Source organism: Pectinatus frisingensis, assembly GCF_015732285.1.
GTDB lineage: Bacteria > Bacillota > Negativicutes > Selenomonadales > Selenomonadaceae > Pectinatus > Pectinatus frisingensis.
Genome location: NZ_WIQU01000036.1, coordinates 1 through 57671, shown reverse-complemented (window position 1 = coordinate 57671; position 57671 = coordinate 1). Strand labels below are relative to the sequence as shown.

Below are 57671 nucleotides of genomic sequence, written 5' to 3'. Positions count from 1 at the left end.
CATCTCTTGTTGAACATTACCGACTCAATCTATATTTTGAGTCAGCCGGTATGATACTTACCTTAATAACTGTAGGTAAATATCTGGAAACTAGAGCAAAAGGAAAAACCAGCGATGCCATAACCAAATTAATAAATCTCACTCCTAAAAAAGTAACTGTCATAAAAAACGGCACAGAAAAACTTATTCCGGCTGATGATATCCTTGTTGATGACATTTTTATTATAAAACCCGGAGAAGCTGCAGCTGTCGATGGTATAGTCATCGAAGGACACTCAGCTTTTGATGAAGCTGCATTAACCGGTGAAAGCATCCCTGTAACAAAAAGCCCCGGTGACAAATTAATATCTGCTTCAATAAATAAGACCGGCCTAATCCGCGCTAAGGCAACACAGGTTGGTAAAAACACAACAATAGCTAAAATAATAAAATTGGTTGAAGATGCTTCTGCCAGCAAAGCTCCTATAGCTAAACTTGCCGACAAGGTTGCCGGTGTATTTGTTCCTATAGTTATCGGCATTTCTTGTTTTACCGGTCTATTTTGGCTGTATAATGGTTCCGGTACTGAGTTTGCCATATCGATGGCGATAACTGTATTGGTTATCTCCTGCCCGTGTGCATTAGGTTTAGCAACACCTGTGGCTATTATGGTCGGTACCGGCAAAGGAGCCCAAAACGGCATTTTGATAAAATCCGGTGAAGCATTGGAAACAGCGCACGCCATCGACACTATCGTACTCGATAAAACAGGTACTATAACTGCAGGAAAACCCATTGTCACTGATATTATCTGCACCGACAGCAACGATGAAAACAGTTTATTGAAAATAGCCGGTTCAATTGAAAAAGGCAGCGAACATCCTTTGGCAGAGGCTATTGTCAATAGATGTAAAACTAATGCCATAAAATTTGCTACTGTAACTGATTTTAAGGCACTTTTAGGTCTAGGTGCCGAGGGAAGCATCAACGGCCAAAAATATTATGCCGGAAATATAAACCTCCTCCATGAAAAAGGTATTTACATCAATGACATCCAAAATAAGATTATTCAGGAACTGGCCCAAAAAGGTAAAACACCATTAATTTTTGCCGACACACAAAAAATTATTGGTATTATTGCGGTAGCAGATACAATAAAACCAGACAGCAAGACAGCTGTACAAAAATTAAAAGCAAATGGCTTAAACGTCATAATGTTAACCGGTGACAATAAAATAACTGCCCATGCCATAAAATCACAAGTAGGTATAGATAATGTTATTGCCGATGTATTGCCAACTCAAAAAGAAGCACAAATAACCGCATTAAAAAATAGCGGTCATAAAGTTGCCATGGTTGGTGATGGTATAAATGATGCACCCGCTTTGGCCGCCGCTGACGTTGGTATTGCCATTGGAGCTGGAACCGATATAGCTATTGAAAGCGCTGATATAGTATTGATGAAAAGCAATCTTTTAGATGTTGTCAATACCATGCATCTCAGCAAAGCGGTGATTCGCAATATAAAAGAGAATTTATTCTGGGCTTTCTTTTATAATATAATTGGTATTCCTATTGCCGCCGGACTTCTTTATCCTCTTTGGGGAATACGTTTAAATCCAATGTTTGCCGCTGCAGCCATGAGTTTGAGCAGTGTATGCGTTGTAACTAATGCACTGCGTTTAAGAAATTTACGGCTGGATAATTCTCAAAACAATACCTTCCCGCCGAATTCCAACATAATTGTACAAAAAGAAAAAGGAGCTAATAAAATGAAAACAGTAACTATCATGATCGAAGGAATGAGTTGCAGTCATTGCACTAATGCAGTAACAAAGGCATTGCAGTCCGTTAATGGCGTTGACGATGTAAAAGTCAGTCTGGAAAAGAAAAATGCTGTCGTTACAGCAGATAATAATATATCGGTAGATATATTGAAAAATGCCGTTATCAATGCTGGATATGATGTAATTGATTTAAAATAAGTAAAACAGGGTTGTCACACATAACCATTTTCATTCATAGATATACGATAGTCCACTCTATTTACCCGCCCTTAGAAAAGCAGAAAGCGCATTACGGTGGTGGATTGCATCTTTATGAAGTCAATGTTGTTTAGTGGCAACCCCGTTTTATTTACTCTGTCACGCCATCTTTCATTATGGCTATTTCATGAAAATCCATCTGTTCCGATTTAGTAAGCTGTCCTGATGCAATTTTTATTATTAAATCGAATAACTCATCACGCAGATTGTCCATAGAAATATTATTCAATAACCTACCAGCATTAAAATCAATCCATTTGGATTTATAGCTGGCCAATTGATCATTAGTTGCTATTTTTATTACTGGGACCATAGTTCCCCATGGAGTACCGCGTCCCGTTGAAAACAATATCAATTGGCAACCGCAAGCCGCCAATGCCGTCGTCGACACTGAATCATTGCCAGGACCATTAAGCAGGTTCAGGCCTGTATTTTTTAATATATCCCCATAACAAAGCACATCTTTGACAGCAGCCTGTCCTCCTTTTTGCACGCAACCCAATGATTTATCTTCCAGAGTGGTTATGCCGCCCTTTTTATTACCAGGGGAGGGGTTGTCATATATTACCTGCCCATAACGCTGAAAATATTTTTTAAAATTATTTATTAAAGCTACAGTTTTATTAAATACCCGCTTATCGATTGCTCTGTTCATCAAGATACTTTCAGCGCCAAACATTTCCGGCACTTCTGTAAGAACAGTGCTACCACCACTGGCTATTATAAGATCTGATAATGCACCAATTAGTGGGTTAGCAGTTATGCCAGATAGCCCGTCAGAACCACCGCACTTCAATCCGACACGTAATCCAGACACATGACAGGCTGTCTTGGTATATTGATTGGCAAATCGAGCCAGCTGCAACAGTAATTTTTCGCCGGCATCATTCTCATCCTTAACCTCCTGCGTAACAAGAAATTTTACCCGATTTCCATCAAAATTTCCTAAAGCTTTCTTAAATTCATCAATGTTGTTATTTTCACAGCCAAGTCCTACGACAAGCACAGCTCCGGCATTGGGATGATTAACAATATCAGCTAGTATACGCTGGGTTGTGTGGTAATCGTCACCAATTTGTGAACATCCATAAGGATGTGTCACAGCAATGCAGTCATCAATATTTTTTAAATTCCTGCATAATTCCCTACCTTTTCTTTCTAAATAACGAACTGTACTGGTAACACAATTTACCGTAGGCACTATAAGAATATTATTTCTAATACCAATTATATTCTTATCACGCCTGTATCCCATAAATGTGGTATTTTTTTTAATGGGCAGTTTTGTCGGTAATGCTGGATCATATTTATAATCTTTTACTCCCTTAAGATTAGTTTTTAGATTATGGGTATGGATATGGGCACCAATAAAGATGTTTTCCGAAGCATGCCCGATAGGAAATCCATATTTTACGATATTCTCACCCCTTCTTATATTATCCAGAGCAAATTTATCGCCTATACAGATATCATCCAGCAATGTGATTTCCCTGTTGTTGACTTTAATAATATTTCCCTTGAACAAATTTTCTAAAGCTACCGCTGTATTATCCAGTTTGCTTATTTGCAATGCTTTCATAATTATACATCTTTCCGTATTAAAGATTTCATAACAGTCCTGCTGCCTTCCTTACCTATCCTATAAAGATATTTACCGATAATTTCAGTGATATTGACAAACTTAGTCAAATCGATATTCCATAAATCAGTATCACTGATTACTGCCTTTACTACATTTATACTACTTTGCTGCGTGCCATCATATAATTTCCAAGCTGCTGCCATTTTAGCAATATCAGCTTCATTATCAGTAAGCCCGTATTCTTTTCCCTGTCGTATGCCATATAAGTGATTGTCATCGATCCGCACTGGTTTATATAGGAAAATATATGCAGCAAACGAAAACAAGAGCTCCTCAGGAAATTTACCGAATTTATCATGATATTCTAATAAAGACGGCAGTACTCTGACTTTAAATTTGGATGTTGAATTCAGTAATATGCTGAGTAAATAATGCTTGATAAATGGATTTTCAAAACGCTCAATAACTGATTCCGCAAAATCTTCAAGCATATTTTTATCCATATCTATTGATGGTAAAATAACGTTGCGTATTACCTGGCGGGTAAATTTTCCCGTTACTTCATCGTCCATCATTTCGGCGACAGTATCAAGTCCGGCCAGGAAAGCAGCCGGCACATCCGCTGTATGTCCACCATTAAGCAGCCGTACTTTACGTTTTCTATATTTACTTATATCATTTTCAATAACCACATTCAGCCCAATCTTTTTAAAAGGCAGCTTTTCTTTTAAACAAGCGTCTCCTTCAATAGCAAAAAAATAAAATGGTTCACCACAAACCAGCAGCCTATCTTCATAACACAATTCTCTGGTAAATTTTTCCGTCTCCCCCTTTGGGTAACCACTTACTACCCTGTCCACTAAAGTATTATAAAATTTATTATGATAATTGAGCCAATCGATAAATTTTCCAGATAAATTCCATTGTTGGCAATATTTTAGGATTATGCTTTTTAATAGATCACCGTTTGCTTCCAACAGCTCACAAGGAATTACGTACATTCCCTTATCAGTGTCGCCATGAAAATATTTATAGCGATGATAAAGATAGAGCGTTAACTTTGCCGGAAATGACAGCGGCGGCAGCATATCCTTACAGTCATCAGCATTATATACAAGGCCTGCTTCCGTAGTATTGGAAAATACATACTCAATTGTGGGATTTTCTGCACATTTCAATATGTCAGCCCAGTTGGTATAAGGATTTATTCCACGGCTTACAGAGGTTATTATTTCTTTCTTATTTACAATATTACCGTCTCGTACACCGCGCAGTATAGTCGTATATAGACCATCCTGCGCATTCAGTTTACTGACCACCTTGCCATATGGTGTCGGTTGAACAGCTACAATCCGACCATTAAATACGTTATTCAGGTTCATCCGATGCACCATCCAATCAATAAAACAACGCAGAAAATTTCCCTCACCAAATTGAATAATTTTTTCGGGCAAATTGCTTTTTAGTTCCGGGTGAGAATTGAAACTTAACATTTCCATATAAAATACCTTCTTTTACTAATTCATAGTATAAAAACAAAATATTATGTTATAAGTAATAAAAACTTATTTTCTAAGTACTGCCCTTATCTGCTCTATTATTTCCGCATATTCAGTGTCAGTCAAATACACATTATCAGGATTCATGGCAAAAACTCCACCCCATTCAAATTTATCCTTATATTTGGGAACCAAATGTGTATGAATATGCTTTGCTGTATCACCATATACCCCATAATTTATTTTATCAGGAATAAATATCTCATACAACGCACGTGACACTTTAGCTATATCTTGATAATAACCAGCAATATCTTTATTATCAAGCTTGGTAATATCACCTATATGTTCCTTATAGGCCACAATACATCTACCCTTATGGCTCTGTTCTTTAAATAAATAAACGCGGCTTACCGGCAGGCTGCAGATAAATATGCCAAACCCAGCCAACACCTCATCATTTCCACAATAAGCACAATTTATGTCCTTCAATTTTATACCCCCATATTAAATCTATAATACAAATTTTTGCACCAAAAATACGAGAACTATTTTATCTGTCCATTTTCCCACAAATTATTGCTTAAATCATTGGCAATTTTTTTATAATGATCATCTGACAAACTATAAAAAAGACCGATTATTATAGCTGCTATACCCAGTGCAACACCAGGATAAAGTGTCATTGCGGCTTTAATACCTGTTAATGTTTCTTCTGATTGGGTAATATTTGCCACGTATCCGGTTAAAACTAAAATACCGGAACTCACCACTGCAGCTATAGCCTGTGCTATTTTACGAGAAAAATTGAAGGCAGCATAGGTTATGCCCTCTTTACGGATACCATTATGCCATTCACCATAGTCAATAACATCAGAAACAAAGGCCCACGTGATACCATTTGGGATAGCTAAAGCGACATATCCTATAGTAACAAGAATAATAAAGGTATAAATATTAGTAGTAATCACGAAATTAAGAATATTCGCAATACATCCAATTAAAAGTCCACTTACAGCTGTTTTCTTTTTGCCAAATTTTTTTACTGATGTAGGTATTAATAAAATCCCTAAGACAGAGCATCCCATCATGATGCCATTTACCAGCGGCTGTAATCCCATGTTTCCTAAATTATACTGGCAGAAAAATATCATCATTTGGTTGTTGGTATTCATTGCTGAAATAGTAAACAAGGTCATTAAAATTATACAAAGCAGTGGTTTATTAGTAAATACTACTTTAATATAATCAGAAAAACCTGCTTTCTTTTCAGCTTTAGTATTACGCAAAACAGGCACATTTTCGCGTGTATTGCGATAACAGATATAAAAACCTATTACTCCAATAATAGACATGATGATAGCCGCCATAAAAAAGCCATGGCGCGGATCACCGGAAGCAATGACTATAGGTACAAAAGCCATACCGGTTATAAGTTGCGCCCCTATAGAGCCAGCCTGACGTGTTGTTGCCAATTGGCTTCGTTCATTGATATCACGTGTCATGACGCTTGCCAGCGAACCATAAGGTATATTAGTAAAAGAGTAGACAAGTCCCCATGCCATATAAGCAACATACGCGAAAAGTATTTTACCTGACAGCGATAAATCCGGCATAGTAAATGTTACTATAGTAAGAAGTGCCAGTACAATGCTGGAAATCATCATAACTGGACGGAATTTGCCGCGTCTGCCTATATTTTTTCGTCTGTCTATCAAGGAACCTGCTATAGGATCCATAAATGCATCAAATATTTTAGTAAATGCAAAAATACCTGCTACTGCTGCTGCGGGAATTGTACAAATATCTATCCAATATTTGGTTAAATATGCCTGTCCTAAATCAAACATAAAACCATTACCAAAATCACCAAAACCATAACATATTTTTTCCCGCCATGATAATTTTTTAAAATGTTCGATTTGATTTGTCGTAATTTTGCTCCCATTATCCTTGTGGGGTGAGATATTAATTATTTCCTGCATAATATTTCCCCTCTAATCATCTTAATATATTTTAAATGAATATTCTGTGTATAATAATTAATAGCACTATTTTGTTATTTATTTAAACATAAACTGCTTAAGCCGCAATATCTGAAAATACAAAAGTATATATTATATCGCGGCTTATTTCGAAAACAATAATCTTTCAGGTAATGTACGCATAGTACGCATAAATCCGTCATAATAAAATTAAATATCAAATCCAAAATATTTTTTAGCATTATAATAAGAAATATTTTGGACAAGCTTCCCCAGATAATCTATATCATTAGGGTACTCACCATTTTCTACAAGCTTAGCAATAAAATTACATAAGATACGACGATAATATTCATGTCTCGGATAAGATAAGAAAGAACGTGAATCAGTAACCATTCCTAAAATATTGCCAAGAATAGAAAGATTTGCAATATTAGTCAGTTGATTGACTATGCCATATTTGGAATCGTTGAACCACCAAGATGCCCCTTGCTGTATTTTCCCGAAAACTCCTGGACCTTGAAAAGAACCGATAACTGAACCAATCATTGTATTATCAGCGGGATTAAGCGAATAAAAAATTGTTTTTGGCAATATATTATCTTTATTGAGCGAATCCAAGAATGCCACAATCCCCTCAGCGCAGTTGTATGTAGCAAGACAGTCAAAACCAGTATCAGGCCCAAGTTTACTATACATATTGCTATTATTATTTCTTAACGCTGAATAATGAATCTGCATTGTCCAATCACGTTTACTGTATTCAGAAGCAAGAAATGTCAAAAGTACTGTCTGATACTTTTCTGTTTCATCATTAGAAATTTTCTCATTTTTTAAGGCCTTTGCAATAATTGTGTTAATTTTCGCATCATCGGCTGGATTGTAAAATACATATTCCAAAGCATGATCCGTAACTCTACAGCCCATATCACCAAAATAGTTCATGCGTTTTTTTAGGGCTTGACGGATATCATTTATCGTTTTTATTTCTATATCAGCAATTTTTCCCAGCTTAACAATATAGTCACTATACCCCTCTGCATCAATACGCATTATAGCATCAGGACGCATAGCAGGTACCACCTTAGCACTGCATGACCCGTCATCCCTGATTTTTTTATGCCATTTCAAAGAATCGGCAGGATCATCTGTCGTACAGATAAGCTTAACATTTGAATTAGAAATGATACCCTGCACACTCATTTCTGATGTCCGCAATTTTTTGTTGCACAAATCCCAGATTTTCTCAGCAGTATTCTCATTTAAAGTAATATCGCAATCAAAAAATCTTTTTAATTCTAAATGAGTCCAATGATAAAGCGGATTCCCTACAGCTTTTGGAAGTGCTTTCGCAAATTCTTGAAATTTTTCTCGATCAGAAGATTCTTTTCCGGTTATTTTACTTTCCGGTGTACCATTAGAACGAATAAGACGCCACTTATAATGATCACCGCCCAGCCATACTTGAGCAATATTGTCAAACTGGCGGTTTTCAGCAATCTCCTGTGGTTGAATATGGCAATGATAATCAACTATAGGCATTTTTTCAGCATAATCGTGAAAAAGCGTTTTGGCTGTTTCCGATTCCAACAAAAAATCTTCATCCATAAATTTTTTCATCTGTTATCCCTCTTTTAAATAATAAATATAAAATGTAAGCGCTTACATTTTATATATTTAAAATATCACGCTTAAAAGCATTTGTCAATATTTAATTATTTATTAAATTCAATTAATTTAAATTAATTGAATAAAAACATGTTTAACAATTTCTATGATATAATATATAATATTCTATTTAAAACAATTGAGGTATATTAATGTCAACAATATATGATATAGCAGAAAAATGTGGCGTATCCATTGCGACAGTTTCACGTGTTCTTAATGGAAGTACACGAGTTAATAAAAAAACAAAGGAAAAAATTTTGTCAGTTATAGAAGAACAGCATTATCAACCTAATCCATTTGCACGTGGATTAGGACTTGATTCAATGAAAATGATTGGTGTTTTATGTACTGATGTATCTGATGCTTTTTATGCAACGGCTGTATCATTGATTGAAAATGACTTAAAGAAATTCGATTTAAACGTAATATTAAGCTGTACCGGATACGAACCGGAACCCAAGTATAAATACCTGCAGTTTCTTTTAGACAAGCATGTAGACGCCATTATTATAATTGGAACACCATTTACTAAATCAAAAGATATTTCCTATATAAAGAGTGTTGCTAAAAAATTACCAGTAATAATGGTAAATAGTTATATCGAATTTCCTAATATTTACAGTATAGCCTGTGATGAAAAAACAGGTATGCGTGATATCGTAAAAAAAATGGCTGCCAAACACTGTCAATCAATTCTCTATCTTTACGACTCATTAACTTACAGCGGTAAGCAAAAATTAGATGGTTACAAAACAGGTATAAAAGAATGTGGTCTTAGTGACAATCCTGCACTACAAAATAAAATTATCAGATCACTGGAAACGGCTGAAAACATTATTCATAAACTTATAATCCAGAAGGTAGAATTTGATGCTGTTATTACTTCCGAAGACTTATTAGCAATTGGTGCACAAAAGGCCTTATTAAAAATAAATAGAAATATACCTGTAACTGGATGCAATAATTCTATTTTATCCCAATGTGCAACCCCCATGATTACCAGCTTAGATAATCGCTTAGATGTTCTTTGCGAATCTGCAGTTGATTTACTGACCAAGATTATGAACAAAACAGCTGTCCCATCAAAAATAGTTTTTCCTGCCAGACTTATACAACGAAATAGTTTCATTTTTGATGATACCCACTGATGAATAAAGCTTATACAAAAAATGCACGCGAAGTAGATGCGTGCATTTTTATATAAGCTTATAGTCAATAATTTTTACAAATTGGAATTTATATTTTTATCTGCTTACTTTCATATAGTTCAAGCTGCTTTTTCTCATTAGCAAAAATATTTTTTGCAGCAAGGATCTGCATTTTCACTTGTTCATATGATGTACCACCATATGAATTACGATTTTTCACACAGATCTCCGGTTTTATTGCATCATATATATCAGCTTCGAATAAATCGGACAACTTTTTATATTCTTCCATCGATAAATTTTCCAGCCATTTATGTTGTTCAATACAATAATGGACCGCCCTGCCGGAAACGGCATGAGCCTGCCGGAACGGTAATCCTTTTTTCACCAGGTAATCAGCCAAATCCGTAGCATTAGAAAAATCCTCCCGTACAGCCTTCAGCATAATATCTTTTTTTATTTTCATACCGCGAATTAATTGGGCATATACTGCCAAACTGAATTTGACTGTATCAATCGTATCAAAAAGGCCTTCCTTGTCTTCCTGCAGATCTTTATTATAAGCAAGCGGCAATCCCTTTACTATTGTCAGCATAGCCATCAGATGTCCGATAGTCCGCCCGGTCTTGCCGCGAACCAATTCTGATACATCAGGATTCTTCTTTTGTGGCATCATACTGGAACCGGTACAATGCGCATCATCCAATTCAATAAAAGAAAATTCACGTGAACACCAAAGAATTATTTCTTCACTTATCCGGCTTAAATGAACCATCAATATAGATGCGGCTGATAAAAATTCCATAATGTAGTCCCTGTCACTTACCGCATCCAGACTATTGGAATAAATCGCTGAAAAATTAAGTTGTTCTGCCACATACTGCCTGTCTATCGGAAAAGTCGTACCGGCCAAAGCTCCGGCTCCTAGTGGCATAATATCACAACGTTCATAAGCACCCTTAAAACGGGAAAAATCGCGTACCAGCATGGCACAGTAAGCCAGCATATGGTGAGCAAATAAAATTGGCTGTGCTCTTTGCAGATGTGTGTAGCCAGGCATAATAACATCATTATTTTTCTGAGCGACTTCTGCGAAAGCCTTTTGTAAATCAAGAATAAGATTCTGCACTTCAAGTATTTCCCGACGCAAATACATATGTGTATCAAGAGCCACCTGATCATTACGGCTTCTTGCCGTATGCAGCCGGCCGCCAGCTTCTCCGATAGCGTCAGTAAGACGTTTTTCAATATTCATATGAATATCTTCCAAGTCAACAGAAAAATCAAAATTTCCCTGTTCTATCTTAACAAGAATTGCTTTTAATCCATCTGTTATAGCGGTGCAGTCACTTTTGCTTATTATGCCGCATTTTGCCAACATTCTAGCGTGAGCAATGCTGCCAGCTATATCTTCATGATACATACGTTTATCAAAGTGTATGGAAGCTTGAAATTCATTTATCATTTGATCGGTGGATTTAGCAAATCTGCCACCCCATAATTGTTCACTCATATAACTATTTACCTGTTTTTTCCTGCATCAGAGCACGAACCTTCAATGGTAACCCAAATAAATTAATAAATCCAGTAGCGTCTGCCTGATTATAAACATCATCAGCTTCAAAAGTTACATAATCATGACTATATAAGGAATATGGCGATTTTGCTCCAGCTGACATAATATTACCCTTATAAAGCTTTAATTTCACTGTACCGGTGACTGTTTCCTGAGTACTGCTGACAAATGCAGCCAATGCTTCACGCAGCTGACTAAACCACATTCCATCATAGACAAGTTCACCATAGCGAATCGCCACAGTTTCCTTGTAATGGAATGTCTGGCGATCAAGACAAAGATATTCCAACTCCCTATGGGCATAGTACAAAAGTGCTCCACCTGGATTTTCATATACACCACGCGACTTCATTCCAACAAGCCGGTTTTCCACTATATCAGTTATGCCAATACCATTTTTAGCACCGATTTCATTTAATTTTTCTAACAATTCAACTGCATCCATTTTTTGTCCATCTACAGCTGTTGGTATTCCCTTTACAAAGTCAATTGTTATATATTCTGATTTATCCGGAGCATCTTCAGGAGCTTTGGAAATCAAATACATGCTATTTTTCGGTGCATTTCCGGGATCTTCAAGATCGGAACCTTCATGGCTTAAATGCCAGATATTTCTATCCATGCTATACGTTTTATTTTCTGCAGCAACCGGAATATTATGTTCATTAGCATAAGCGATTTCATCTTCACGTGATTTCAACGTCCATTCACGCCATGGTGCAATTATTTTAATATTTGGTGCTAATGCCTTAACTGTTAATTCAAAACGAACCTGATCATTTCCCTTGCCGGTAGCACCATGTGCGATAGCATCAGCATTTTCCTGTTTAGCTATCTCTACAAGCCGCTTAGCAATAAGCGGGCGAGCAAAAGAAGTACCTAAAAGATATTTTCCTTCATAAACAGCTCCTGCCTGCAGCGTCGACCATACATAATTTTCCAGAAAATCTTTAGTTAAATGTTCTATATAGACTTTAGATGCTCCGGATTTTAAAGCTTTATCATGAACTACATTTAGTTCATCACCCTGCCCAATATCGGCACATACGGCAATAACTTCACAACCACCATAGTTTTCCTTCAACCATGGAATAATTACAGATGTATCAAGACCGCCTGAATATGCAAGGACAACTTTATTCACTTTTTCCACTTATAACAACTCCCTATATTTAATTGACCAATAAAATATTATAACTTTATTAACTATTTATCAATGCTGGTGCATATCTCCCATCAAAAGTGCCATGATTGCCTTTTGCGTATGCAGACGATTTTCTGCTTGATCAAAAATTTCAGCAGCGTGTGCTTCCAAAACCTCATTTGTGATTTCTTCACCACGGTGTGCAGGCAAACAATGCAGCACCATAGCACGTTTATCTGCGACTTTCAATACATCATCGCTTATCTGATACCCCTGAAATATTTTAACACGTTTGTCATGTTCCGCTTCCTGTCCCATACTGGCCCAGACATCTGTATATAAGACATCGGCATCTTTAGCTGCTGCCATAACATCATCAGTAACTGAAACAACAGCCCCTGTTTCAGCAGCGTCAGCTTTAGCATTCACCAATATATCAGTATCCGGTTCATAACCATGTGGTGTTACCGCTACAAAATTTATGCCGGCTTTGGCACATGCATACATTAATGAGTGTACCATGTTATTGCCATCACCAATATAAACCATTTTAAGTCCCCGCAGATTTTTTCCCTTATGCTCCTTTATTGTCAATAAATCTGTTAAAGCCTGACAAGGATGAAGTAAATCAGTAAGGGCATTTATCACCGGTATATCAGCATATTGGGCAAATTCTTCAACTCGTTCATGTTCAAAAGTACGAATCATTATTCCATCAAGATAACGTGATAACACTCTGGCCGTATCCTTTATAGGTTCACCGCGGCCAATTTGCAAATCCCTATTCGACAAAAACAGCGCTTGTCCACCCAATTGGTACATTCCTGTTTCAAAAGAAACTCGTGTTCTCGTGGATGATTTTTCAAAAATCATCCCTAATGTTTTTCCCTCCAGTATATGGTGTTCAATACCGGCCTTCTGCATTGCCTTTAATTCCTGTGCCAAATCCAATATTTCATCTACATCATCAACCGTAAGGTCATGTATTGATAATAGATCTTTACATGAAAGCATTTAAGAACCTCCTCTAATATTATTTTTGTTCTAACACAAAAATCAACACTCTATTGCTGCCTGGTATATTGTTTACTGGGTAGCAAGCACTCTATCAAGCACTGGCATGAGTTCGTCCACATGATGCTTATTTATTATTAATGGTGGTACAAAACGCAGCACATTACCAGCGGTGCAATTTATTATCATACCATAATTCAAACAGGCATCAACGATTTCACGACCCGGTTTATTTATTTCCATTCCTACCATTAATCCGCGGCCACGAACTTCTTTAATAAGTGCCGGATACTTTTCCCTGAGCTTATTTAGTTCACCCATCAAATAGTTACCAACATTTTTGGCATTTCCCATCAGATTATCATCTTTTATAGTATCAAGCACTACATTAGCTGCTGCACAGGCCAAGGGATTACCGCCAAAAGTACTGCCATGATCTCCGAGTTTAAAAGCAGCAGCGACTTTATTACTGGTCATAAAGGCACCAATAGGTACACCTCCGGCCAAGCCCTTGGCCAATGTTACGATATCAGCTTTAACGCCAAACTGTTCATAGGCAAAAAATGTACCTGTCCGTCCCATACCACATTGAATTTCATCAAAAATAAGCAATGCATTATACTTATCACACAATTTTCGTACCTGTTGTAGATATTTTTCATCAGGGACATGAATACCTCCTTCTCCCTGAATTGCTTCCAGCATAACAGCGCACGTTTTATCACTCATCATTTTTTCTAATTGATCAATATCATTATAATCAACATAGGAAAAACCATTCGGCAGCGGTCCAAATCCTTCGTGGTACTTAGGCTGCCCGGTAGCAGTAAGTGTAGCTATTGTACGTCCATGAAAGCTATGTACAGCTGTTATTATTTGTGACTTATCTTTATCAGCCAAATGAGCATATTTTCGGGCAAGTTTTATTGCTCCCTCATTTGCTTCAGCACCGGAATTAGCAAAAAACACCTTATCCATTTTACTCAATTCGCTAAGCTTTTCAGCTGCTTTAGCTTGTACTTCTGTATAATAAAGATTTGAACAATGGATCATTTTACCGGCCTGCTCACTTATCGCTTTCACCAAAGCCGGATAATTATGTCCCAATACATTTACGGCGATACCACCCAAATAATCAAGGTATTTTTTCCCTTGGGTATCATAAACATATGGTCCATCACCATGATCGAGCACTATTTTATAACGGGCAAAAACCGGAAGATAATGTGCCTCATCTTCGGCATATATTTCTTCATCTGTCATTTTATGACCTCCCCTATTTCTCTCTATACAATCTCATCGTATTACCTGCGTGCCAATACCTTGTGAGGTAAATAATTCCAAAATAAGTGAATGTGCCTGACGACCATCAATAATACTGGTTTTAGCGGTGCCTTTAATTAATGAACATAAGCACGCTTCCACTTTTGGAATCATTCCACCGTTTATGCTGCCGTCAGCTATCATTCGTCGGGCCTGTTCTTGTGTCAAAGTGGATATAAACGTGCTTTTATCATTATAATCTTTGTATATTCCCTCTATATCAGTCAATAACAACAACTTTTCAGCATGCATAGCGCCGGCGACTTCTGCTGCTACGTAGTCTGCATTTATATTATACCCGGCACCATCTATCCCAACACCGATTGGTGCTATCACTGGTACATAATTTTGATCAAGTAAATCATTCAATATATCTGTATTTATTTTTTCAACTTCTCCCACAAATCCAATGTCGATTTTTCTTATCTTTCCATTATCATTGTGAACTGCAGCCAATTTCTTATGAGCTATAATAAGTTTCGCATCTTTCCCATTCAATCCCACAGCCCGGACACTCAGACCATTCAAGCGGCTGACTATTTCCGAATTTATTTTGCCAACAAGAACCATTTCCGCAATTTGTATCGTTTCCTTATCAGTTACCCGTAAACCATTGATAAATTGTGATGTTTTACCAATTCTTTGTAAAAAATCAGTGATATCGGGACCCCCGCCATGCACAATGATTGGCCGTATTCCGACATACTTCATCAATACGATATCATGCATCACTTTATTTTTCAAATCATCATTTATCATTGCATTGCCACCGTATTTTATCACAATTGTCTTGCCATAAAATTTTTGTATATAAGGTAATGCATCCACTAATATCGAAGCCTTTGCTTCAGCAGAAAACTCCATGGGACATAACTCCTCAGGTGTGATATTCACCATTTATTTTCACATATTCATACGATAAATCACAAGTCCAAACGGTCGCTTTATCATGCCCCAAATTTAAATCAACATCGATAACTATATCATGTTTGGCCATTACTTTTTGTAATGCATTTTTATCGAATTGAGCTCCCATACCATTCTTATAAACAATAATATCACCGAATTTAACAATAGTCTGTTCCGGCTGCATTGCCACTCCTGAATAACCTACAGCGCAAATTACTCTTCCCCAATTGGGATCCTGTCCAAAAAAAGCTGTCTTTACTAAAGGTGAATTAGCAATAGACATTCCTACTTTTTTTGCATCTGAAAATGTTTTGGCGTTGTGGACATTAACCGTTATGAATTTAGTTGCTCCTTCACCGTCAGCGGCAATTTTTTTAGCCATTTCACAGCAAAGTTCCGCTAATGCCGAATAAAAAATATGATAATCTTCATTATCCTTAGTTATTTTGCTATTGCCCGCCTGTCCGTTTGCCATGACTATAACCATATCATTGGTACTCATATCACCATCTACTGATATCATATTGAAGGATTTTTCCACTGTTCCAGAAAGAGCCAGTTGCAGCCGAACCTGATCAATATCTGCATCCGTAGTAATAAAGCAAAGCATTGTCGCCATATTCGGCTGAATCATGCCGGCTCCCTTAGCTATAGCGCCTATATGAACTTTCTTACCATTAATCATTACTTCCGTGGTCAATGATTTTATATATGTATCCGTAGTAATAATCGCATTAGCAGCACTTTCACTGCCATCATTATTTAATGCCGCAACAGCAGCAGGAATTCCCGCTGCAATTTTTTCCATTGGTAATGTCACACCGATGACACCTGTCGAAGCGACCACCACATCATCTGCTGCAATATTCAGCTTTGCCGCAGCTAAAACTGCTGTTTTATTGGCATCATCCAGTCCTTGCTGTCCGGTACAGGCATTGGCACACCCGGAATTAGCCACAATTGCTTTTGCCGTTCCGGTGCTGACAACATTCTTAGATACGTAAACCGGAGCTGCCGCGACTTTGTTTTGAGTAAATGTTCCCGCTACAACAGCATCATAATCACTGACAATCATCGCTAAATCAGGATTACCACTTTTTTTAATACCTGCCTTGACACCGGCTGCCTTAAACCCCTTCGCATATGTCACACCAGCTTTATTTTCTTTAACCATTAAAAATCCTCCTATAATTGTCTTTTTCATTTATGGATAAACCGGTGCCATCATCAACCCTGTTTTTTCATTAAATCCACAAGCAATATTAAAATTCTGCACCGCCTGCCCGGCTGCGCCCTTAACTAAATTATCAATTGCCGACAAAACCACTATTCTTCCAGTCCGTTGATCAACATGCCATCCTATATCACAAAAATTAGAACCGCGCACATTCTTTGTTGTCGGATAAGAGTTTATACCTCGTAAGCGAATAAAAAATTCTTTATCATAAAAACTATAAAAAGCATCATTTATCATCGTTTCAGTTACTGATGGTAATATATTAGCATAACATGTACTTAAAATTCCTCTGTCCATAGGTACTAAATGCGGAGTAAAATTAAGTATAACTTTTTTTTGCCCCAGCCATGATAATTCTTGCTCAATCTCGGGTGTATGGCGATGTGTTGCTACACTATAAGCCTTAAAACTATCATAAAGTTCCGGAAAATGATTAGCAGGACTAGCCGTACGCCCTGCCCCCGACACACCTGATTTGGCGTCAATAATGATACTGGAAATCTCTACGAGACCATATTTGACCAGTGGTGCCAGTGCCAAAATACTTGCTGTAGTATAGCAGCCGGGATTACCGATTATTTTAGCTGATTTTATCATTTCACGGTGTAATTCAGACAACCCATACACACGATTTGTTGTCTTATGAGTATGCTTCACCTTATACCATTTTTCATATACTTCTGTATTATTAAAACGATAGTCTGCACCCAAATCAATGATTCTGGCAGCCTTGTTTTCCAACTGTCTGCCCACCTGCATTGCATGTCCGTGTGGCAGACAAATAAAAAGGAAGTCACTGTCATCAGCTATCTCATCTATTTTATCCATACTAATCAACTGTTGATCGTATATTTTATATAAATGTTCATAGACATCAGATATTTTTCGTCCGGTATTACTTTCTGAAGTCAAGTACATGACTTCAGCTTCAGGATGATTATATAATATCCGTAGCAATTCAATACCTGCATAACCTGTAGCACCTATTACACTGACTTTCATTCCATAATCATCTCCTCTTATGTAACTGTTTAATAATTATACATCTTTTATGCATATTTTTGCAAGTACCATATGAAAAAAACTTAATTTTATTATAGAAAAAGGATATTGCATAAATTATCATCTATGCAATATCCTTTTGTTAATTGACCCAATATTATATTGAACAATCTTTTAATATGCCTATATTTACTTAGCTTTTTTATCTTTATACTGTGACTTCACCGATTCAGCGAAACCATTATAAAACAATCCATTAAAAGATTTATAAGCATTGATATTATTATCGCCTTGACCACCGCCAATAACCTCAAAAGAGTATAAATAAGCGCCGTTTTTTGCTGAATATAAATCATAAAATATTACAACACGGCTGTCATTAGCTATTGTGGCTACCAAATAAGCGTCAGCATATTTACCAATATCCTGTTTAAAAACTTTTTTAGCAGCATTTTTATCCAATGTCTGCAAATCAACGCCGCTGTCTTTTTCTATAGCGTTAGCTATAACCGTATAAGGTATCACCGTAACATTTTTTAATTGTTTAGCATCAAATCCTGATTGAGCGAGTGTTGCCATTACGTCCTCGATTTTAGGACTGTTTTTTGTCTGAATGTAATCAGGCATAGCCACAGCAATAGAATGTATCGTAGAAAGGTTAAATGAGTCATCCATAATAACTGTCTTTGTTGAGGGCATTGCAAATGCCGCTGATGTAGTGAAAAAAAGCATCATCATTGTAGCTGATAACAATTTTATCATATACTTCAAAATAATCTCCCCTTAAAATAACGTTCTGATATATTTAAGTATACTCATTAAAGCAGTCAGCGTCAATTACTTATATATCTTTATCCATATATTATGCAATCCATCTATTGTATTCAAATACTCTGTGAATAATTCGGCAAAGTATTGATTTTTTTTTCAAAGCGTTGTATAGTAATCATAGTATTAGCACTCACTCGTTAAGAGTGCTAACAAGGCAATCCATGACAAGGGAGTTTGAATTATGTCTAAAGAAACATATGAATTTCAAGCAGAAACCAAACAATTACTTGATTTAATGATCCATTCCATTTATACCAATCGAGAAATTTTCCTGCGTGAGTTAATATCCAACGCTTCTGATGCTATCGATAAGATACACTTTGAAGCCTTGACCAATAAAGATTTATTGGCGGGTGACAATAACTACGAAATCTTTCTCGTACCAGATGAAACGACACATACATTATCGATTTCTGATAACGGTATTGGCATGACTCGCGATGAGCTGATCGATAATATCGGTACAATTGCCAAATCCGGAACAAAAACCTTTTTGCAAAAAATGATGAAAGCCAAGGAAAACAACTCCAGTGTTTCCGGGAAAGAACTTATCGGACAATTTGGAGTAGGGTTTTACTCTGCCTTTATGGTAGCAGAAAAAATAACTGTGATCACCCGTAAAGCCGGACAAAAGCAAGCCTACAAATGGGAATCAGCCGGTGATGGTTCTTATACTATTGAAGAATGTAATAAAGACAAACGCGGTACCACTATAACTTTATCATTGCTTCCTGATTTTTATGGTGATAAAGCAGAAGAAAATTTTGTTGATACCTATAAATTAGAAAGTCTGGTAAAAAAATATTCTGATTATGTACGTTATCCGATAAAAATGAATTTTGTCATTGAAGAAACACCTAAGGACAAAGATGGCAAAGAAATAAAAGATGCTCCTAAAACTAAACGGGACGAAATTCGTACGCTCAATTCTATGCAACCGCTCTGGACAAGGAACAAATCAGAAATAAAACCCGAAGAATATAATGAATTTTATAAAAATCTCTTTCATGACTGGGAAGAACCGATGGAAATTTTACACAACAAAGCCGAAGGTACTATTGAGTATACTTCATTGTTATTCTTTCCTGCCAAAGCCCCATTCAATTTATACCATACTGATTATCAGCCTGGTTTGCAGTTATATTCGCGCCATGTATTTATAATGGATAATTGCAAAGACCTGTTGCCGGAATATTTGCGTTTTGTTAAAGGGTTAGTTGATTCACCCGATTTTTCGCTTAATATCTCACGTGAACTTCTACAGCAAAGCCGTGAATTGAAAATAATAGGCCGTAATTTAGAAAACAGCATATTAAAAACCCTTGATAAAATGCTTAAAAACAAACGCGAGAAATATGAAAAGTTTTGGGCTCAATATGGCAAATCGCTAAAAATTGGCATATATAATAACATGTATAATGGTACTGATACGATAAATAAATTGAAAGACCTATTATTATTTGCAACTTCCGATGCTGATAAAGGACTCAGTTCCTTAAAAGAATATGTTGAACGCATGCCGGAAAACCAGAAAAAAATCTATTATGCTTCAGGTAAAGACCGCAAGGCTATCGATGATTTACCACAAATGGAATTACTTAGGGATAAAAATGTCGAAGTATTATATTTATTGGACAACGTTGATGAATTTGCCATTGAAGCACTGCATGATTACGACAATAAACAATTCCATTCTATCAGTCGCGGTGATCTTGACCTTGACGATGTTGAATCGCAGCAAACCAAAAAAGAAACTGAGGATATCACTAAGAAAAATGAAGATCTGATTAAAGACATCAAAGAAAGTCTTGGTGATAAAGTTGCCAATGTAAAAATCAGTAATCGTTTAAAAAGCAGTGCAGTCTGTCTGGTTGCCGATGAACAAGGTCCCAGTTTCGCTATGGAACAGGTATTTGCTGATGCCAACAATCCGATGTTCAAGGCAAAACGCATCTTGGAAATAAATCCGCATCACCAGCTATTCGAACGATTGCAGGCAGTTCATAATCAGGGAAAAACTTCCCAAGAATTTAAAGATTATTGTGATCTCTTATTTACACAAGCTCTTTTAATAGAAGGTATCCTGCCAGAAAATCCTTCTGATATAGCAAACAAAATTGCCGCTTTAATGGCTAAATAAAAATATATAATAAAACCTCTGCCGTAATTGGCAGAGGTTTTATTATATAATGCTGGGGAATTCCAGCATTTTCAATAATACATTTATCAAATGGTATGGATACGAATTGTACTGGTATCACCTTCGGCAAATTTCATACCGGAAGTAACGATTGCCTTATCACCAGATTTAACCAAATTCTTCTTCAATGCAGCAGCAGCAACTGACGAAATCATTTCATCAACATTATTCCATTCTTTACCTACGATAGGAATTACTCCCCAGCGAAGATTCAAATGACGGGCAACTTTTTCGTTAGGAGTATACGCCACAATAGTTGACTCAGGCCGATACTTGGATATAACCTTTGCTGTATAACCGCTCTTGGTTGGCGTTATAATTGCTGACGCATCAAGTTCATAAGCCATCTGAACAGTAGCATGCGCTATAACATCAGTAGTCATGCCCTGGCGTTCAAAACCCTTATTTATAAATATTTGTTTATATTCGAGTGCTAATTCAACACGTTTAGCAATAGAATTCATTACTTTTACAGCTTCAACCGGATAATCCCCATTAGCAGATTCACCACTTAACATAATAGCATCTGTACCATCAAAAATTGCATTGGCAACATCTGATGCTTCGGCACGAGTAGGACGAGGATTCGTTGTCATTGTTTCCAGCATCTGGGTGGCTACAATAACCGGCTTACCAACTTTATTGCATTTTTTTATAATTGATTTTTGAATCAAAGGCACATCTTCAGCCGGTATTTCAACACCGAGATCCCCGCGGGCAACCATTATCCCATCCGCTGCAGCGATAATTGCATCAATATTTTTGACTCCTTCGGTGCATTCGATCTTCGGGATTATTTCCATATGTCCGTTATATTCTTTAATCAGTGCACGTATTTCTTCTACATCATCAGCACGCTGGATAAAGGATGCTGCAACAAAATCCATATCATGTTTTATACCAAAAATAATATCATTTTTATCCTGTTCCGATATAGCTGGCAAGCCAAGAGAAACCCCCGGTGCAGCGACACGTTTCCGTGTGCTCATGGGGCCGTCATTAAGAATGCTCGTAATAATATTCTTACCGGAAATTTCTTCCACACGTAATCCTACAAGGCCATCAGAAAGCAACAGCGTATCACCTGGTTTTACTTCTGTATAAAGTGTCTTATGATTGACGGATATATGTGTTTCATCGCCCGGTTTGTCATCGTTAGTTATAATAAATTTATTGCCTTTTTTTAAGAAAACCTTACCATCGGCAAAATCGCCTAAACGCATTTCTGGACCCTTAGTATCAAGTACCAGGGAAATAGTTTTATCCAGCCTTTTGGCTGCGTCCTTAACCATATTTATCCGCTGTTCATGTTCCGCATAATCACCATGCGAAAAATTGAATCGAGCCACATTCATACCGTTTTTGATCATGTCATCTAAAATCGTTGGATCCTTATCGATATTTGGACCCATAGTACAAACAATCTTTGTTTTTTTTAACATAAAATTCCCACCTATTCAAGATATTTCTTCCCATTTTGTGGTGCTTCCTTTATATTGTAGCATAAATAGCGTTACATATAAAGCAATATTATTTATTAATGAAGGTTAAAAAAGATGTATAGGAAAATTTTCCTACACATCTTTCTTAAGGTTTAATTATTTTGTATGTTCTTCAACAGCCACAGCTACAGCCACACTGGCACCAACCATAGGATTGTTGCCCATGCCGATCAATCCCATCATTTCGACATGTGCCGGCACGGAGGAAGAACCGGCAAATTGTGCATCGGAGTGCATACGGCCCATGGTATCAGTCATACCATAAGAAGCAGGCCCAGCTCCCATATTATCCGGATGCAAGGTACGGCCTGTACCACCGCCCGATGCTACGGAAAAATATTTTTTACCTTTTTCGATACATTCCTTTTTATAGCAGCCAGCTACTGGATGCTGGAATCTTGTCGGATTGGTAGAGTTTCCTGTTATAGATATATCCACATCTTCCTTATGCATAATAGCGACACCTTCTTGTACACTATCAGCACCATAACACTTGATTTTACTACGTTCACCATTGGAATAAGCAATTTCTTTAACTACATTGAGGTCTCCGCTGGCATAATCATATTGTGTATGCACATAAGTAAATCCATTAATACGGGAAATAATCTGGGCAGCATCTTTACCAAGCCCGTTTAGAATAACATGCAGCGGTTGTTTTCTTACTCGATTAGCCTTACCAGCTATCCCAATTGCCCCTTCGGCAGCCGCAAAAGATTCATGTCCCGCAAGGAAAGCAAAACACTTAGCATCTTCTGATAAAAGCATCGCAGCCAGATTACCATGCCCCAGTCCAACTTTTCTATGGTCAGCGACAGAACCTGGTATACAAAAAGCCTGGAGTCCTTCGCCAATAGCACGCGCTGCATCAGCTGCTTTTGTACAGCCTTTCTTTATCGCGATGGCGGCGCCTGCGGTGTAAGCCCAACAGGCATTGTCAAAACAAATAGGTTGAATGCTTTTTACTATTTCAGCAACATTGATACCTTTTTCATCGCAGATTTTTTTAGCTTCTTCTATCGAAGAAATGCCATATTCACTCAAAACTTTGTTGATCTTATCTATACGACGTTCATAACCTTCAAATAATGCCATACTAGTTCAGTCCTTCCTGTTTTTCGTATTATTCTTTACGCGGATCTACATATCTTGCAGCTTCAGCAAATCTGCCATAATTTCCTTTAGCCTTTTCCAGAGCTTCCTGAGCATTGGTTCCCTTGCGGATCATTTCCATCATTTTTCCCAAGTTTACAAACTCATAACCAATAATAGCATCATCTTTATCTAAGGCTATTCTCGTGACATATCCCTCAGCCATTTCCAAATAACGTGAACCTTTTTTCAAAGTCCCATACATTGTACCGATCTGACTTCTAAGACCTTTTCCCAAATCTTCAAGACCGGCACCAACAGGAAGACCACCTTCAGAAAATGCCGTTTGTGATCTGCCATAAACAATTTGCAGAAACAACTCACGCATGGCGGTATTTATTGCGTCGCATACAAGGTCCGTATTAAGGGCTTCCAGTATAGTTTTACCCGGCAAAATTTCCGAAGCCATTGCAGCTGAATGTGTCATACCGGAACAACCGATAGTTTCAATCAAAGCTTCCTGTATAATGCCATCTTTGATGTTCAATGTAAGCTTGCAAGCACCCTGTTGCGGAGCGCACCAGCCAACGCCGTGTGTTAGTCCACTGATATCCTTTATTTCCTTAGCCTGTACCCATTTACCTTCTTCAGGAATTGGTGCCGGACCATGATGTTCAATGCCTTTAGCCACACAGGTCATATTGTTGACTTCTTCTGAATAAATCATATTAATTCCTCTCTTCACTAAAATAATCCACTACATATAATATATGTTATGCTGTATATCTGTCAATATTGACAAATATCTTTTGTGCCCGGCAGCATTAATCGACAAGTGCCTTACCTGTCATTTCCTGCGGTACAGGAATGCCAGCAATTTTTAACATCGTCGGTGCAATATCGCACAAAGCTCCTGCACGAACGGTTTTTATTTTATCAGAAACCACGATAAATGGTACCGGATTAGTTGTATGGGCTGTAAAAGGCTCATTTGTTGTATTATCAAACATTTTTTCTGCATTGCCGTGATCCGCCGTAATACAGACTGTGCCACCTGCCGAACGCATAGCTTCAACAAAACGTCCGACACAAGTATCAACCGTTTCCACCGCCTTGACCGCAGCCGGCAGTATTCCGGTATGTCCAACCATATCGCCGTTTGCATAGTTTAAGATTATAAAATCATATTTTTGTGATTTTATAGCATCAACGACTTTATCGGTAACCTCAATTGCACTCATTTCCGGTTGTAAATCATATGTTGCCACCTTAGGCGAAGGCACCAATATCCGATCTTCACCTTCCACTGGTTGTTCTACGCCACCATTAAAGAAAAAGGTCACATGTGCATATTTTTCTGTTTCCGCTATGCGCAGCTGTTTAAGTCCATGCTGACAAATAACTTCCCCTAATGTATTTTTTAATATTTCCGGTTCATAAGCGATCTGAGTATTCATACCCTTTTCATACTGTGTCATTGTAACAAATGGTATTTCTAAATTATCATCCCGCTTAAATCCTTCAAATGTTTTATCCGTAAAAGCATGGGTTAGTTCCCGGGCTCTGTCCGGACGGAAATTGAAGAAAATTGCGCCATCATTATTCTTCATACCTGGATAATCATCAATAACAGCAGGTACAACAAATTCATCAGTTATATCAGCGGTATATGACGCCTTTATAGCTTCATCAGCAGTTTCAGCTTTATTTCCTGATGCCGAAGCGATGGCAGCATAAGCTTTTTCTACTCTATCCCAGCGTTTATCACGATCCATGGCATAGTAACGACCCGATATAGTGGCAATTTTCCCAATGCCTATTTCAGTTATTTTAGTTTCCAATGCCGTCAGATAATCCGCAGCACTGGAAGGAGGCACATCGCGACCATCTAAAAAAGCATGCACATATACTTCCCTGATATTACTTTTTTTAGCCAATTGAAGAAGCGCATACAAATGATCTTGATGGCTATGTACTCCCCCGTCAGACAGTAATCCCAGCAAGTGCAATGCACCATTGGTTTTTTTTACCTGATTTATAAGATCAACAAAAACAGGATTGGCAAAAAAAGTCTTTTCGCGGATAGCTTTAGTTATACGCGTTAATTCCTGGTAAACTACCCGCCCGGCACCAATGTTCGTATGACCGACTTCTGAATTGCCCATTTGTCCATCGGGAAGTCCCACGGCTTCGCCGGAACATTGCAGTAGATTATGAGGATACTTTTTCAAAAGCCCATCAATAATAGGAGTTTTTCCCTTATTTACCGCATTATTAGGATCATCAGAGCTGCCGATTCCCCATCCGTCCATTATAATGAGCGCCACCGGATTTTTTAGTTTTGACATGTGTAAATAACCTCTTGCTTAATCAATTTATAAAACTTATTTTTAACCTTTGAATATATCATACTCAACCTACATTATCATCATAAATAATGTATATAAAAATCACTTTAAATAAAAATCTTTATTTATGGGAATTAACCGCCTCACCAGATAAATTAATAAAATTATCGCGGTAAAGCGGTTAATTGGCAATCAGTTAAAATTTGCAATACGGGCAAAATCAGGTGCTTTTAACGATGCCCCACCCACTAAAGCGCCATCAACATTAGGTTTTTGCATAAGTCCATCAATCGTAGCGGGCTTTACACTTCCACCATACTGTATACGCACTGCATCAGCCGCTGTCTGCCCAAATTTGGCAGCAACCGCTGTACGAATGACAGCGCAAACTTCTTCAGCCTGTTCAAATGTAGCCGTCTTACCTGTACCAATAGCCCAAATAGGTTCATAAGCAATGACAACTTTTTCAATATCAGCTGTACTCATACCGGACAGTGCAGCTTCTACCTGCCCCTTTACAAAACTATTGGTAGTGCCGGCTTCACGAATTTTTAATGTTTCACCACAGCAGATAATTGGGACAAGACCAGCAGCTAATGCGGCTCTGGCACGCTTATTAACGCCTTCATCAGTTTCACCAAAATATTCACGCCGTTCTGAATGCCCAATAACGACATATTCTACTCCGATTTCCTTCAGCATGTCAGTGGATATCTCACCTGTAAATGCACCACTTTTTTCCCAATGTACATTTTGTGCACCCACATGAATATTGGTACCTTTGGCAGCTTCTGTAACTGCAGGCAGTGCAGTGAATGTAGGACATACTACAATATCCACTTTACTGTTTTCCTTAACTAATGGTGCCAAATCTTTTACTAACTGTGTACCTGCAGCAATAGTGTTATTCATTTTCCAATTGCCCGCAATAATTGGCTTACGCATATTAAAACCTTCCTTTTTATTTATAAAATATACTTTAAACTTACCATGTCAAACCGGCTGATAATCATCCATCCGTCAATAATAAACCATCTATTAAAGATCAGCTATTGCTTCTATACCAGGCATTGGCTTTCCTTCCAAAAATTCCAATGTGGCACCACCGCCTGTGGATATATGACTTATCTTATCGGAAAGTCCCGTTTTCTTTAATGCTGCTATAGAATCACCACCGCCTACGATGCTTATCGCCCCTGAATCAGCGACAGCTTTAGCAACAGCTTCCGTTCCTTTAGCAAATGCATCAAATTCAAAAACACCCATAGGTCCATTCCAAACTACTGTCTTAGCACTCTTTAAAGCAGCAGCGTTGCGTTTACTGGTTTCCGGACCGCAATCCAGTCCCATCCAACCATCTCTTATTTTATCAGCAGCAACTATTTCGTGTTTGGCATCAGCAGCAAATTTATCAGCTATTACTATATCGACCGGCAAAATAACATTCACATTTTTAGCCTTGGCTTTCGCCAGCAGATCACCGGCCAAAGCAACTTTATCTTCTTCAAACAATGAATTACCAACATTATATCCTTGGGCTTTTAAGAACGTATAAGCCATACCGCCGCCAATAATCAATGTATCAACTTTTTCCAGCATATTAGAAATAACACCTATCTTATCAGACACCTTAGCTCCACCAATGATGGCAACGAATGGACGCTGCGGATCGGCAAGAGCCTGGCCGATAAATTTTATTTCCTTTTCAATAAGAAAACCGCTTACTACTTCGATATATTGAGCAATTCCTACATTGGATGCGTGTGCCCTATGAGAAACACCAAAAGCATCATCTACTGCCACATCAGCCAAAGATGCCAATTGCTTTGCAAATCCCGGATCATTTTTGGTTTCTTCATTATGGTAACGCAAATTTTCCAATAAAAGAACTTCACCCGGTTTTAAAGAAGCTGCTGCTTTCTGTGCAACTTCACCTACACAGTCATCAGCATATTTTACTTCCTTGCCTAATAACTCAGAAAGTCTCTTTACTATCGGTTTAACCGATAGTTCAGGCACTCTTTGACCTTTTGGCCTGCCAACATGGCATGCAAGAATAAGTGCTGCATTATGTTCAAGCAAATAATTAAGCGTTGGTAATGTTGCTCTTATTCTTTTATCATTAGTTATATTTTGATTTTCATCCATGGGAACATTAAAATCAACACGAATAAAAACTTTTTTATTATTTACATCAATATCTCTGATTGTTTTCTTTTTCATTTTAATCCTCCGCGAACTATAAAATAGGCCCGGCCCGTTAAGGCCGGACCTTATTAGGCATAAGGCCGAACAATATTACTTCAGTTCAGCGAAATATTTGATTGTGCGAACCATTTGGCTGGTAAAGCTATTTTCATTATCATACCAGGAAACAACCTGTACCTGAGTATTACCATCATCCATCGGAACTACCATTGTCTGCGTTGCATCAAACAATGATCCGAATCTCATGCCAATGACATCACTGGATACAATTTCTTCTTCCGTATAGCCGAAAGATTCAGTTGCAGCAGCCTTCATAGCTTTGTTGATTTCATCAACAGTAACTTTACCTTTTACTACTGCTACTAAAAGTGTGGTTGAACCGGTAGGAGTAGGAACACGCTGTGCTGAACCAATTAATTTACCATTTAATTCCGGAATAACAAGACCAATAGCTTTTGCTGCACCGGAACTTGCAGGAACAATGTTAACTGCCGCTGCACGGGAACGGCGAAGATTTCCCTTACGCTGTGGGCCGTCCAAGAGCATCTGGTCGCCGGTATAAGCATGAACAGTTGTCATGATACCGCTCTGGACAGGAGCCAGTTTATTCAATGCATCAGCCATAGGAGCCAAGCAGTTAGTTGTGCAGGAAGCTGCTGAAATAACGGTGTCACTTGCTTTTAAATCCTTATGATTTACATTATAGACAATGGTAGGAAGATCATTGCCGGCAGGAGCAGAAATAACGACTTTCTTAGCACCTGCTCTGATATGAGCTTCAGCCTTAGCTTTAGAAGCAAAGAAACCAGTACATTCAAGTACTATATCAACATCAAGATCTTTCCAAGGCAACTCTTCTGGATTTGGTTTTGCATAAATCGTAATTTTTTTACCCTTTACAGTTATAGATCCTTCACCGGCTTCTACAGTATCACCATACTGATATCTGCCCTGTGTAGAATCATACTTTAAAAGATGTGCAAGCATTTTAGGACTGGTCAAATCATTAATAGCAACAATATCATATCCTTCTGCATCAAACATCTGTCTGAAAGCAAGACGTCCAATGCGACCAAAACCATTAATAGCAACTTTAACTGCCATTGTAAAATACCCCCTAAAAAATTTAAAAAATTTTCTGGAAACCTCCAGATATATCGTTTGGCCGTCATCACTTGTCAAGGAGTTAAATAACTCCAACCCCCAATAAACAGCAAACGCCGAACCATTAGATATCTCTAATAGCTTTATCATCATTTATGATACAATAAAATCATATTATTTGTCAACGGTTTTACTTACAAATAAAGAGTTAAACGCGTATATCGAAAATTTATTTATCACCGTTTGAAAAATCACTTTTCCATATTATTTATAGCCTGAACAGCAATCGCACACTCCAACCGCTTTTTTTGCAGTTCACAACCGATTTCATAGGGTTTATATATATCACCGTTAAACAAATCAGCATTAGCATGACAGCCACCGCTGCAAAAAAATCTTGCCCAGCAGTCGCGGCATTTTTCCTTATTCAAAACATGACAATTTCTAAAATACTGCGGCAAATCAGTATTTTTCACCCCATCAAATACATTTCCCAGCAAATATTTATTACGTCCGACAAACTGATGGCAAGGATACATATCACCGTTTGCTGCCACTGCATAATATTCATGTCCGGCACCGCAGCCGCTGAGTCTTTTGGCAACGCAGGGTCCATTGCTTAGATCCATATTAAAATGGAAAAAGAAAAATCCTTTTCCTTCACTTTTATACTGCAAATAGGCATCCACCAGCTTATCATACTCAGCAAAAATACGCGGCAAGTCACTTTTCAAGATAGCATAATCGGCATCTTTAGCGACAACTGGTTCCATTGATAATATGTCAAACCCTTCTTTTGCCATTGACAATACATCTTTGGTAAAATCCAGATTATATTTAGTATATGTTCCTCGCATATAATAGTTTTCATCATTTCTGGATTTCACAAGTTTCTTAAAGTTACTTATTACTCTGTCATATGTACCATTGCCTCCGACGTCAGGCCGCATACGATCATGAACTTCTTTTCTCCCGTCCAGGCTGATAACCACACTTATATTATTGTCATTTAAAAATGCTATATTTTCGTCCGTAAGTAACATTCCATTTGTTGTTAAAGTCAACTTAAAAATTTTCCCGGTTTCTTTTTCCCGATTTCTGATATATTCAGTCAAATGTCTTACTACAGGCATGTTTACCAATGGTTCTCCACCAAAAAAATCTATTTCGCAATGCTGTCTGTTGCCACTGTGCCGAATAATATATTCCACAGCCGCTTCTCCAACTTCATTATTCATGAGTCTGCGATCAGCACCAAACTCACCCGAATCGGCAAAGCAGTATTTGCAGCGCAGATTACAGTCATGTGCAACCAATAAACACATTGATTTTACAATACCTTTTTCTGAAAACACCGGCGGCACATCGATATCCGGTGCAAATAATTGACCCTTATTAATCAATTCATGAAGCTCCGACAGTACTTCTGCTAATTCTGAAATTTTATATATACCACTTAATTGAGCAATTACCGTTTCATCATTATGTCCATCAAAGATGTCCATAATGTCAGCAGTCATCACATCAACGACATGTACCGCCCCACTATTGACATCCAATAAAAAATATATGTCTTTATAATGAAATTTATGGATATTTTCCTTCATTTTAAATAAAATCCCTTCTTACACTAAAAAGAGGCTGCATCAACAGCCTCTTTAGCTTCATAAAATCATTGTCTTTTTTCGCAAACTTGATTTCCCACAGTACAGGAAGTCTTGCATGCTGACTGGCACGATGCCTGGCATTCGCCACAGCCACCAGTTTTTATAGTGCTCTGCAGATAGGGTTTGTTAATCGTTTTTATATGTTTCATCAAACGGCCTCCTTATATATCAAAATACAAATACTCTATCTATTGTATAATTTTTTCCCAATTCAATCAATACATTTAACTGAAATTTATCATTGCGCCGGTGTCAAAATAATATTTACCGGTAAGTTAGATGCTCCCGGTGGCGAATATTCAAATAAAACATTATCCCTCGCATTATATACTCCCAAATCTGCATAATAAAGCTGTTTGGAATTTTCACCAAAGAATGCCCGTTCGGAGGGTGTCGGTATAAGATCAAGCCCCCGTTCATCATTTACCCGCACAGCAACTGCCCCTGCATAAACTCCTCCTAATGGCTGCAGATAATAATGTATTTTACCCATTCCACTGGTAGGAATGTCCAAATAATAAATCACTCCATAATTGCCATAATTTTTAGCTTCAGCCCCGTCAGTGGCATCAATACCGGTTAAATACTTATCATCCTTATCATCAGCAACAGTAATACTCACCGCCCCGTCTTTTTCAGGATTGTAATACTGTTCACCCTGCAAAATTCTATCCATATTTTTGAAAGTTCCGCGCAACCGGCTTTCATCTTTGGGCAACACTGCAGCACGCTTTAAAAATTGATAAGGATCATCATCCAATGGCATCATCATTACTGTAATTTCCACCGGCTGATCTGTACTAAAATCATAAATACCACAAACCAGTTCGTCTTTTCTTACCAGAATGGTATTCATATTATCTTCCAGCAGCTCCGGTTTATTTTTACCGATAATTATCTGCCGCGGCACCTGATAACTGAAATAGCGTATTTGTGACGTTTTGCCCACATACAGATAATCTGTACTTGGTCCTGACTGAGCCGATCGGGTAATGTTAAAATGAGCTAAATCATTTCCCTTGTTTGACAACATCACTACTACTTTTTTCCTTTTATCGGTACCATTAACATGATAATAATATAGCCTTCCCTTGCCTGTAACAGTGTCTCTATATAAAATACCATCTTGATAAACCGTCTCCGGACTGTCGGAAAACAGCAGTGTCCCAGACTCATCGATACGTTTTACCTGCCACTTCGTCAATTTATCCATTTGTACCCTAAAATTATTTTGCAGCACCGGTTTTGATGCATTCTGCGGTGTATACATCGATTCACTTCTTACTTCATCTGCCGTTTTATTTACCGTACTTTCAGCAGTTTCATTATGTCGTGCCTGTGCTGAAGGAGAGAAAATAAAAATTATTGTTGCAAAAACAATAATTGATGTCCATGCCATAGATTTGATAAATTTCATTTTTCGCAATGTCCTATAGTTTATTTTGTTTTATATTGAGCACACTATAAAGTTTGCTCTTTAAAATTCTTAACTTAAATTCTGTCATGCCAAAACGTAATCTTGGTATATATGTACGTTGTAAAAGAAACGGATCGGTTGAAAACTTATTTATGCCCGGGTCTCCGGTAACTGCCGCTAAATAACCATATTGTTTCAAATCTTGCTCAGCGGTAATATTATAAGCACCATTAGGATAGGAAAAAAAATAAATTGTTTTTAATCCCTTCCACTCCATTAACAATTTTGATAATTTTATTTCACTGTCAATTTCACCTGCCGAAAGTGTCGTCAACGGCAGATGATTAGCCGTATGACTACCAATTTCCATACCGGTCGACTGCATGTCTTTTATCTGCTGCCATGACAAGTACCCAGGCTGTCCTACATCATTGGCAATTATAAAAACCGTCCCCTTCATAGCATGATCTTTTAAAAAGGGCATAACATCAGTATAATTATCCTCATAACCATCATCAAAAGTCAAAATTACTGATTTAGCCGGCAATTTCTCTCCATACTTTTTTGCCCTGACAAAATCCATTATTGAAATAGTCTTATACCCCTGCCTTGTTAAATAAGCCAATTGTTCCTCAAAATCGTTTACAGACGTCGTATATTCATCATTATCATCATTGTTGACCTTATGATACTCCAGTATCAATACACCATCATTACCTTTTTGTTGAAGATATAAAAGGGCACCGGCAATTGGCAGTGAGATTATTAAACACACTGCCAAAAGGATTTTATAATATTTCACTATTTTTCACATTCCTTCAAACTACGAGCCATTGCCTCCAATTTACGCAGCCGGTGATTGACTCCGGATTTCCCTATTCCTAATATCTGTGCCAGCTCACTAAGCGATGCATCAGGATTTTCTATCCTTGCTCTCGCCGCCTTTCTTAATGTATCAGGCAGCTTATCTATACTATCTCTTTTTAACAGTTCAGTTATATTCTTCACCTGACGCAAAGATGCATCTACCGTTTTTTGCAAATTAGCTGTCTCGCAATTTACCAGGCGGTTGACCTGATTGCGCACTTCCTTAAGATTACGCACACTTTCAAACTCTTCCAAAATCTGGCTGGCACCGATCATTCGTAAAAAGCTTATAATAGCCTCACTTTCTTTTAAATAAAGCACATAATTTTCCTTGCGCATAGTTTTTCCCGCCGAGAAACCAAACTGGCCTAATAATACATCAAGTTGACAAAAAAATTCATAATTACTTGTCGATATTTCCAAATGATACCCGCCATCAGGGCGATTTACTGAGCCACCACCTAAAAAAGCTCCGCGCAGATATGCTTCTTTACAGCAATATTTACTTAAAAGAGCACCATCTTTTCCCATATTAAAGCCACCGTTGCCGTCAATAAATCCCAATTTTTCAAATAAATTATTAGTTTCCTTCGATGGCAGCACACGAATCGTATAGTAATTATTTTTTTGCAGCCGACGTGACCGCCTGACTATCAGTTCCGTATTGATTTCACCAATGCACAATCCCTTTGTAAAAGCCAGCACGCGTCTGGCCACCGCAGCATTTTCTGTGGAAAAATTTATTCCAAGGTGATGTCTCATATTTAATACAAAAGTACCACCCATACGCAGCAATGCTGAAAGCTCAGCATAAAGGCAGCAAATATTGCTTTCATTAAAATGCGCCAGTTCATTTTTTACTTCCATAGAAAAAGAAGGCATCATTCTACCCCCTAATCACTATTTTCTTTTATTCCATTTACCGTCAGTTTTCAATCCATAAGCCATCTGCATTATATTATTGGCCAATTTTTCCGAATCATGGTGAATTACATTAGTTTCATTTATTATATCAGCCTTTACAAAACCGACACCAAGTTCATGAATTGCCTCCTCATCCACGACCACCGGATATTGACCTTTTTGAGCATAATAATCTTGTAATGCCGGAGAAATCTGCTTATCATTAGCCAGTACATAATCAACGCTGCCAATCCCCGCATGTTCAAGTATTGCCTTTACATGCATAGATACTGTATAATCATCCGTCTCTCCCGGTTGTGTCATCACATTACAGATATATATTTTTATAGCTTTGCTTTTCCTTACAGTTTCAGCAACTTTTTTGACAAGAAAATTAGGCATGATACTGGTATATAAGCTGCCCGGTCCCAATACTATAACTTCAGCGTTTTTTATTGCATTTATTGCTGACGGTACAGGTTCTACTTCACGTGGGAAAATGTGCACACGTTTAATTTTTTTGTGGGCAAGTGGAATTTGTGATTCACCTTCAATAATACTTCCATCTTCCATTGTTGCATTCAGTCTTATCTTTGCCGTACTGGCTGGGAAAACACGCCCCTTAACTGCCAGAACCTTACTGGATTCCATTAAAGCCTTTTCCACGTCACCGGTGACTTTAGTCATTGCTGCTATAAATAAATTGCCAAAACTATGCCCCGCAAGCTCACTTTCACCTTCAAAACGATACTGGAATAATTTTTCCATTAATGGTTCAGTGTCTGCCAATGCAACAAGACAATTACGTAAATCTCCTGGCGGTATTATCCCGAATTCATTGCGTAATCTCCCTGATGAACCTCCATCATCAGCAACCGTAACCACTGCCGTAATATTACTCGTAACCTCTTTTAATCCACGCAGCAATACTGATAATCCGGTACCGCCGCCGATAACTGTTATCGCTGGTCCTCTGTCTAATTTTCTCTTTTCATATATCAAATCTACCAGTTTTTCCGAGCTATCCGGCAGCAATACTGTAATAATCGACCTTATTGTCATTCGCATAGCCAAAAGCATGACAATAAAACCAATACAGGCTATTAATATTCCCACCGCATTAGTCACTGTATAATTATATGTTCCTGTAGTAGTATAAACTATACGGAAAATAAATTCTTCTATACCGTCAATATATTTATAGTTAAATACTATAGTTAATCCGATTATTATCAAAAGCACACCGGCAGCGAATAAAAGCAGCCAGCGCTTAAATCGCATACCAGGATAAAGCCATTTCAAAAGGTGCATGAATGCGTTTCCCCCATATTAGACCTATTGTAGATGTTCATCAACATCATTTTTCATTAAATCGCGGTGCTCCAGATTAGCTAAATATCCCCTATTTTTCAACAAATTGAATAGATGCCGTGCTATAAATACGGATCTGTGCATGCCACCGGTACAGCCAATAGCTATTACCAATTGACTTTTTCCTTCTTTTATATATTGTGGTACCAAAAAATTTATGAGCTCATCTAACTTTTCAAGGAATTGCTGTGTAACTGGCCATTTAGCAATATAATCGGCAACTTCCGGAACCGCTCCGCTTTTATGACGTAATTTTTCAATATAAAATGGATTAGGTAAAAATCTTACATCCAATACCATATCTGCATCAAGCGGCATGCCAAATTTAAAACCAAATGAAAGAACATTTATATTCATCTGATCGCCACAGTCATCACCGAATAATCTAAAAATTTTTTGTTTCAATTCACTTTTTAATAAAGTCGAAGTATCAATTATATAAGTTGCCTTGTTACGGACACCGGCTAAGCGCTCCCGTTCCATATTTATACCTTCACTTATTCGTGAATTTGGTGCCATTGGATGGCGACGTCTTGTTTCCTTATAACGGCGTATGATCACTTCATCGGAAGCTTCCATGAACAACAGCTCAAATGGCTTATTTTCCTCATTCATTTGCTTTAGCACATGAACAAACGTATCAAAAAACTCTCTGCTTCTCGTATCAACTACCAATACGACCTTATTCACATGCCCGGCAGAATGAATACAAAGCTCAGCAAACTTAGGAATAAATACTGGTGGAAGATTATCAACACAAAAATAACCTAAATCTTCCAGATTGCGGCAAGCCTGTGTTTTTCCGCTGCCCGACATCCCTGTAACGATAACAAGTCTGAATTCATCTTTTTCCTTCATCTTTTTTCACATCCATTTCACTTTTGAATGTTGGTGCTACTGCTGATTGACTGAATAATACTAACTTGCTGCCACTGTTACAACACAACACTTCTTTTAAAGCATTTTCTTATATATCACAATTATAAACCAATTTCAATCAAATGTAAGTATTCATTTTTCATATCTCACTGCTGCATTAAAAACATCTTTTATGAATATATGCTTTTTTTCAATACATACCTGTATATTGCTTCAGCAACACCATCATTTTCATTATCGTTAACTACATAATCGCATACATCTTGTATATGTCTGGCAGCATTTCCCATTGCCACACTCTTACCGGCTGCCCTTAGCATCGGTAAGTCATTGTCAGCATCACCAATAGCCATAACTTCATCAATAGTAATTCCCATCTGTTTTGCCAGCACATCCAATGCACTTGCCTTACTCACGCCAGGATTAATAACTTCAATCAACCCTTTTTTAGACTTGACCAAGGTTACTTTCTCTGCAAATTTTTCCATCATTTCACTGATTATTTCATCTTCATTTATGGCTTTTTCCGGTGCATCGGGATTAGCAAAATTTTCCAAAACAAATAACAGTTTAGTAACATTCCTATTTTTACGTTCCAATGCCTCCCACCCGATAGTTTTTCCCTCTATGCCAACACTCTTTTCATAGCTTATCGAACGCTGTAAATATTCAGGAAAATATAATTTATCATCACTGTTTACCTGCACATACCAATGTTTTTGCGCACAGTATCTGACAAAAGCACTGACAACTGCCGGTTCAATACAACTTTCAAAATATATTTTACCAGCTGTTGACTTTATCAATGCTCCATTGTAGGTTATAAGTGGTACATCCAGCCCCGCCTGTGCGGCATATTTAACCGCAGAACTATACATGCGTCCTGTAGCAAAAGTCACCATGACTCCTGCATCAACAGCATCTTTTATCGCTTTAATATTTCCTTCAGAAATATTGTCATCATTCGTCAATAAAGTCCCATCCAAATCTGTTGCGAATAATTTTATCTTCATATTAGTGATTCCCCCGCTGTCATTACATAAAATCCCCAAAAGAAATGGGGTGTACGCTGAATACACCCCGTAATATTTCAATGTTATGCTCTAAAATTATAACAAACCCCCTTTTAAAAATCAAACTTATCGATTGTATAATATAAAATTATTATTTCAATTATATACTATATGTCTTCACCCCTGACATTATATTTTTATAGTCATATATAAAAATAAATATTTTTTTACTTTTTTACGAAAACACTTGATTTTTTCACCGATTTTATTTATTATAAGAGATGTGGTTAGCACTCATCTTAAGTGAGTGCTAACAAGAAAATAATAGTAATTTATTTTTATAAGGAGGAACATACAATGATTAAGCCATTAGGCGACAGAATTGTAATCAAAGTTTCTGAAGGAGATATGAAAACTGCCAGCGGTATCGTATTGCCGGATACAGCCAAGGAAAAACCACAAGAAGGCGAAGTTGTAGCTGTCGGCGGCGGTAAAGTTCTCGACAATGGACAAAAAGTTGCTCCAGAGGTAAAAGTAGGAGATAAAATCATTTTCTCAAAATATGCTGGAACTGATATCAAAGTTGATGGTGCTGACTATTTGATCGTCCGTGAAAGCGACATCTTAGCAATAGCTTAATAAAAATTAGTTTCAACAATAATTTAGGAGGTTTCATTAATAATGGCTAAACAGATTTTATTTGGTGAAGAAGCTCGCCGTGCCCTCGGTAAAGGCGTTGATTCATTAGCAGATGCTGTAAAAGTAACGCTTGGCCCAAAAGGTAAAAATGTTGTTTTAGATAAAAAATTTGGTGCACCGACAATTACAAATGATGGTGTTTCCATAGCTCGTGAAATTGAATTAGAAGATCCGTTTGAAAATATGGGTGCACAACTTGTTAAAGAAGTTGCCACAAAAACTAATGATGTTGCCGGTGACGGTACAACAACTGCAACATTACTCGCTCAAGCCATGATCCGTGAAGGTATGCGCAATGTTGCTGCCGGTGCTAACCCTATGATCATAAAAAAGGGAATCGAAGAAGCAGTAAACACTTTAGTTGCCGAAATAAAAGCAAAATCACATAAAGTTGAAGGCAAAGCTGCTATTGCTCAAGTTGCGACAATATCCTCCAGCGACAGCGAAATGGGCAATCTCATTGCTGATGCAATGGAAAAAGTTGGTAAAGATGGTGTTATCACCGTTGAAGAATCCAAAGGTATGGCAACAAACCTTTCTGTTGTTGAAGGAATGCAGTTTGATCGTGGTTACATATCTCCTTATATGGTAACTGATACCGATAAAATGGAAGCGGTTATGAACGATCCTTATATCCTTATTACCGACCGTAAAATCTCTGCAATTGGTGATATTCTGCCGATTTTGGAAAAAGTCGTAAAACAAGGCAAGGAACTCGTCATCATCGGTGAAGATCTCGACGGTGAAGCTTTGGCAACAATTGTCGTAAATAAACTGCGTGGTACTTTCAAAGCTTTAGCTGTCAAGGCTCCTGGCTTTGGTGATCGCCGTAAGGCAATGCTCGAAGATATTGCTATCTTAACCGGTGGTAATGTAATAACTGAAGAACTAGGCAGAAAACTTGACAGTGTCGAACTTGAAGATCTTGGACGTGCTCGTCAGGTACGCTCTACTAAAGAAGAAACTACTATCGTTGATGGTGCCGGTGACAAAGATGCTATCAAATCACGCTGTGAACAAATCAAAAAGCAAGTCGCTGCCACAACATCTGATTTTGATAAAGAAAAACTACAGGAACGTCTCGCCAAATTATCTGGCGGCGTAGCTGTGATTGAAATTGGTGCTGCTACCGAAGTAGAATTAAAAGATAAAAAACTCCGCATTGAAGATGCTTTAAATGCTACCCGTGCTGCCGTTGAAGAAGGTATCGTTGCCGGGGGCGGTACAACCTTTATTGACATCTTACCGGCTCTTGACAAAATCACATCTTCCGGTGATGAAAAGACCGGTGTGGAAATAGTTAAACGCGCTATTGAAGAACCAGTACGCCAAATAGCTAACAATGCAGGACTCGAAGGTTCTGTAGTTGTAGAAAAAGTAAAAAAAGCCGGTACTGGCAAAGGGTTCAATGCTCTTACCGGTGAATATCTTGACATGGTAGATGCTGGTATCGTTGATCCGGCTAAAGTTACTCGTTCTGCTCTACAGAATGCAGCCAGCATTGCTGCTATGGTTTTGACAACAGAAACTTTAGTCGCTGACAAGCCGGAAAAGAATCCTCCTGCTGCACCAGCCGGAATGCCTGGCGGTGGAATGCCGGGAATGATGTAATAAATTACTGACTATAGATTTATAGCTGGTTGTTTTGCCTCTGCAAAAGTTAATTAACTTTTGCAGAGGTTTTTATATTATAAGGTTTTTTAACGATCCTTTGTAAATACATGGCAAATAATCTATACTATACATATTCATTAATGAGGAGGAACAATACTTGAATTATGAACGAAGCACTCACCTGACAAACGATGCAAAAAAAATTCGCGAAGCAGTATTTATCAGCGAACAGGGGTTTAAAAACGAAATTGACGCTATCGATAAACACGCCATACATCTTATATTTTACAAAGCGGCACAGCCAGTCGGTGTATGCCGTTATTTTATCAGTAATATCAACGGCGTATATATTATCGGTCGCTTAGCCGTACTCAAAAAATATCGCAAAGATCATATCGGTGCTTATATTCTGCAAACTGCCGAGCAGAATATAATTAAAGATGGCGGCAAAAAAGCCGTGCTGTCCGCACAGCTTCAAGCACAAAAATTCTATGAAAAATATGGTTATGTTGCCAACGGTCCTATTTATATGGATGAACATTGTCCTCATATTCATATGGAAAAGTTATTAAATAACCTCAATTTAGATAAGGAAGATTCTCTTGAAAAATTTTGATTCTTTTTCTCTTCTTCCAGTTATTACTCTTATTCTTTTAAGTGTGGTTTTAGGAACCAGTGAATTTATTATCATCGGTATTTTACCTGACATTGCTCTCAGCATAAATTCTTCTATAGCAATGATTGGTAACCTTGTTTCAATTTTTGCCCTTGTTTATGCTATTGGAACATTTATTATTACACCTGCCACCAGCTCATTAAATCGTTATTATTTAATAATAATTTTAACAATAATTTTTATAATCGGTAATGTACTATTTGCTCTGGCTGATTCTTATTTATTTTTAATATTGGCTCGCATGCTGATTGCCGTTGTATCAGGAATCATTTTGGCTATTTCTATGACTTTTTCTGCCGAAATAGCCGGCCCTGCTATACAGCCCAAAATTATCAGCTGGATATTTTCCGGATTCAGTATGGCAGCTGTATTTGGAGTACCGGCCGGTACATTTATAACTTATCTTTTAGGATGGCGGACAGCCTTTCTTCTGTTGTCATTTATTAGCCTGATCATATTACTGATGCTTATTTTTTATCTTCCTAACACCGGACCTGGACAAAAATCTAATATATTCAGGCAGTTAGGACTTTTAAAAAAGCCACACATTCAGCTGGGTATTATGATTGTTATATGCGGTGCAGCTTCTACATATGTATTTTACACCTATTTGACTCCTATATTACAAAAATATCTATTTATTCCTGAACGATATATCAGCCTTATTTTAATAGGCTTCGGTGTCAGCACTATTATCAGTAATTTTTTATCCGGGCACATTGCCCTTACTGGCGGAATGCGACGTATGCCTTTATTTTTTCTTATACAGGCTTTATTCTTAAGCACATTGTTTCTTACAATAAAAATTCCTACCCTATGCTTAATTAATATATTTATTATTGGCACTGTAATGTACCTGCAAAATTCACCCACACAACTGCATTTTCTAAATACTGCCGTGCGGGAAAAACCAGAAGCAATCAATTTTTCTGCCTCACTGGTTCCCATATCTTTTAACATCGGTATCGCACTCGGTTCTGCTTGTGGCAGCCTGGTTGTAATATACAGCAGCATGCAGTACGTTGGTTTATGGGGTGCAGCGATCGCTTGTGGTGCAGTATTTTTTAATCTAAAACTATTGAAGACATAATCATGGGGCTGTCTCACGTAACCATTTCTATTCATAAATTACAATATTCCACTTTCTTTGCCACCCACAAAATGGTGGGAGACGCATAGCGGTGGTGATTGCATCTTATGAAATCAATACGGTTCATGTGACAACCCCATCTTCAACTATAATACTTGTTCGGTTCTGGCAATTATATCATCTTGTGTCTGCCTCGATAATACATTAAAGAATGCCGAATAACCTGCTACCCTGACAATAAGATCGCGGTGTTTTTCCGGGTGCAGCTGGGCGTCAAGCAAAGTAGCTCGTGATACGACATTATACTGCACATGATATCCATTCAGACGATTAAAAAAAGTCCTTATAAGATAAACTAATTTTGTACGGTCAGTTTCTTTTTCTAATATTTGCGGTGTTACCTTCTGATTGAGCAATACTCCGCCGGTTATTTCGTGTGTCGGTAATTTTGCCACCGTTTTAAATACAGCTGTTGGCCCATTCACATCCATAGCGTGACTCGGAGAACATCCTTCAGCCAATGGTGTATGTGCTTTTCTGCCATCGGGAGTTGCCAATGTCCCCATCCCCTGACCTACATTTGCCGAAATTGAAGATGTACCTGCGTAATAAGTACCACCAATCGGTCCCCGACCATAGCGAGTATTATGATATTTTTTTATTTCGTCAATATATACGTCATAGGCTTCACAAATAAGCTTATCAACATAATCATCATCGTTACCATATTTAGGTGCGTCAATCAAAATACGGCGGATACGTTCACCTTCCTCTCCGGAAAAATCACTTACTAACGCATCCCACAATTGCTGTGGTGTCAATTTCTTATCTTCAAACACACATTTTTTAATTGCTGCCAAAGAATCTGCCATATTAGCAATTCCCACCTGCAGACCACTTATAAAATCATAAACTGCACCACCTTCTTTTAATGTTTTACCACGCCCAATACAATCTTCAACCAAAGCTGAGCAAAGCACATCAGGTACATCTTTCTCCAACACCATATCACAGCAGGTTTCAATAATAATACTTTGCCGGGTAAAGTAACGAATCGTTTTATTCCAAGCGTTTTTTACATCATCATAAGAATGCATCCTGCAAAAATGTCCTGTACCTTCCATAAGTTTTGTCCCCGATTCAAGATCGATACCATCATTCAAACCGATGAGCAATGATTTAGGAAAATTCAAAAAACTCATCCCTGTGCAACGATATCCCCATTTCCCCGGAACAGCTGTTTCTACACAGCCAATGGCACTATAATTATAAGCGTCTTCTTCCTTGACACCTTTTTCAATAAATGATGGAATTATTATTTCATCGTTATTGAACGCCGGCATACCAAAACCGAGACGGACTACTTCAATACATTCCCGCATAAAATCATCACTAATGCTCCGATGATACCGAACTGTTAAATTAGGCTGCGGCAAATGAACCTGGGCAACACTTTTCAATATCAAATACGACAGCGGATTTACTGCATCCTTCTTATTTATCGTCTGGCCGCCAATAGTCACGTTCTGATACAAAGGACTGCCTGCACTGAACTGCGTATGTGACCAACTGCGTACTTTATTTATCGTAAAGGTTTTCAACCACAAATTAGTCAAGAGTTCACAAACACCATCTTGTGTAATTATTCCTTTATCAATATCATGTTTATAGTATGGATATAAATATTGATCAACTCGCCCATACGATAATGAATGTCCATTTGATTCAATCTGCAGCACTAAGTGGATCAGCCATAACGACTGTACAGCCTCATACAGACTATCAGCCGGTTCATAAGGTACCTTGCGCAAAATCTGCGCCATTGTTAAAAGCTCTTTTTTACGATTTACTGCAGCCGACTGTGCCTCATGTTCAGCCAAATCGGAATAACGTCCGGCAAAACTGCGAACAGCTTCTATAACTATCAAAACGGCCTTGTAAAAATGATATTTATTCATTCCATCCATAGTTGTCAAATCAAGTATCCGCAGTGCCTGTTCAGTTCTTTTCTGATAGTCTTTCAAACCTTTTTTTAAAATTGTTTCATAACTGACTGCCAGATGCGCATCTCCAGAAGTAATATTGCCTTCAGCTTTTATTATCCCCAAATCATAAAATATTTTACTTTCTGGCGGCATCATCGCCAATCCTTTATCCTTAGTTGTATTATGCTGCCAATAGGGTGCTATATTTCTTAGTTTATGCTTAGTTTCTTCCGTTATATAAAAAATATCACCATCCCTTTTTTCAAATTTATCCAATTCATCTATAACCCAATCCATCGCATATTCGGGAAAAACAGGAGCAAAACGATTACCAGATGCCTGATTTCCCGCAATCAATGTTTCCGGTTCAATAAAAACAGTCATTTTCTCTAAAATATTTTTCAGCATATAAGCTCTTTTTTCAATAATAGGTCTATCGGCAAAGTGCTTATAAGCTTCAGTGGTATAGACAGCGCGCTCCGCGCAAATATACGGTTTGGCATTAACAAGATCTCCTCTGAATTTATCCATACGTGCTGTAAGACAGCCAAAATGCTTATTTATTTTCATATAAATCCTCCTAAAAAAATTATTTTATTATTTTATATTGATTTTTATTGTTATTTATTGTTATAATAACATTGAAAGTTAACCTTGTCAAACAATTTTGTCAATATAAAACAGAGGTAGTTATATGTTAGCAAATATATTTAATATACAAAAATTCAGTATTCACGATGGTCCTGGAATAAGGACGGTAGTATTCTTTAAAGGTTGCCCATTGACCTGCCTTTGGTGCAGCAATCCGGAATCGCAGCAACAATACCGGCAGCTTCTTTGGGATAAAGACAAATGTTATCACTGCCGCACCTGCGAAATGCTCTGCCCGCAAAAAAACATTTACTTTGACAAAAATCTATCATTCAGCTATAAGTCCAAACTTTGTCAGACCTGTACCGCATGTGCTGATAATTGTCCTCATGGTGCATTATCAAAGGTCGGACAGTTTAAATCCATAGATTCCATAATGGCAGAAGTATTACAAGATAAACCCTTTTATGAAGAATCCGGTGGCGGACTGACTCTTTCCGGTGGTGAAGTTTTAATGCAACCCGAAGCTGCGGCCGCTTTATTAAAATCTGCTAAAGAGAACAATCTGCACACTGCTTTAGAAACCACTGGTTACGCCAGCAAAACAGTATTTAAACAAACAATCATCAATGCAGATTTACTATTGTTTGACATAAAACATTATGACCGTCAAAAACACAAAAAATATACCGGTGTATATAACGATATCATATTATTAAATCTAGCCTATGCAATAACCCTGCAAAAAGAAATAATAATCCGTATTCCCGTCATACCAAGTGTAAATAATAAAATAGCTGATGCTGTTAAATTTTCTCATTTACTGGCTTCACTGGATATAAAAGATATTAATCTATTACCTTTTCACCAATTCGGCCAAAAAAAATATGAACAGTTAAATCGTCCCTACAATTTTAAAAATACTAAGGAACTGCATAGTGAAAATCTTACACAGTACGCCAAAGTCTTTCAACAAAACGGATTCAACGTCACATTATAATAAATAAAAAGCCTGAGAGAAAATAAATCTCTCAGGCTTTTTATTACCATCCTTCATTTTAAATCACAGATTGATATATCACCAAATGTTTCCTGCCAATCTGCATCAAAATCGTCAACTGCTTTTTGTATTGATGGCACAGCAAAAGCTGCCAGCAGGATATCCGGTGCCACTGTAGCTGTTTGAGCACCGCATTTAAAAGCAGTATTAACTTGTGCAATATTCTTGAAACTAGCCGCCAGTATCTGTGTTTCATAACCGTAAACAGCAATCATTTCAGCAAAATCGGCAATTGTATCAGCTGCATCGATATCAAGATTTTCCATACGATTAAAATAGGGTGCTATATAATCAGCCCCTGCCTCCATCGCCATAAGTCCTTGTGTTTTAGTATAAACAGCTGTCGCCGTAACACCAATATTTTCTTGCTTCAGTAGACGTATAGCCTTTAGTCCCTGTGGTGTAGCAGGTACCTTTATAAATACATTTTTATCAACATTTTCCAATATAGTATGGGCTTCCTTTATTATACCCTCACTATCCTGTGCTAAAATCTGCATATGCAGGGTTTTAGCACTGCCAATAATCTGGCGTATTTTTTTAAAATGATTAAAAAAATCAATTTTGCCTTCTTTTTTTATAATGCTGGGATTACTGGTTACACCGGCAATAGGTAATAAATCGTTACATTTTTCAATCATTCCAATATTGGCTGTGTCAATTAAATATTTCATCGAAACATTTCTCTCCTTTATATATAGATACTAATTTCATTATAACAGATTTTAAATCAATCCATACATGAAATATTCCCACTTACATTACTTCAATATTATATTTTTCTAATTGTTTTAACAGCTGTATCGGCAATTTTTTTTCTGTTATTAATACATCAAAATCAGAAATAGCTGCATAAAGGAAATTACCACTTCTGTTAAATTTCTCGGTTTCTGCTAATACATAGGTTTTATCGGCTGCATCAACTGCCTTACGTTTAGTAAAACCATCTTCCGGTTTATAAGTATATACAGCCTTTCGATGAATATCAATACCTACCGTTCCCATAAAAGCCATATCAAAATGAAGCTTATCTATAATATTTCCAGCCAAGGCTCCGATAAATCCATCACCGCTTGAATCCAGTGTTCCCCCAATAAACGTCATGTCTATTGTCCTTGCAGTCTGCAAAATATTCATTATATCAATCATATTAGTAATAATGCTGATCTTTAATCCTTGTTGTATTATCAATTTTACTAATTCGATATTGATCGTAGAAATATCTAAAAATACAACATCACCGTTGTTTATAAGTTTGATTGCCTTTTCGGCAATTATTTTCTTTTCGGCAATATTTACTCTGCGCTGAGCGGCTTTTAATTGGTGAGTATTTTTTCGTTCTGTCACAGCACCACCATAAGCACGTTTTAATAGTCCTTTTTTCTCCAGAAAGGCTAAATCCTTACGGATACAGTCATCAGTCACCTTAAAGTAATCACTTAAATCCTTGACCAAAACCTTACCGCTGGTTTCCAATAACGCTATAATTTTTTCCCGTCGTTCCTGTACAAACATTTTATCTTCCTTTGCGGCAAATAATTGCCATTATTATGTAAATATATTTAATATCATAATGCAATCTAAACAAGGATATTATATCATAATATCATCTGAATATTAAAAACTTTTGTAAAAAAACAGTAAAAAATTTAGGATAAGCTTAAATTATACTTATCCTAAATTTCATAACCGGTATTTTAATTTATTATGTTATTATATCCAGTTCCCTGAGCCGTAAAAAGTCAATGAAAGTCTTCGTCCGAGGATTTTTTCGCAAATAATATTGATGTTTTTTTTCTGCCGGATAAAAATTACGCAATGGCACTGCTTCCGCATAGCATTTATATACAGCTTTATTATCTGAACAAGGATCGTTTACCGTGACATTAGCTGCCGTAACAGCAGGTGCCTTATATCTCATTCTTAAAAAATTCATATAAAACTCGATTATCACTTCATCCTCTTTATCACAATAATAAACACCGCTTCTATACATATTTCCCCGTTCATCACGACAATAGGGATTTATGACAGCAAATAATATATCCAGTAATGTCGATAAATCTATTTCCTTTAGATTATAAGAAATTTCAATTCCCATTGCAGCACCAGTCATATCTCCTGCCACTTTTTCATAAGACGGAGCAACAGCATCTGAGTTTATATATCCGGCAGTTGCCGACAGTACGCCCCTTATCCGTGAAAAAACCTCCTGAAGTTCATGAAAATTTCCGCCGGCAAAGTAAATTTTCTTAGCGTACATTCTTCCATCCCCAGTCTTTATTAATCAGTTATACAGCCTGACCTTAAAATTATCCAATAAATCGGCTATTATTCATGGATGTCAAATAATCCGGTATGACGACATGCTGCACGTTCAATATCGAACATTTTTATCAGCTCTGCTACAGCCTGAGTAGGTGATATTTTTCCCGACAATACAGCATTTCGAACTTCCGGTATACGGCCCGTTATTACTGGATCGTCAAAAAACAAATTGTGCAAATGTTCATCTATCATGCTATGCACCCAGTCAAGCAACTGATGTTCCCGTCGTTTTTGAAACGAGCCCCTTTTTTTTGTCATCTGAGTAAATATTTCTATCACTTGCCACAATTCTTTTAATCCCGTCTTTTTAAGTGCCGAACAAAGGTAAGCATGTGTTTGCCAACCGTCGGTAGCCGGGCGTATATATTCAATCATTCGCTCATATTCACCGCGTGATACCTTGGCTTTCAATAAATTATCTCCATCAGCCTTATTTATAACTACTGCATCAGCCAATTCCATTATGCCTTTTTTTATTCCCTGCAGCTCATCACCGGCGCCGGTCAGCACCACCAGCATAAAAAAATCTACCATAGAACGTACTGTTGTTTCTGACTGTCCAACTCCCACTGTTTCGATGATGATTATATCATAACCTGCAGCTTCGCACATCAACATTGTTTCGCGGCTTTTTCGCGCCACCCCTCCCAATGTTCCTCCAGCCGGTGATGGCCTGATAAAAGCTTTTTCATTTCTTGATAACGTTCCCATACGTGTTTTATCACCTAAAATTGATCCTCTTGTAACTGAACTTGTCGGATCAACAGTAAGTACTGCCACTTTGTGCCCCATATTACACAGCATATTGCCAAAAGCTTCTATCATAGTACTTTTACCGGCACCCGGCACTCCGGTTATGCCAATACGCAGCGCTTTTCCTGTGCGTGGCAAAAGTCTTTGCAGGACTTGCTGAGCCTTGGCAAAATGCTGTGGATTATTACTTTCGATAAGAGTAATTGCCCGTGAAAGAATAGTGCGGCTTCCCTCAGACACACCACTAACATAATCATCAACATTCAAAAGCATCTTCCGCTTCGTTTTTCTCTTTCCATTCAACAGCATCGGATTGAGATTCCCCACAGTAGTATCTTTTACTCCATTAATTCCATCCATCACACTGCAGGCAAAAGCCTCATTTTTTTCTTTTGGTGCCCAATCGGGTTTAAAACGTTTATATTCAGCCATAATTTATCCTTCGGCCATTTCTTCTTTGGCCTCATTAATCAAAAGTGTCAGCAGCTTTACACCTGCTTCCGGTATATTAGTTCCTGGAGCGAATATTGCAACTGCACCATGTTTATACAAAAAATCATAATCTTGTACTGGTATTACACCGCCTATGGCGACCATTATATCTTCCCGTCCAAGTTTCTTCAACTCTTCAACCAATTGTGGTAAAAGAGTATTATGACCGGCTGCCAGTGAACTGAAACCTACCATATGGACATCGTTATCAACAGCATCCTGGGCCGTTTCTGCCGGTGTCTGGAACAAAGGCCCGACATCGACATCCCATCCCATATCAGCAAATGACGATGCAATTACTTTTTGACCGCGATCATGTCCATCCTGTCCCATTTTTGCAACAAAAATACGCGGCCGGCGACCGGTCAGTTTTTCGAATGTATCAGCCATACCGCGGGCTTTATCGAGTTCAGTTTTATCCGTAAATTCAGATGAATATACCCCTGAAATAGTATGAATGACAGCATTAAAGCGTCCCGATACTTTTTCAACAGCATCAGAAATTTCTCCCAAGGAAGCATGCGCCCTGGCTGCATTTACTGCAAGTTCCAGCAGATTACCATTATCGCGAGATTCAGCGGCCTTAGTAAGTGCTTCCAGACAACTTCTGACTTCATCAGCATTCCTTTCTGCCCGTAATTTTTTCAAACGTTCTATCTGAGAATTGCGGACGGCAGTGTTGTCTATAGCCAATATTTGCAATGGATCTTCCTTTTCCAAACGATACTTATTCAGTCCGACAATAGTTTCGTTTCCTGAATCGATCTGTGCCTGACGGCGAGCTGAAGCTTCCTCGATACGCATCTTCGGCAGACCTGTGGATATTGCCTTAGCCATGCCGCCCAATGCTTCGACCTCTTGAATATGTGCCCATGCCCGCCTTATTATTTCATTAGTCAGAGCTTCTACATAATAAGAACCGCCCCAAGGATCAATTATCTTGCATACACGTGTTTCATCCTGAATATAAAGCTGCGTGTTACGGGCAATACGAGCAGAAAAATCAGTTGGCAGTGCAATAGCTTCATCAAGAGCATTTGTATGCAATGATTGTGTATGCCCTAAAGCCGCCCCCATCGCTTCCATACAGGTACGGGCGATATTATTAAACGGATCTTGTGCCGTCAGCGACCAGCCTGAAGTCTGGCAATGCGTACGAAGTGCCATAGATTTATTATTCTCCGCACCAAAAGATTTCACTATCTTAGCCCAAAGAACACGTGCCGCACGCATCTTTGCCACTTCCATAAAATAATTTTTCCCTATTGCCCAGAAGAACGATAAACGTTTGGCAAAAGCATCTATTGGTAACCCTGCTCCTACACCGGTACGAATATACTCAAGTCCGTCAGCCAATGTATAGCCAAGTTCTATATCCGCTGTTGCCCCAGCTTCCTGCATGTGATAACCGGAAATTGATATACTATTAAATTTAGGCATATATTTTGTCGTATATTCAAAAATATCACCTATTATACGCATTGACATTTCCGGTGGATATATATAAGTATTACGTACCATAAATTCTTTTAAAATATCATTTTGAATAGTACCGGCCATAACACTCTTATCTACTCCCTGTTCTTCACCGGACAATATATAAAATGCCATTATCGGCAATACGGCACCATTCATTGTCATTGATACAGACATCTGATCAAGCGGTATACCGCTAAACAAAATACGCATATCAAGGATAGAATCAATCGCAACACCAGCTTTACCGACATCACCTAATACACGTGGATTATCAGAATCGTACCCGCGATGTGTCGGTAAATCAAATGCTATTGACAAGCCTTTTTGTCCTGCAGCCAAATTACGGCGATAAAAAGCATTGGATTCTTCTGCCGTAGAAAATCCTGCATATTGGCGTACCGTCCAAGGACGAAATACATACATCGTGGAATAAGGGCCACGCAGGCAAGGCGGTATACCACTGGCAAAATCCAAATGGTTCATATGTTCATATTCATCAAAATTATAAATTGGTTTTATTGGAATATGTTCCATTGTCCGGCCGGTGATTTTATCATAATCCATGCCGACTTCCTGTTCTATCCTTTTCATCCATTCCTGTTTTGAATGTGTCGGTGCATCTCCTAGGCCCATTTTGCTAAAATCAGGATTTATGAAAGCCATTAATCAATCATTCCTTTCTTTCTTTGCAAAAATTGCAAAATTTTATAGCAATTAGCCTTGACTGAAATGAAATCATCAACTCCGGCTTCGTGATAAACAGTTTCCAAATCTTTCGGAGCTGCTCCTGCCAGGTAAATTACTGCTTTCGGCAGAGCTTTTCTTAATTTTGGTGCCAATTCCGGTACAATATCCGGATAAGTCTTATCAGTTGAACAAATTACAACTGCATCCGCACCGGATTTTTGTGCAGCTTCAACAGATTCATCGATTGTCTTGAAGCCATTATTGCTTAATACTTCGAATCCTCCTACTTGCAAAAAGCTAGTGGAAAATTCTGCTCTGGCCTTATGCTGCGGTATAGGCCCCATATTAGCAAGAAATATTTTTGCATTATCATTTTTTTCTGCGACATATTTTTCAGTAATCATGCGCAAAGCTTCATAATGTTCACTCCAGCGATGCGGCAGTATCGCTTCAACTGTGGATCTAACAGCACTGTTTTTCTGTTGCCGTGTATTTAATGTTTTGCGTATTTCTCCAATTGTTGCTCCGGTTTTTATCGCCTCAATCACCGTTTCCGTCAATTCATTCCAATCTGCTGTGGTAATTTTACTGATGCATTCCTGTTCAAATATTCCATCTATGTCACTTAAATAAGCTCCAATATCATTCATACGCTGTTTTTTCAGTTCATCGGCATCTTCACTGCGTTTATCGATCAGTTCTTCCGTCAAATTGGGATACATATTATTACCGACTATGCGATCTTTTCTATACTCAGAATTTTTAAATCTGGCCTGCAATATTTTGCCAATTTCTTCCTGGAGATAACCTGCTTGTGCAGCCTTGAGAAATCCGCCTTTTTCTTCCACGGCCTGAAATTCATGCCAGATTTTTTCTTTTATTTCTTTCGTAAGACTTTCTACTGCCCACGACCCACCTGCCGGATCAATCGGCTTTAACATACCAAATTCTTCCTGCAAAATAATCTGCACGTTACGGGCAATACGACGGGAAAATTCGTCTCCCTTTCTTATTGGTTCATCAAACGGCGCATTTTCATATGAATCAACTCCGCCAACCACTCCGGAAAAAATTTCAGTAGTATTTCTCAGCATATTTACATAAGGATCATAAACTGTCTTAAAAAACAATGCAGGGCGAGCATGAATATGCATTCTTTGATCAATTTCATCACCACCGAAAGCCTTTACTATTCTGGCCCAAATGGGACGAACTGCCCGGAGTTTTGCTATCTGCATAAAAAAGTTTGCTCCCATTGAAAAACCAAAGAACAACTGTCCCGAAGCTTGTTTTATAGTCAAACCACGTTCCAATAATGCCCGCAGATAAGAAACCGCCATAGACAATGTATATGCTATTTCCTGCACGTCATTAGCACCGCCGCGACTAAACACATCGCTGCGCACCATGATAGTTCTCAGTTGCGGTGTATTTTTCCCCGCCCATACAGCACATGCATACATTTCATCATATAACTCGTCTAATGAGGTATAGAGTTCTCCCGACTCAAGCAACTGTCCTAAAGGATTTGCTCCGATAAAACCTTTTAACATCTTTACCGGTCTGCCAGCTGCCTTAAGTGCCGCTGCCGTCATTGACAGCATTGGTAGCGATGAAGCTCCCGCATAAACATACAAACCATATTTTTTCAAATCAAGTCCGTCTAATAGCTGATACATATCATCAATCGTTGTGATACTACAGCCTTCATCCCCAACTTTTGCGGCATGCTGGGCATCTTGATTCAAAATAGTGGCGTTATCAAGATGTATATTATAAATAGTTGAACCTCGATCTACTTCATGTTTTAATAATTTATTATTCTCCCTAGGCAGACTCTCATCACAAGACTGAGCTATGCCCCATGGTTGATTTATATAACCATTTACCCGAGCTCCACGCATAAAATCGTCCATTCCCGGAAAAGATGCTTTTGGCAAAATATTTTCCGTCATAGCTCTCGTATACATTGGTTCAAAAGTTATACCCTCATATGTTTTTGTATACATTTTTTTATCAAAGGGTGCACCTTTCAGTAATGTAATACATGCTTGCTTCCATTCTTCATACGTAGGTGGAACAAACTCATCGAGTGGAACAGTAGGAAACTGTGTTTGCTGGTCAGATTTTTTCAATATGGCCTGCAAATCAAGATTACTGTCTTCAGACTGATTTTTTTCTTCCTCGTTCATTAGAAACCTCCCTCTTTACTGACAAACAAAAAATCTGCCCGCAAGAGGCGGACAGATAAAATATCTGTTTCAATAAAGTCTTTCTGGAAAATAAAAAACCGGCCTATAACAAAGCCGGAGAAAATTACCATGCAACTCATATTCACAGTATCAAATCTCCCTTCCTATCTCTCGCAGGTATAAGCATCGACTAAACGACGACACTAACGGTGATGTTAAAACAGGCAGTTCTCCTGGCTCAGAATCATTGTTTTTCAAGCCTTCCCAAAGACCAGCTTCAGTGACATATTTTGAAAAACTCTTCTATACAGTGGCGGGACCGCTTCGGCTTTATACCGAATTCCCTATTAAGTCATTCCTGACACCTGTTTCCAGCTATATTCTATTTTCATGTTAATATTAACTTTATTTATTCGATTTGTCAATCAAATTCTACCCGCAGTGAAAAGTATCTTCTACGTTCAATGAAGAAACAGCAAACCAGCAACAGCGGATGCGATCAAGATAAAATTGACAGGTACTCTTTTGGTTGCAGCAAGTACGGCACTTATAACTACAATGGAAAATAAAAAAATATTGGGAATACTATTAAAAAATATATTTGCCAGCACAATGACACTAAAAGTAGAAACTACAAGCACCATTCCGTCGAGAACTCCCTGTGTGGCAGAATAAAATTTTATGCGGGTATAAAATTTTCTGACAATAAGAATACAAAATGGCGGTAATATCAATGCAACCGTCCCTAAAACAGCGCCAATCATTCCGCCTGATAAATTGGCAAGACTGACGACCCACAGTCCATTTGGACCGGGAGCAATTTGCCCAATAGCAATAGCCTCGGCAAATTGTTGCTCATTTGCCCAGCCATTAATGAGAAAATCAGTATGAAGAGAAGGCAATGGGCCAAAACCACCAGTCGAAAATAACACTGCTTTTAATATAGTAAAAAAAAATAAATTCCAATGTATCATTTAGGCAGCCTCGGTTTCTTCTTAATGATAAAAGTATAAATAACAACTCCTGCCATACTTCCTATAAAATAAAGAAAAATAACGGAAAAGGCAAAACATTGATAAAGTATAACAGTTCCAATAATGATCAACAAAAAAGATAACAACGGTAGCGCTCCCTCTTTGCTGCCGCGACACAAAATAGGTTTTATATTACGCCAATTGGTGACTATAGACACACCAAAAATAGATGCGAATACCGATTTCAAGGCATCTTGAACAAATGCGTATCGGCTTACACTCAAATATACCGCAGACAAAACAAGTGTTATTGCCGTGCTGGGAATAATAAGCCCTAAAACTGATACAATGCTGCCGCGCCAACCGGCAAGTTTTCTGCCAATTAAAATAGTATAAGCCAAAATATTAATACCTGGAGTAATTTGGCCTATACCAACGATTGTAGTATACTCATCTTCAGTTAACCATCGATATTTATAAATAAATTTGTCCTGTATTAAAAATTGTGTAACAGCACCCCCTCCGAATGAAGTAACACCTATACCACACCAAATAAAAAAAAGTTTTCTCATGGAAAAAGTAAAATTATTAATATTTTTCATATAAACATCCTTTACAGTTATATCTCAAAAAATCTTTTATAATCTGCCAGACTAAATGATAAAATTTTTTTCTATACCATTTCAAACAAAACGATAGAACTGCTGCAGGAACAGATTAATCTCATAAAGGCACCTCAATGTGATCTTCTTACTTCTGTGAACTGGCAAAATACTTATCTATGAATAAAAATAATTACGTGCAACAGCCATAATTTTAAATAATCTCCACTTCACCAGCAGACATATCCACCTCATTGCGCAGCATACCGGTTAATTATAATGCATAAACATATACACGTAAAGATTTTATAAAGATTATTATCATCCCCATTACTGCTATATACTAACTGATAAAACATGTATGATTATCAGTGTGACAAAAATCGACACGTCAGCGCATATGCATATATTTTACTAAAAAATAACCAAATCTTAAACTAATGTATAGGAATGTATTGTATCATGAAAAAAGCTTAGCATTACCAGTATGGTTTTTTATTATTTTGTACATAATTAAGTATAAACAGGAATGGTTTATCTTTAGGAGGGATTTCATTAATGCTAATTAAAAAATCAAAAAAATCCAATCTATTTACTCAATTTTTTCTGCTCAGTTCACTAATAGCTGCCGGAAGTGTATCAATCCAACCGCCTGTTTTAGCGGCACCCCGCAATATCACCCCTATTAAATATGTAGTTGTTATTTTTGATGAAAATGAATCATTTGATCACTACTTTGGAACATATCCTTTTGCTGAAAATACATCGAATGAACCATTATTTTTTGCATCACCGGATACTCCTGCAATTAATGGATTGACTCCGGCATTATTAACGCACAACCCCAATCAGGCAAATCCGAAACGCTTTAGCCGTTCACAAGCCCACACCCAAGATTTCGACCATGGTTATACCGCTGAACAAAAATCTTTCAACGGTGGTTTAATGGACAAATTCATTCAATATGATGGACACGGAAATGCTGATGTAATGAATTATTATGACGGCAATACTGTCACCGCTTTGTGGAATTTAGCACAACATTTTACAATGAATGACAACTATTTTGGTGCCAATTTAGGTCCGTCAACTCCGGGAGCTATCAATGTCATTTCTGGTAATAACCATGGCGCCACTGTTTATAGTGCCAATAAAGCCCAAAATGGTGTAGAAATCTCTCCCGACGACAAAAATTTTCCCCAAAAAGCAGTTACTAAAACTGGCACACTATATGGAGATATCGATCCATATTATGACTACGCCTCGAAAAAAGAAACGGTTTCCATGTCTGGTACCAATATCGGTGATTTATTAAATAAAAAAGATTTAACCTGGGGATGTTTTTTTGGCGGATACGATGATCCCACCGCTACACACAAAAATATTGCCGGTGAAAATATTGTTGATTATATTCCCCATCACGAACCATTCCAGTATTACGATCCTACTTCCAACCTACAGCATGAACGCCCCACATCAGTCGCCATGATTGGACATACTGACCGTGCCAACCACCAGTATGATATGACTGATTTTTGGGCAGCAGCAAAATCAGGTAATCTGCCTAATTATTCATTTTTAAAAGCACCTGCATATCAAGACGGCCACCCTTCTTATTCAGATCCAATCGGTGAACAACGCTGGCTGGCAGAAACTATCAACAAATTAGAATCCCTGCCAACATGGAAAAACACCGCTATCTTTGTCACTTATGATGATTCCGATGGTTGGTATGACCATGTTATGCCGCCCATCATAAATCATTCCCAAGATCCAGATATTGATACTGTCAATGCAGGGACTAATTCCCCATTAAATAATTATCAGGGACGTTTAGGCTACGGACCGCGTATGCCAATGTTATTAATCTCCCCATATGCTAAACACAACACCGTCATCCACACTATAGCTGACCAATCTTCAGTTTTAAGATTTGTTGAAGATAATTGGAACCTAGGCCGTATTGGAAATGGTTCTTTTGATACATTTGCCAGCTCACTTGACGATATGTTTGATTTTTCACCTGATTATTATAACCCGCCAGTATACCTTGATCCTGACAGTGGTGAACCTGTGGCACAAAATCAGCCTTTTAAAAAAGGAAATCAAATATATATGACTTTACAAGACTTAACACAAAGTCTCGACACAGTTCCCCACCATGATAAAGATAATACCTGGTTCATCTACAATAATCACTTAATCAGCGTTTCCAATAAAGAAAATGAAATAAAAGTTGATGAACAATTAATTACTAAAGATTCCCCTATCATAAGTAAAAACAATATCCAGTGGCTGCCAATAACTGATTTGTCTAAAACCCTTGGTATCAAACCAATAGAATATAAACCTAATGAAATATTATTTAAACAAATATCTCCTGTCAAGTCTTCAAACACCGCAGTTATTAAAAATGAAACTATAATACCAACAACAGCCGCTCACAAATCAATAGTTTTGGAAGCAAATAATGAAAAATCTGCTTTATCAGTAAGTGAACCTTTCAATGTTCCTACTCCCGCTGACAATAATACTCTCATAAACCAAATTATCAACGGTGCACAAACCGGTAAAACTTACAGTTTAAAGATAACGGCACCGGAGATGAAAAATACCACTGTTTATGTAAGTTTTATTAATGGAACTGTCGATACCAAAGGTACATTAACAGCAGGCAATACCGCCATACATTCAGATCCTGTTGCCATTTCTCTCGATAATAGTGGAGAAGCCAATCTTAATTATACTGTAGATACAGCTCCGACAAACTGGGATGCTTATGATAATGACAATATTATTATTACTAATTCACCCAGTAAGGCCGCTGCAACATATAAAAATGAAATAAGTGTTTTTAGTTGAACAAAAAAATATAATCAGCAACACGGTCGAGAGTGTAACCCATTCTGTGTAAACTCCATGGATTAATGCTG

General features: G+C 37.7%; 46 protein-coding genes and 1 riboswitch (1 of these 47 running past the window's edge). Of the genes, 9 read left to right on the top strand and 37 right to left on the bottom strand.

Annotation, left to right across the window (positions count from 1 at the left end):
- Window positions 1–1964 carry the 3' portion of a heavy metal translocating P-type ATPase gene (locus I6751_RS06650; protein WP_196599025.1) on the top strand. It extends 598 nt beyond the left edge of the window, so the window shows 1964 of its 2562 coding nt (coding positions 599–2562); its start codon lies beyond the left edge, outside the window; the stop codon is at window positions 1962–1964.
- A gap of 151 nt (window positions 1965–2115) precedes the next feature.
- Here I6751_RS06650 and I6751_RS06645 read toward each other — a convergent pair whose 3' ends face one another.
- From I6751_RS06645 to uxaC, 5 genes are all read right to left on the bottom strand, one after another.
- Window positions 2116–3603, bottom strand: coding sequence for a UxaA family hydrolase (locus I6751_RS06645; protein WP_196590363.1), 1488 nt, complete (start codon window positions 3601–3603; stop codon window positions 2116–2118).
- Window positions 3604–3605: 2 nt separating this feature from the next.
- Window positions 3606–5105 (bottom strand): tagaturonate reductase, encoded by a 1500-nt coding sequence (locus I6751_RS06640; protein ID WP_196599024.1) that lies wholly within the window; start codon window positions 5103–5105, stop codon window positions 3606–3608.
- Between the two features lie 66 nt (window positions 5106–5171).
- Complete coding sequence (locus tag I6751_RS06635; protein ID WP_196590361.1) at window positions 5172–5597, bottom strand: HIT family protein; 426 nt, start codon at window positions 5595–5597, stop codon at window positions 5172–5174.
- Window positions 5598–5653: 56 nt separating this feature from the next.
- Window positions 5654–7090: a glycoside-pentoside-hexuronide (GPH):cation symporter gene (locus tag I6751_RS06630; protein WP_196599023.1), complete on the bottom strand. Its 1437-nt coding sequence runs from the start codon at window positions 7088–7090 to the stop codon at window positions 5654–5656.
- A gap of 210 nt (window positions 7091–7300) precedes the next feature.
- Window positions 7301–8710 carry a glucuronate isomerase gene (uxaC, locus tag I6751_RS06625; RefSeq protein ID WP_196590359.1) on the bottom strand — a complete coding sequence of 470 codons (1410 nt, stop codon included), beginning with the start codon at window positions 8708–8710 and terminating at the stop codon, window positions 7301–7303.
- 200 nt (window positions 8711–8910) lie between these two features.
- On the opposite strand from uxaC, the gene I6751_RS06620 reads away from it, so the two are divergent.
- Window positions 8911–9909 carry a LacI family DNA-binding transcriptional regulator gene (locus I6751_RS06620; RefSeq protein WP_196590358.1) on the top strand — a complete coding sequence of 333 codons (999 nt, stop codon included), beginning with the start codon at window positions 8911–8913 and terminating at the stop codon, window positions 9907–9909.
- A gap of 88 nt (window positions 9910–9997) precedes the next feature.
- Here the strand turns inward: I6751_RS06620 and argH are convergent, their stop codons facing one another.
- From argH to I6751_RS06580, 8 genes are all read right to left on the bottom strand, one after another.
- Window positions 9998–11422, bottom strand: a complete 1425-nt coding sequence (gene argH / locus I6751_RS06615; protein ID WP_196590357.1) for an argininosuccinate lyase — start codon at window positions 11420–11422, stop codon at window positions 9998–10000.
- A 4-nt stretch (window positions 11423–11426) separates the two neighbouring features.
- Window positions 11427–12638 (bottom strand): argininosuccinate synthase, encoded by a 1212-nt coding sequence (locus I6751_RS06610; protein ID WP_196590356.1) that lies wholly within the window; start codon window positions 12636–12638, stop codon window positions 11427–11429.
- Between the two features lie 60 nt (window positions 12639–12698).
- Window positions 12699–13643 (bottom strand): ornithine carbamoyltransferase, encoded by a 945-nt coding sequence (gene argF / locus I6751_RS06605; protein WP_196590355.1) that lies wholly within the window; start codon window positions 13641–13643, stop codon window positions 12699–12701.
- A gap of 72 nt (window positions 13644–13715) precedes the next feature.
- Entirely contained in the window at window positions 13716–14906 is a 1191-nt protein-coding gene (locus tag I6751_RS06600; protein WP_196590354.1) for an acetylornithine transaminase, read from the bottom strand.
- 33 nt (window positions 14907–14939) lie between these two features.
- A complete protein-coding gene (argB, locus tag I6751_RS06595) occupies window positions 14940–15830 on the bottom strand; it encodes an acetylglutamate kinase (protein ID WP_196590353.1) in 891 nt (296 codons plus the stop codon).
- A gap of 13 nt (window positions 15831–15843) precedes the next feature.
- Window positions 15844–17049 (bottom strand): bifunctional glutamate N-acetyltransferase/amino-acid acetyltransferase ArgJ, encoded by a 1206-nt coding sequence (gene argJ / locus I6751_RS06590; protein ID WP_196590352.1) that lies wholly within the window; start codon window positions 17047–17049, stop codon window positions 15844–15846.
- A 30-nt stretch (window positions 17050–17079) separates the two neighbouring features.
- Complete coding sequence (gene argC / locus I6751_RS06585; protein ID WP_196590351.1) at window positions 17080–18114, bottom strand: N-acetyl-gamma-glutamyl-phosphate reductase; 1035 nt, start codon at window positions 18112–18114, stop codon at window positions 17080–17082.
- Window positions 18115–18303: 189 nt separating this feature from the next.
- Window positions 18304–18876, bottom strand: coding sequence for a hypothetical protein (locus I6751_RS06580; RefSeq protein WP_196590350.1), 573 nt, complete (start codon window positions 18874–18876; stop codon window positions 18304–18306).
- Window positions 18877–19126: 250 nt separating this feature from the next.
- Here I6751_RS06580 and htpG point away from each other — a divergent pair, with 250 nt between their 5' ends.
- Window positions 19127–21085, top strand: a complete 1959-nt coding sequence (htpG, locus tag I6751_RS06575) for a molecular chaperone HtpG (RefSeq protein WP_196590349.1) — start codon at window positions 19127–19129, stop codon at window positions 21083–21085.
- 86 nt (window positions 21086–21171) lie between these two features.
- Here the strand turns inward: htpG and pyk are convergent, their stop codons facing one another.
- The 15 genes from pyk to I6751_RS06500 all read right to left on the bottom strand — a co-directional run bounded on the left by pyk (window position 21172) and on the right by I6751_RS06500 (window position 37516).
- On the bottom strand, window positions 21172–22587 hold the full coding sequence (pyk, locus tag I6751_RS06570; protein WP_196590348.1) for a pyruvate kinase: 1416 nt from the start codon (window positions 22585–22587) through the stop codon (window positions 21172–21174).
- A 156-nt stretch (window positions 22588–22743) separates the two neighbouring features.
- Window positions 22744–23742 (bottom strand): GGGtGRT protein, encoded by a 999-nt coding sequence (locus I6751_RS06565; RefSeq protein WP_196590347.1) that lies wholly within the window; start codon window positions 23740–23742, stop codon window positions 22744–22746.
- 28 nt (window positions 23743–23770) lie between these two features.
- Window positions 23771–24466: an iron-sulfur cluster assembly scaffold protein gene (locus I6751_RS06560; RefSeq protein ID WP_182185812.1), complete on the bottom strand. Its 696-nt coding sequence runs from the start codon at window positions 24464–24466 to the stop codon at window positions 23771–23773.
- A gap of 97 nt (window positions 24467–24563) precedes the next feature.
- Complete coding sequence (gene gpmI, locus I6751_RS06555; protein ID WP_196590346.1) at window positions 24564–26087, bottom strand: 2,3-bisphosphoglycerate-independent phosphoglycerate mutase; 1524 nt, start codon at window positions 26085–26087, stop codon at window positions 24564–24566.
- A gap of 192 nt (window positions 26088–26279) precedes the next feature.
- Complete coding sequence (gene tpiA / locus I6751_RS06550; protein ID WP_182185815.1) at window positions 26280–27032, bottom strand: triose-phosphate isomerase; 753 nt, start codon at window positions 27030–27032, stop codon at window positions 26280–26282.
- Window positions 27033–27125: 93 nt separating this feature from the next.
- Window positions 27126–28310 (bottom strand): phosphoglycerate kinase, encoded by a 1185-nt coding sequence (locus I6751_RS06545; RefSeq protein ID WP_196590345.1) that lies wholly within the window; start codon window positions 28308–28310, stop codon window positions 27126–27128.
- A gap of 75 nt (window positions 28311–28385) precedes the next feature.
- Window positions 28386–29399, bottom strand: coding sequence for a type I glyceraldehyde-3-phosphate dehydrogenase (gap, locus tag I6751_RS06540; protein WP_182185819.1), 1014 nt, complete (start codon window positions 29397–29399; stop codon window positions 28386–28388).
- A 251-nt stretch (window positions 29400–29650) separates the two neighbouring features.
- Complete coding sequence (scfB, locus tag I6751_RS06535; protein ID WP_196590344.1) at window positions 29651–31006, bottom strand: thioether cross-link-forming SCIFF peptide maturase; 1356 nt, start codon at window positions 31004–31006, stop codon at window positions 29651–29653.
- Window positions 31007–31071: 65 nt separating this feature from the next.
- Window positions 31072–31215 (bottom strand): six-cysteine ranthipeptide SCIFF, encoded by a 144-nt coding sequence (scfA, locus tag I6751_RS06530; RefSeq protein WP_182185822.1) that lies wholly within the window; start codon window positions 31213–31215, stop codon window positions 31072–31074.
- An 89-nt stretch (window positions 31216–31304) separates the two neighbouring features.
- The gene (locus tag I6751_RS06525) at window positions 31305–32483 is read right to left on the bottom strand and encodes a copper amine oxidase (RefSeq protein WP_196590343.1); all 1179 of its coding nucleotides are present in this window, start codon (window positions 32481–32483) and stop codon (window positions 31305–31307) included.
- Window positions 32484–32496: 13 nt separating this feature from the next.
- Entirely contained in the window at window positions 32497–33285 is a 789-nt protein-coding gene (locus I6751_RS06520) for a polysaccharide deacetylase family protein (RefSeq protein WP_330998163.1), read from the bottom strand.
- Window positions 33285–34232, bottom strand: coding sequence for a DNA-binding protein WhiA (whiA, locus tag I6751_RS06515; protein WP_196590375.1), 948 nt, complete (start codon window positions 34230–34232; stop codon window positions 33285–33287). Before whiA ends, I6751_RS06520 begins: the two co-directional genes overlap by 1 nt.
- A gap of 18 nt (window positions 34233–34250) precedes the next feature.
- A complete protein-coding gene (locus tag I6751_RS06510) occupies window positions 34251–35564 on the bottom strand; it encodes a gluconeogenesis factor YvcK family protein (RefSeq protein WP_182185825.1) in 1314 nt (437 codons plus the stop codon).
- Window positions 35565–35588: 24 nt separating this feature from the next.
- Window positions 35589–36482, bottom strand: coding sequence for an RNase adapter RapZ (gene rapZ, locus I6751_RS06505; protein ID WP_182185826.1), 894 nt, complete (start codon window positions 36480–36482; stop codon window positions 35589–35591).
- A 191-nt stretch (window positions 36483–36673) separates the two neighbouring features.
- The gene (locus I6751_RS06500) at window positions 36674–37516 is read right to left on the bottom strand and encodes a Cof-type HAD-IIB family hydrolase (RefSeq protein ID WP_196590342.1); all 843 of its coding nucleotides are present in this window, start codon (window positions 37514–37516) and stop codon (window positions 36674–36676) included.
- 357 nt (window positions 37517–37873) lie between these two features.
- Here I6751_RS06500 and groES point away from each other — a divergent pair, with 357 nt between their 5' ends.
- From groES to I6751_RS06480, 4 genes are all read left to right on the top strand, one after another.
- The gene (gene groES / locus I6751_RS06495; RefSeq protein WP_182185830.1) at window positions 37874–38155 is read left to right on the top strand and encodes a co-chaperone GroES; all 282 of its coding nucleotides are present in this window, start codon (window positions 37874–37876) and stop codon (window positions 38153–38155) included.
- Window positions 38156–38197: 42 nt separating this feature from the next.
- The gene (groL, locus tag I6751_RS06490; protein WP_196590341.1) at window positions 38198–39826 is read left to right on the top strand and encodes a chaperonin GroEL; all 1629 of its coding nucleotides are present in this window, start codon (window positions 38198–38200) and stop codon (window positions 39824–39826) included.
- 160 nt (window positions 39827–39986) lie between these two features.
- The gene (locus I6751_RS06485; protein WP_196590340.1) at window positions 39987–40445 is read left to right on the top strand and encodes a GNAT family N-acetyltransferase; all 459 of its coding nucleotides are present in this window, start codon (window positions 39987–39989) and stop codon (window positions 40443–40445) included.
- Window positions 40432–41595: an MFS transporter gene (locus I6751_RS06480; RefSeq protein WP_196590339.1), complete on the top strand. Its 1164-nt coding sequence runs from the start codon at window positions 40432–40434 to the stop codon at window positions 41593–41595. Before I6751_RS06485 ends, I6751_RS06480 begins: the two co-directional genes overlap by 14 nt.
- Before the next feature lie 146 nt (window positions 41596–41741).
- Here the strand turns inward: I6751_RS06480 and I6751_RS06475 are convergent, their stop codons facing one another.
- The gene (locus I6751_RS06475; protein ID WP_196590338.1) at window positions 41742–44150 is read right to left on the bottom strand and encodes a glycyl radical protein; all 2409 of its coding nucleotides are present in this window, start codon (window positions 44148–44150) and stop codon (window positions 41742–41744) included.
- Between the two features lie 124 nt (window positions 44151–44274).
- Here I6751_RS06475 and I6751_RS06470 point away from each other — a divergent pair, with 124 nt between their 5' ends.
- Window positions 44275–45171, top strand: a complete 897-nt coding sequence (locus tag I6751_RS06470) for a glycyl-radical enzyme activating protein (protein WP_196590337.1) — start codon at window positions 44275–44277, stop codon at window positions 45169–45171.
- Between the two features lie 53 nt (window positions 45172–45224).
- Here I6751_RS06470 and I6751_RS06465 read toward each other — a convergent pair whose 3' ends face one another.
- The 8 genes from I6751_RS06465 to I6751_RS06430 all read right to left on the bottom strand — a co-directional run bounded on the left by I6751_RS06465 (window position 45225) and on the right by I6751_RS06430 (window position 54738).
- Window positions 45225–45905 (bottom strand): fructose-6-phosphate aldolase, encoded by a 681-nt coding sequence (locus I6751_RS06465; protein WP_196590336.1) that lies wholly within the window; start codon window positions 45903–45905, stop codon window positions 45225–45227.
- Window positions 45906–45987: 82 nt separating this feature from the next.
- On the bottom strand, window positions 45988–46746 hold the full coding sequence (locus I6751_RS06460) for a DeoR/GlpR family DNA-binding transcription regulator (RefSeq protein WP_196590335.1): 759 nt from the start codon (window positions 46744–46746) through the stop codon (window positions 45988–45990).
- Window positions 46747–46936: 190 nt separating this feature from the next.
- On the bottom strand, window positions 46937–47494 hold the full coding sequence (locus I6751_RS06455) for a peptide-methionine (S)-S-oxide reductase (RefSeq protein ID WP_196590334.1): 558 nt from the start codon (window positions 47492–47494) through the stop codon (window positions 46937–46939).
- A 68-nt stretch (window positions 47495–47562) separates the two neighbouring features.
- Entirely contained in the window at window positions 47563–48744 is a 1182-nt protein-coding gene (gene meaB, locus I6751_RS06450; RefSeq protein WP_196590333.1) for a methylmalonyl Co-A mutase-associated GTPase MeaB, read from the bottom strand.
- A 3-nt stretch (window positions 48745–48747) separates the two neighbouring features.
- Window positions 48748–50946: a methylmalonyl-CoA mutase gene (scpA, locus tag I6751_RS06445; RefSeq protein ID WP_182185847.1), complete on the bottom strand. Its 2199-nt coding sequence runs from the start codon at window positions 50944–50946 to the stop codon at window positions 48748–48750.
- Window positions 50946–53162 carry a methylmalonyl-CoA mutase family protein gene (locus I6751_RS06440; RefSeq protein WP_196590332.1) on the bottom strand — a complete coding sequence of 739 codons (2217 nt, stop codon included), beginning with the start codon at window positions 53160–53162 and terminating at the stop codon, window positions 50946–50948. The genes scpA and I6751_RS06440 overlap by 1 nt, the downstream gene beginning before the upstream one ends.
- Before the next feature lie 206 nt (window positions 53163–53368).
- Window positions 53369–53546, bottom strand: a riboswitch (cobalamin riboswitch).
- Between the two features lie 77 nt (window positions 53547–53623).
- Window positions 53624–54136 (bottom strand): chromate transporter, encoded by a 513-nt coding sequence (locus I6751_RS06435; RefSeq protein ID WP_231037416.1) that lies wholly within the window; start codon window positions 54134–54136, stop codon window positions 53624–53626.
- Window positions 54133–54738, bottom strand: coding sequence for a chromate transporter (locus I6751_RS06430; RefSeq protein WP_196590331.1), 606 nt, complete (start codon window positions 54736–54738; stop codon window positions 54133–54135). The genes I6751_RS06435 and I6751_RS06430 overlap by 4 nt, the downstream gene beginning before the upstream one ends.
- A 558-nt stretch (window positions 54739–55296) precedes the next feature.
- On the opposite strand from I6751_RS06430, the gene I6751_RS06425 reads away from it, so the two are divergent.
- Window positions 55297–57600: a phospholipase C gene (locus tag I6751_RS06425; protein WP_196590330.1), complete on the top strand. Its 2304-nt coding sequence runs from the start codon at window positions 55297–55299 to the stop codon at window positions 57598–57600.
- Window positions 57601–57671 lie beyond the last annotated feature (71 nt).

Coding starts and splice junctions, on each gene's coding strand:
- I6751_RS06645 (WP_196590363.1), bottom strand. CDS start 3,603: ATGAAAGCATTGCAAATAAGCAAACTGGATAATACAGCGGTAGCTTTA.
- I6751_RS06640 (WP_196599024.1), bottom strand. CDS start 5,105: ATGGAAATGTTAAGTTTCAATTCTCACCCGGAACTAAAAAGCAATTTG.
- I6751_RS06630 (WP_196599023.1), bottom strand. CDS start 7,090: ATGCAGGAAATAATTAATATCTCACCCCACAAGGATAATGGGAGCAAA.
- uxaC (WP_196590359.1), bottom strand. CDS start 8,710: ATGAAAAAATTTATGGATGAAGATTTTTTGTTGGAATCGGAAACAGCC.
- I6751_RS06620 (WP_196590358.1), top strand. CDS start 8,911: ATGTCAACAATATATGATATAGCAGAAAAATGTGGCGTATCCATTGCG.
- argH (WP_196590357.1), bottom strand. CDS start 11,422: ATGAGTGAACAATTATGGGGTGGCAGATTTGCTAAATCCACCGATCAA.
- argF (WP_196590355.1), bottom strand. CDS start 13,643: ATGCTTTCATGTAAAGATCTATTATCAATACATGACCTTACGGTTGAT.
- I6751_RS06600 (WP_196590354.1), bottom strand. CDS start 14,906: ATGACAGATGAAGAAATATATGCCGAAGATGAGGCACATTATCTTCCG.
- argB (WP_196590353.1), bottom strand. CDS start 15,830: ATGGAGTTTTCTGCTGAAGCAAAGGCTTCGATATTAGTGGATGCATTA.
- argJ (WP_196590352.1), bottom strand. CDS start 17,049: ATGGTTAAAGAAAATAAAGCTGGTGTGACATATGCGAAGGGGTTTAAG.
- argC (WP_196590351.1), bottom strand. CDS start 18,114: ATGAAAGTCAGTGTAATAGGTGCTACAGGTTATGCAGGTATTGAATTG.
- I6751_RS06580 (WP_196590350.1), bottom strand. CDS start 18,876: ATGATAAAATTGTTATCAGCTACAATGATGATGCTTTTTTTCACTACA.
- htpG (WP_196590349.1), top strand. CDS start 19,127: ATGTCTAAAGAAACATATGAATTTCAAGCAGAAACCAAACAATTACTT.
- pyk (WP_196590348.1), bottom strand. CDS start 22,587: ATGTTAAAAAAAACAAAGATTGTTTGTACTATGGGTCCAAATATCGAT.
- I6751_RS06565 (WP_196590347.1), bottom strand. CDS start 23,742: ATGGCATTATTTGAAGGTTATGAACGTCGTATAGATAAGATCAACAAA.
- I6751_RS06560 (WP_182185812.1), bottom strand. CDS start 24,466: ATGATTTATTCAGAAGAAGTCAACAATATGACCTGTGTGGCTAAAGGC.
- gpmI (WP_196590346.1), bottom strand. CDS start 26,087: ATGTCAAAACTAAAAAATCCGGTGGCGCTCATTATAATGGACGGATGG.
- tpiA (WP_182185815.1), bottom strand. CDS start 27,032: ATGCGTAAGCCAATTATTGCGGGCAATTGGAAAATGAATAACACTATT.
- I6751_RS06545 (WP_196590345.1), bottom strand. CDS start 28,310: ATGAAAAAGAAAACAATCAGAGATATTGATGTAAATAATAAAAAAGTT.
- gap (WP_182185819.1), bottom strand. CDS start 29,399: ATGGCAGTTAAAGTTGCTATTAATGGTTTTGGTCGCATTGGACGTCTT.
- scfB (WP_196590344.1), bottom strand. CDS start 31,006: ATGAAGGAAAATATCCATAAATTTCATTATAAAGACATATATTTTTTA.
- scfA (WP_182185822.1), bottom strand. CDS start 31,215: ATGAAACATATAAAAACGATTAACAAACCCTATCTGCAGAGCACTATA.
- I6751_RS06525 (WP_196590343.1), bottom strand. CDS start 32,483: ATGAAATTTATCAAATCTATGGCATGGACATCAATTATTGTTTTTGCA.
- whiA (WP_196590375.1), bottom strand. CDS start 34,232: ATGCCTTCTTTTTCTATGGAAGTAAAAAATGAACTGGCGCATTTTAAT.
- I6751_RS06510 (WP_182185825.1), bottom strand. CDS start 35,564: ATGCACCTTTTGAAATGGCTTTATCCTGGTATGCGATTTAAGCGCTGG.
- rapZ (WP_182185826.1), bottom strand. CDS start 36,482: ATGAAGGAAAAAGATGAATTCAGACTTGTTATCGTTACAGGGATGTCG.
- I6751_RS06500 (WP_196590342.1), bottom strand. CDS start 37,516: ATGAAGATAAAATTATTCGCAACAGATTTGGATGGGACTTTATTGACG.
- groES (WP_182185830.1), top strand. CDS start 37,874: ATGATTAAGCCATTAGGCGACAGAATTGTAATCAAAGTTTCTGAAGGA.
- groL (WP_196590341.1), top strand. CDS start 38,198: ATGGCTAAACAGATTTTATTTGGTGAAGAAGCTCGCCGTGCCCTCGGT.
- I6751_RS06475 (WP_196590338.1), bottom strand. CDS start 44,150: ATGAAAATAAATAAGCATTTTGGCTGTCTTACAGCACGTATGGATAAA.
- I6751_RS06470 (WP_196590337.1), top strand. CDS start 44,275: ATGTTAGCAAATATATTTAATATACAAAAATTCAGTATTCACGATGGT.
- I6751_RS06465 (WP_196590336.1), bottom strand. CDS start 45,905: ATGAAATATTTAATTGACACAGCCAATATTGGAATGATTGAAAAATGT.
- I6751_RS06460 (WP_196590335.1), bottom strand. CDS start 46,746: ATGTTTGTACAGGAACGACGGGAAAAAATTATAGCGTTATTGGAAACC.
- I6751_RS06455 (WP_196590334.1), bottom strand. CDS start 47,494: ATGTACGCTAAGAAAATTTACTTTGCCGGCGGAAATTTTCATGAACTT.
- meaB (WP_196590333.1), bottom strand. CDS start 48,744: ATGGCTGAATATAAACGTTTTAAACCCGATTGGGCACCAAAAGAAAAA.
- scpA (WP_182185847.1), bottom strand. CDS start 50,946: ATGGCTTTCATAAATCCTGATTTTAGCAAAATGGGCCTAGGAGATGCA.
- I6751_RS06440 (WP_196590332.1), bottom strand. CDS start 53,162: ATGAACGAGGAAGAAAAAAATCAGTCTGAAGACAGTAATCTTGATTTG.
- I6751_RS06435 (WP_231037416.1), bottom strand. CDS start 54,136: ATGATACATTGGAATTTATTTTTTTTTACTATATTAAAAGCAGTGTTA.
- I6751_RS06430 (WP_196590331.1), bottom strand. CDS start 54,738: ATGAAAAATATTAATAATTTTACTTTTTCCATGAGAAAACTTTTTTTT.
- I6751_RS06425 (WP_196590330.1), top strand. CDS start 55,297: ATGCTAATTAAAAAATCAAAAAAATCCAATCTATTTACTCAATTTTTT.